The organism is Rhodoferax sp. (assembly GCF_018063565.1).
In the GTDB taxonomy this organism is placed as follows: domain Bacteria; phylum Pseudomonadota; class Gammaproteobacteria; order Burkholderiales; family Burkholderiaceae_C; genus Rhodoferax.
Map to the genome: position 1 here is coordinate 1 of NZ_JAGPBB010000006.1, position 57,671 is coordinate 57,671.

Annotated in this window: 54 protein-coding genes (1 of these 54 running past the window's edge); 39 read left to right on the forward strand and 15 right to left on the reverse strand. The window is 58.3% G+C overall.

Translation table 11 applies throughout. The features are described 5' to 3' along the window. Positions 1–661, reverse strand: a 661-nt coding sequence (locus KBF66_RS02590) for a hypothetical protein (RefSeq protein ID WP_296651764.1), incomplete at its 3' end; no start/stop codon positions are given. Between the two features lie 483 nt (positions 662–1,144). On the opposite strand from KBF66_RS02590, the gene KBF66_RS02595 reads away from it, so the two are divergent. The 6 genes from KBF66_RS02595 (at position 1,145) to KBF66_RS02620 (ending at position 9,703) form a co-directional block, all read left to right on the forward strand. Further along, the gene (locus KBF66_RS02595) at positions 1,145–1,468 is read left to right on the forward strand and encodes a hypothetical protein (RefSeq protein ID WP_296651767.1); all 324 of its coding nucleotides are present in this window, start codon (positions 1,145–1,147) and stop codon (positions 1,466–1,468) included. Positions 1,469–1,732: 264 nt separating this feature from the next. Further along, on the forward strand, positions 1,733–5,665 hold the full coding sequence (hrpA, locus tag KBF66_RS02600; RefSeq protein WP_296651770.1) for an ATP-dependent RNA helicase HrpA: 3,933 nt from the start codon (positions 1,733–1,735) through the stop codon (positions 5,663–5,665). 258 nt (positions 5,666–5,923) lie between these two features. Next, on the forward strand, positions 5,924–7,117 hold the full coding sequence (locus KBF66_RS02605; protein ID WP_296651773.1) for an FAD-dependent monooxygenase: 1,194 nt from the start codon (positions 5,924–5,926) through the stop codon (positions 7,115–7,117). A 148-nt stretch (positions 7,118–7,265) separates the two neighbouring features. Continuing rightward, positions 7,266–7,574 (forward strand): FeoA family protein, encoded by a 309-nt coding sequence (locus tag KBF66_RS02610; RefSeq protein WP_296651776.1) that lies wholly within the window; start codon positions 7,266–7,268, stop codon positions 7,572–7,574. Between the two features lies 1 nt (position 7,575). Continuing rightward, on the forward strand, positions 7,576–9,456 hold the full coding sequence (locus tag KBF66_RS02615; RefSeq protein WP_296651779.1) for a ferrous iron transporter B: 1,881 nt from the start codon (positions 7,576–7,578) through the stop codon (positions 9,454–9,456). 1 nt (position 9,457) lies between these two features. Next, positions 9,458–9,703 (forward strand): hypothetical protein, encoded by a 246-nt coding sequence (locus tag KBF66_RS02620; RefSeq protein WP_296651782.1) that lies wholly within the window; start codon positions 9,458–9,460, stop codon positions 9,701–9,703. A gap of 22 nt (positions 9,704–9,725) precedes the next feature. Here KBF66_RS02620 and KBF66_RS02625 read toward each other — a convergent pair whose 3' ends face one another. From KBF66_RS02625 to KBF66_RS02635, 3 genes are read right to left on the reverse strand one after another with little or no spacing between them, the layout of a single operon-like run. Next, positions 9,726–9,917 carry a hypothetical protein gene (locus tag KBF66_RS02625; RefSeq protein WP_296651785.1) on the reverse strand — a complete coding sequence of 64 codons (192 nt, stop codon included), beginning with the start codon at positions 9,915–9,917 and terminating at the stop codon, positions 9,726–9,728. A gap of 24 nt (positions 9,918–9,941) precedes the next feature. After that, positions 9,942–10,862, reverse strand: a complete 921-nt coding sequence (argF, locus tag KBF66_RS02630) for an ornithine carbamoyltransferase (RefSeq protein ID WP_296651950.1) — start codon at positions 10,860–10,862, stop codon at positions 9,942–9,944. A gap of 50 nt (positions 10,863–10,912) precedes the next feature. Then, positions 10,913–12,133, reverse strand: coding sequence for an aspartate aminotransferase family protein (locus KBF66_RS02635; protein ID WP_296651789.1), 1,221 nt, complete (start codon positions 12,131–12,133; stop codon positions 10,913–10,915). A gap of 203 nt (positions 12,134–12,336) precedes the next feature. On the opposite strand from KBF66_RS02635, the gene KBF66_RS02640 reads away from it, so the two are divergent. After that, on the forward strand, positions 12,337–12,642 hold the full coding sequence (locus tag KBF66_RS02640) for a DUF3579 domain-containing protein (RefSeq protein ID WP_296651792.1): 306 nt from the start codon (positions 12,337–12,339) through the stop codon (positions 12,640–12,642). 123 nt (positions 12,643–12,765) lie between these two features. Here KBF66_RS02640 and rpsT read toward each other — a convergent pair whose 3' ends face one another. Next, positions 12,766–13,065 carry a 30S ribosomal protein S20 gene (gene rpsT / locus KBF66_RS02645; RefSeq protein ID WP_296651795.1) on the reverse strand — a complete coding sequence of 100 codons (300 nt, stop codon included), beginning with the start codon at positions 13,063–13,065 and terminating at the stop codon, positions 12,766–12,768. 108 nt (positions 13,066–13,173) lie between these two features. Between rpsT and murJ the strand changes: the two genes are divergently transcribed. Continuing rightward, entirely contained in the window at positions 13,174–14,733 is a 1,560-nt protein-coding gene (gene murJ, locus KBF66_RS02650) for a murein biosynthesis integral membrane protein MurJ (RefSeq protein WP_296651797.1), read from the forward strand. Positions 14,734–14,747: 14 nt separating this feature from the next. Then, complete coding sequence (locus tag KBF66_RS02655; RefSeq protein WP_296651799.1) at positions 14,748–15,599, forward strand: transglutaminase-like domain-containing protein; 852 nt, start codon at positions 14,748–14,750, stop codon at positions 15,597–15,599. A 68-nt stretch (positions 15,600–15,667) separates the two neighbouring features. Here the strand turns inward: KBF66_RS02655 and KBF66_RS02660 are convergent, their stop codons facing one another. Further along, a complete protein-coding gene (locus KBF66_RS02660) occupies positions 15,668–16,585 on the reverse strand; it encodes a stomatin-like protein (RefSeq protein WP_296651801.1) in 918 nt (305 codons plus the stop codon). Between the two features lie 15 nt (positions 16,586–16,600). Beyond that, entirely contained in the window at positions 16,601–17,035 is a 435-nt protein-coding gene (locus KBF66_RS02665) for an NfeD family protein (RefSeq protein WP_296651803.1), read from the reverse strand. Positions 17,036–17,166: 131 nt separating this feature from the next. On the opposite strand from KBF66_RS02665, the gene KBF66_RS02670 reads away from it, so the two are divergent. Beyond that, a complete protein-coding gene (locus tag KBF66_RS02670; protein WP_296651805.1) occupies positions 17,167–19,455 on the forward strand; it encodes an arginine/lysine/ornithine decarboxylase in 2,289 nt (762 codons plus the stop codon). Positions 19,456–19,525: 70 nt separating this feature from the next. On the opposite strand, the gene fabI is transcribed toward KBF66_RS02670, so the two are convergent. The 4 genes from fabI to KBF66_RS02690 form a co-directional block, all read right to left on the reverse strand. Continuing rightward, positions 19,526–20,317 carry an enoyl-ACP reductase FabI gene (fabI, locus tag KBF66_RS02675; protein WP_296651809.1) on the reverse strand — a complete coding sequence of 264 codons (792 nt, stop codon included), beginning with the start codon at positions 20,315–20,317 and terminating at the stop codon, positions 19,526–19,528. A gap of 193 nt (positions 20,318–20,510) precedes the next feature. Then, entirely contained in the window at positions 20,511–22,001 is a 1,491-nt protein-coding gene (locus tag KBF66_RS02680) for an NAD(P)H-hydrate dehydratase (RefSeq protein WP_296651813.1), read from the reverse strand. 3 nt (positions 22,002–22,004) lie between these two features. Continuing rightward, entirely contained in the window at positions 22,005–22,892 is an 888-nt protein-coding gene (locus tag KBF66_RS02685; protein WP_296651816.1) for an MBL fold metallo-hydrolase, read from the reverse strand. 10 nt (positions 22,893–22,902) lie between these two features. Continuing rightward, the gene (locus KBF66_RS02690) at positions 22,903–23,754 is read right to left on the reverse strand and encodes an HDOD domain-containing protein (RefSeq protein ID WP_296651818.1); all 852 of its coding nucleotides are present in this window, start codon (positions 23,752–23,754) and stop codon (positions 22,903–22,905) included. A gap of 307 nt (positions 23,755–24,061) precedes the next feature. On the opposite strand from KBF66_RS02690, the gene rpsB reads away from it, so the two are divergent. The 21 genes from rpsB (at position 24,062) to KBF66_RS02795 (ending at position 45,633) form a co-directional block, all read left to right on the forward strand. After that, positions 24,062–24,814 (forward strand): 30S ribosomal protein S2, encoded by a 753-nt coding sequence (rpsB, locus tag KBF66_RS02695; protein ID WP_296651823.1) that lies wholly within the window; start codon positions 24,062–24,064, stop codon positions 24,812–24,814. Positions 24,815–24,901: 87 nt separating this feature from the next. Next, positions 24,902–25,822, forward strand: coding sequence for a translation elongation factor Ts (gene tsf, locus KBF66_RS02700; RefSeq protein WP_296651826.1), 921 nt, complete (start codon positions 24,902–24,904; stop codon positions 25,820–25,822). Positions 25,823–25,879: 57 nt separating this feature from the next. Next, complete coding sequence (gene pyrH, locus KBF66_RS02705; RefSeq protein WP_296651829.1) at positions 25,880–26,602, forward strand: UMP kinase; 723 nt, start codon at positions 25,880–25,882, stop codon at positions 26,600–26,602. Between the two features lie 56 nt (positions 26,603–26,658). Further along, entirely contained in the window at positions 26,659–27,219 is a 561-nt protein-coding gene (frr, locus tag KBF66_RS02710) for a ribosome recycling factor (protein ID WP_296651832.1), read from the forward strand. Between the two features lie 7 nt (positions 27,220–27,226). Further along, complete coding sequence (gene uppS / locus KBF66_RS02715; RefSeq protein ID WP_296651836.1) at positions 27,227–27,955, forward strand: polyprenyl diphosphate synthase; 729 nt, start codon at positions 27,227–27,229, stop codon at positions 27,953–27,955. A gap of 9 nt (positions 27,956–27,964) precedes the next feature. Beyond that, positions 27,965–28,822, forward strand: a complete 858-nt coding sequence (locus tag KBF66_RS02720) for a phosphatidate cytidylyltransferase (RefSeq protein WP_296651838.1) — start codon at positions 27,965–27,967, stop codon at positions 28,820–28,822. Continuing rightward, positions 28,819–30,030, forward strand: a complete 1,212-nt coding sequence (gene ispC / locus KBF66_RS02725) for a 1-deoxy-D-xylulose-5-phosphate reductoisomerase (RefSeq protein WP_296651841.1) — start codon at positions 28,819–28,821, stop codon at positions 30,028–30,030. The genes KBF66_RS02720 and ispC overlap by 4 nt, the downstream gene beginning before the upstream one ends. Before the next feature lie 19 nt (positions 30,031–30,049). Beyond that, complete coding sequence (gene rseP / locus KBF66_RS02730; protein WP_296651845.1) at positions 30,050–31,408, forward strand: RIP metalloprotease RseP; 1,359 nt, start codon at positions 30,050–30,052, stop codon at positions 31,406–31,408. A gap of 48 nt (positions 31,409–31,456) precedes the next feature. Further along, positions 31,457–33,757, forward strand: coding sequence for an outer membrane protein assembly factor BamA (bamA, locus tag KBF66_RS02735; protein ID WP_296651849.1), 2,301 nt, complete (start codon positions 31,457–31,459; stop codon positions 33,755–33,757). Then, the gene (locus KBF66_RS02740; protein WP_296651852.1) at positions 33,757–34,275 is read left to right on the forward strand and encodes an OmpH family outer membrane protein; all 519 of its coding nucleotides are present in this window, start codon (positions 33,757–33,759) and stop codon (positions 34,273–34,275) included. Before bamA ends, KBF66_RS02740 begins: the two co-directional genes overlap by 1 nt. Positions 34,276–34,295: 20 nt before the next feature. Then, complete coding sequence (lpxD, locus tag KBF66_RS02745; RefSeq protein WP_296651854.1) at positions 34,296–35,294, forward strand: UDP-3-O-(3-hydroxymyristoyl)glucosamine N-acyltransferase; 999 nt, start codon at positions 34,296–34,298, stop codon at positions 35,292–35,294. Next, positions 35,291–35,737, forward strand: coding sequence for a 3-hydroxyacyl-ACP dehydratase FabZ (gene fabZ / locus KBF66_RS02750; protein WP_296651857.1), 447 nt, complete (start codon positions 35,291–35,293; stop codon positions 35,735–35,737). Before lpxD ends, fabZ begins: the two co-directional genes overlap by 4 nt. Before the next feature lie 11 nt (positions 35,738–35,748). Beyond that, on the forward strand, positions 35,749–36,543 hold the full coding sequence (lpxA, locus tag KBF66_RS02755; protein WP_296651860.1) for an acyl-ACP--UDP-N-acetylglucosamine O-acyltransferase: 795 nt from the start codon (positions 35,749–35,751) through the stop codon (positions 36,541–36,543). Positions 36,544–36,566: 23 nt separating this feature from the next. Continuing rightward, on the forward strand, positions 36,567–37,715 hold the full coding sequence (gene lpxB / locus KBF66_RS02760) for a lipid-A-disaccharide synthase (protein WP_296651863.1): 1,149 nt from the start codon (positions 36,567–36,569) through the stop codon (positions 37,713–37,715). Between the two features lie 34 nt (positions 37,716–37,749). After that, the gene (rnhB, locus tag KBF66_RS02765; RefSeq protein WP_296651953.1) at positions 37,750–38,367 is read left to right on the forward strand and encodes a ribonuclease HII; all 618 of its coding nucleotides are present in this window, start codon (positions 37,750–37,752) and stop codon (positions 38,365–38,367) included. Then, on the forward strand, positions 38,364–39,167 hold the full coding sequence (locus tag KBF66_RS02770) for an RNA methyltransferase (protein ID WP_296651954.1): 804 nt from the start codon (positions 38,364–38,366) through the stop codon (positions 39,165–39,167). The genes rnhB and KBF66_RS02770 overlap by 4 nt, the downstream gene beginning before the upstream one ends. A 169-nt stretch (positions 39,168–39,336) precedes the next feature. Continuing rightward, the gene (gene carA, locus KBF66_RS02775) at positions 39,337–40,524 is read left to right on the forward strand and encodes a glutamine-hydrolyzing carbamoyl-phosphate synthase small subunit (protein ID WP_296651864.1); all 1,188 of its coding nucleotides are present in this window, start codon (positions 39,337–39,339) and stop codon (positions 40,522–40,524) included. Then, a complete protein-coding gene (gene leuE, locus KBF66_RS02780; protein WP_296651867.1) occupies positions 40,521–41,198 on the forward strand; it encodes a leucine efflux protein LeuE in 678 nt (225 codons plus the stop codon). Before carA ends, leuE begins: the two co-directional genes overlap by 4 nt. A gap of 68 nt (positions 41,199–41,266) precedes the next feature. Then, the gene (gene carB / locus KBF66_RS02785) at positions 41,267–44,566 is read left to right on the forward strand and encodes a carbamoyl-phosphate synthase large subunit (RefSeq protein WP_296651869.1); all 3,300 of its coding nucleotides are present in this window, start codon (positions 41,267–41,269) and stop codon (positions 44,564–44,566) included. 137 nt (positions 44,567–44,703) lie between these two features. Further along, complete coding sequence (gene greA, locus KBF66_RS02790) at positions 44,704–45,180, forward strand: transcription elongation factor GreA (protein ID WP_296651872.1); 477 nt, start codon at positions 44,704–44,706, stop codon at positions 45,178–45,180. A gap of 15 nt (positions 45,181–45,195) precedes the next feature. Continuing rightward, a complete protein-coding gene (locus KBF66_RS02795; RefSeq protein WP_296651876.1) occupies positions 45,196–45,633 on the forward strand; it encodes a DUF4149 domain-containing protein in 438 nt (145 codons plus the stop codon). Here KBF66_RS02795 and KBF66_RS02800 read toward each other — a convergent pair. Then, a complete protein-coding gene (locus tag KBF66_RS02800) occupies positions 45,624–46,097 on the reverse strand; it encodes a YhbY family RNA-binding protein (protein ID WP_296651880.1) in 474 nt (157 codons plus the stop codon). The two genes, KBF66_RS02795 and KBF66_RS02800, sit on opposite strands and share 10 nt — an antisense overlap. Before the next feature lie 38 nt (positions 46,098–46,135). On the opposite strand from KBF66_RS02800, the gene KBF66_RS02805 reads away from it, so the two are divergent. The 6 genes from KBF66_RS02805 (at position 46,136) to KBF66_RS02830 (ending at position 52,046) form a co-directional block, all read left to right on the forward strand. Beyond that, positions 46,136–46,804 (forward strand): RlmE family RNA methyltransferase, encoded by a 669-nt coding sequence (locus tag KBF66_RS02805; RefSeq protein ID WP_296651885.1) that lies wholly within the window; start codon positions 46,136–46,138, stop codon positions 46,802–46,804. A gap of 124 nt (positions 46,805–46,928) precedes the next feature. Then, positions 46,929–48,851: an ATP-dependent zinc metalloprotease FtsH gene (ftsH, locus tag KBF66_RS02810; RefSeq protein ID WP_296651888.1), complete on the forward strand. Its 1,923-nt coding sequence runs from the start codon at positions 46,929–46,931 to the stop codon at positions 48,849–48,851. Between the two features lie 44 nt (positions 48,852–48,895). Further along, the gene (folP, locus tag KBF66_RS02815) at positions 48,896–49,756 is read left to right on the forward strand and encodes a dihydropteroate synthase (protein ID WP_296651890.1); all 861 of its coding nucleotides are present in this window, start codon (positions 48,896–48,898) and stop codon (positions 49,754–49,756) included. 44 nt (positions 49,757–49,800) lie between these two features. Then, on the forward strand, positions 49,801–51,141 hold the full coding sequence (glmM, locus tag KBF66_RS02820) for a phosphoglucosamine mutase (RefSeq protein WP_296651895.1): 1,341 nt from the start codon (positions 49,801–49,803) through the stop codon (positions 51,139–51,141). A 5-nt stretch (positions 51,142–51,146) separates the two neighbouring features. Continuing rightward, positions 51,147–51,656: a GNAT family N-acetyltransferase gene (locus KBF66_RS02825; protein ID WP_296651897.1), complete on the forward strand. Its 510-nt coding sequence runs from the start codon at positions 51,147–51,149 to the stop codon at positions 51,654–51,656. Positions 51,657–51,713: 57 nt separating this feature from the next. Beyond that, positions 51,714–52,046 carry a hypothetical protein gene (locus KBF66_RS02830; RefSeq protein ID WP_296651899.1) on the forward strand — a complete coding sequence of 111 codons (333 nt, stop codon included), beginning with the start codon at positions 51,714–51,716 and terminating at the stop codon, positions 52,044–52,046. 18 nt (positions 52,047–52,064) lie between these two features. Here KBF66_RS02830 and KBF66_RS02835 read toward each other — a convergent pair whose 3' ends face one another. Next, positions 52,065–53,573: a Ppx/GppA phosphatase family protein gene (locus KBF66_RS02835; protein ID WP_296651902.1), complete on the reverse strand. Its 1,509-nt coding sequence runs from the start codon at positions 53,571–53,573 to the stop codon at positions 52,065–52,067. A gap of 18 nt (positions 53,574–53,591) precedes the next feature. Continuing rightward, a complete protein-coding gene (locus KBF66_RS02840; protein WP_296651905.1) occupies positions 53,592–55,529 on the reverse strand; it encodes a pyruvate kinase in 1,938 nt (645 codons plus the stop codon). A 147-nt stretch (positions 55,530–55,676) separates the two neighbouring features. On the opposite strand from KBF66_RS02840, the gene KBF66_RS02845 reads away from it, so the two are divergent. Together KBF66_RS02845 and phnX are read left to right on the forward strand one after the other, a co-directional pair. After that, on the forward strand, positions 55,677–56,510 hold the full coding sequence (locus tag KBF66_RS02845) for an NUDIX domain-containing protein (protein WP_296651908.1): 834 nt from the start codon (positions 55,677–55,679) through the stop codon (positions 56,508–56,510). Positions 56,511–56,648: 138 nt separating this feature from the next. After that, complete coding sequence (gene phnX, locus KBF66_RS02850) at positions 56,649–57,572, forward strand: phosphonoacetaldehyde hydrolase (protein WP_296651911.1); 924 nt, start codon at positions 56,649–56,651, stop codon at positions 57,570–57,572. A gap of 55 nt (positions 57,573–57,627) precedes the next feature. On the opposite strand, the gene KBF66_RS02855 is transcribed toward phnX, so the two are convergent. After that, a protein-coding gene (locus KBF66_RS02855) for a phosphonate utilization associated transcriptional regulator (protein WP_296651914.1) crosses the window boundary here: on the reverse strand, positions 57,628–57,671 show its 3' end. Its footprint extends 688 nt past the window's final position; the window shows 44 of its 732 coding nt (coding positions 689–732); its start codon lies beyond the right edge, outside the window; its stop codon occupies positions 57,628–57,630.

Sequence of the window (57,671 nt, forward strand, 5' to 3'; positions counted from 1 at the left end):
GCATGCCATAAACGGCGCGAACGTAAGCCATGCCAAGCACGTTGAATTGCCCACGGCGCACGCCACGTTGACGAGCCGCCGCGCAAACAGCGACGACAAAGTCTCGCACTGCAATGCCGAGAGGAACAGCGAATTGCATCGGGCCAAGTAGCCCGCCCAGGGTTGACTGCGCAGCGCCCGGCGCCGCCAGTGGCGTGACAACGCGCCCGACAAAACTGCCAAATGCTGGCCCCAAGCGCATACCGATAGCAATCCAGGCGGCACGGCTTGGCCCGAAAGACAAGGTGCACGTCGAATTCGAAGTCGCGGTCTGCGAGCCGACTCGCCCCTCAACATAAAAGCCAGGTGGCACCGCAATCGTCACATTGAAGAAGCAGAAGTCGACGTCCAACACCACGCCCAGCGTTGCCCAATCATTGACTCGCAATGTGTGGCGTGGGCTCGCGAAGTCAAAAAGAGCTGATGCAAAGCCACGGCTGTCGGGTTGCGCGAGCAGCCGTGCCACGTCACCTGGCTGGATCGTCGGGCTATCCGTAAATCCCGTGGAGAACTGATCGGCCGTGGCGACAACATTCAGCTGTTGCGCAAAGCTCACTTTGAAGCGGACATAACCAATTTCACGAACGGGCGTCTCATACTGCAGTTCAGCGGCGACGGGCATACTCATTTCTCCTTTGGGTTGGGCTACCTGCGCAGTGGAGCCTTGGGAAAGCGGATTAGCATTTCAACCGCCGCAAAATCAGTATCACACCTTTGATTGAATACTAACCCACGTAGAAACCCTTGTGATTTTCGCAACATCGATATTCTTGGGCGAGCCAGCATCGAAACGCGCCTGGCGGTTTGGCCAACCGCGGTGGACCAGCTACGCCTGCTGTCGTCCAATCAACAGCAGCGGCAAACAAACCCAAGCCCTACAAACCCGGTCGCGCGCGGCCCACCTCAAATGACCCTGCCGACTGGTGAATTCGGGTGAGGCCTCGCCAAGGAGGCCCTCTTCGCCCGGGGTATAGGTGGTTTGCTGGCTGTTCAGGGGTACGATACTGGACTTGATGGGGTTGAAGTGCTTATCCGTGATTTTGCGGTTTGCCACGACCGATTTCTACGCCCTCTTTTTTGTTTCTGATGGGTGGCGGCAAAAGGTGTGGACTTCATCTTTACAGCTGTCGGCGCTGCTGCTGTGCGTGCCGATCAAAAAGTGGTGCTTGGTGTGCGCCCTGAGTATCTGAAAATTGGCGCCGGCGGAAAGATCAGGGCTCTTGTTTATTCCACGCTGCCATCTGGCATGGAAACGGTGGTCAAGCTGTTGCTGAAAGAGCACATGCTGACGTCGGTGGTGTTTGGCGCCATTGATTTTGCCGTTGACACGGAAATTGAGTTTGACTTCATTGAAGATCGCTGCATTCTTTTCGATGGCGACTCCATGGTCAATCTTCAACAAGGAAAAATCCGGGTCGATCAAAGCTAACCGCAATGGCCGAGTTTTGGTCAGAATTTAGGCTTTGATTTTGAGCGGACCGGCAGACTGCCTGTGTTTCAGCCTTGACGGTTTGCGGCAAATGGCCCGGAACCTCGCCTGCCAGCCACACCTTAAGCACACCACTCGGTCTCTGAGATATGCTCCCGATTAGATAGCTATCTACCTATAAAGTAAAAGCGCTTGATGCCATTTTGGCTAAGAAATTAGCACCGTTCAGCCGCGCGCGGACGCAGCCTCGATAATGGCGACCCCATGTCTGCACCTCTGAAAATCGAATTTCCCGAATCGCTGCCGGTCTCTGCCAAACGGCAAGAGATCATGGCGGCAATGGACCAGCACCAGGTCATCATCGTCTGTGGTGAAACCGGTTCGGGCAAAACGACCCAGTTGCCCAAAATCGCCCTCGCGATGGGGCGCGGCCTGTGCCACTATCCCAGGATCCTGTCCGATGGCCGACCCGCTCCGCGTGGCAAATTGATTGGCCACACGCAGCCACGGCGAATTGCTGCCAGCAGTGTGGCCAAACGGATTGCCGAAGAACTCCACACCACGCCGGGTGACGTGGTCGGTTTCAAGGTGCGCTTTCAGGACCGGCTGGGCCGCGATGCATCCGTCAAGCTGATGACCGACGGCATTTTGCTGGCCGAGACACAAACCGATCCGCTGTTGCAAGCCTACGACACCATCATCATCGACGAGGCGCATGAACGCAGCCTGAACATCGACTTTTTGCTTGGCTACCTGCGCCAGATCCTGCCGCGCCGCCCGGACCTCAAAGTGGTGGTGACCTCAGCCACCATTGACGCCCAGCGTTTTGCCGACCACTTCGCTTCAAAAAAGGGGCCAGCGCCCATCATCATGGTCTCCGGGCGCATGTTCCCGGTGGAGCAGCGTTACCGCCCGTTTGAAGAAGCGCGCGACTACGACCTGAACCACGCGATTGCCGATGCGGTGGACGAGCTTTGGCGTGACATCCATAACAGTGGCGATATTCTGGTTTTCTTACCGGGTGAGCGTGAAATCCGCGAGGCCGCCGATCACCTGCGCGGCCATCTGAGTCATCAGCCGGTGTTGCGGGGTACCGAGGTGTTGCCGCTGTTTGCCCGGCTGAGTCAGGCCGAGCAGGACCGTATTTTTGACGGCCACAGCGGTCGGCGTATTGTGCTGGCCACCAATGTGGCTGAAACCTCACTCACCGTACCCGGTATCCGATACGTCATTGACGCAGGCACCGCGCGCATGAAGCGCTACAGTTTCAGAAGCAAGGTGGAGCAACTGCTGGTTGAACCCATCAGCCAGAGCTCGGCCAACCAGCGCGCCGGGCGTTGTGGCCGGGTGGCCAACGGCATTTGCATCCGGCTGTATGACGAGAAAGACTTTGTCGGTCGCCCCAAGTTCACGGATCCTGAAATCCTGCGCTCGTCACTGGCCGGGGTGATTTTGCGCATGAAGTCGCTGCGCCTGGGCGTGGTGGAGGACTTCCCGTTTCTTGAAAAACCTTCCGGCCGTGCCATTGCCGACGGTTACCAGTTGCTCAATGAACTGGGCGCAGTCGACGATGCCAATGAACTGACTGCGATGGGCGCCGAATTGGCCAGGCTGCCGCTGGACCCCCGCGTGGGACGCATGATTCTGGAGGCGAGGTCGCGCCAGGCGCTGGATGAGGTGCTGGTGATTGCCTCAGCGCTGAGCGTTCAGGACGTGCGCGACCGCCCGATGGAAGCGCAACAACAGGCCGATCAGGCGCATGCCAAATTTGATGATGAGAAGAGCGAGTTCAGTGGCTACCTGAAGCTCTGGAAATGGCTCTCTGAGGCCAAAGGTGGGGAAGGGCAGCACAAACTCAGCAACCGCCAATACGAGCAACTGCTGCGGCAGAATTTTGTCAGCATCCGTCGGGTGCGCGAGTGGCGCGACATTTACAGCCAGCTGCACACGGTGGTGGCCGAGCACAAGTGGCGCATCAACACCACGCCTGCCAGCTATGAACAGTTGCACCTTGCCATGCTGGCTGGGCTGCTGGGCAACATCGGTTGCAAACTCGAAACCGAAGGCTCTGGCGGCGAATACCTTGGTGCGCGAAGCATCAAGTTTTATCCGCATCCGGGCGCGCACCTGGTCAAAAAGCCGGGACGCTGGATTGTGGCCGCGGAGCTGGTGGAAACCACGCGCCTGTTTGGCCGTGGCATCGCCGCCATAGAGCCGCAGTGGCTGGAACAGGTCGGCGCGCACCTGTTGAAAAAACAGCTGCTGGACCCGCACTGGGAAAAGAAGGTGGCCGAGGTGAACGCGCTGGAGCGCGCCACGCTGTACGGCATCGTCATCTACAGCGGCCGGCGCGTCAACTACAGCCGGGTGGATCTGGCGGGCGCGCGGGAGATTTTCATCCGTGAGGCGCTGGTAGGCGGCCAGTGGGAGACCAAGCTGCCTTTTCTGGCGGCCAATCACAAGCTGATCCAGCAGGTTGAAGACCTGGAACACAAGGCGCGCCGTCAGGATGTGCTGGTGGACGACGAGCTGATTTACGCTTTTTACGACCAGCAACTGCCCGCAGACGTCTGTAGCGGTTTCAGTTTTGAGGCCTGGTACCGCGATGCGGCCCGCATCAACCCCAAACTCTTGTTGTTGACGCGTGAGGAGCTGATGCGCCATGAGGCGGCGGGCATCACCACCCAGTCCTTCCCCAAAACCGTGCGACTGGGCGGGGTGGATTGTGTCGCCACCTACCTGCACGAGCCGGGTGATCCCAAGGATGGCTTGACAGTGACGGTACCGATTTTTGTATTGAATCAGGTCAATGAAGAGCGTTGTGAGTGGCTGGTGCCCGGCATGCTGAAGGACAAGATCCAGGCGCTGATCAAGACCCTGCACCAGCGCCCGCGCTCGCGCCTGGTGCCTCTGCCCGAGTCGGCCAGCAAGATGGCAGCCCAGCTCAACGAGCCTGCGCTGTTTGGCCATGGCTCATTGATTGAAGCCGTGCTGAAACTGGTGCGCCTGGCCACCGCTGTGGACGTGGTGCGTGCCGACATCAAGGTGGACATGCTGCAGCCCCATTTCTTCATGAACTTCCGGGTGGTGGATGATCATGGCCGCCAGCTGGGGCATGGTCGCAATCTGGGTGCATTGAAGGCCGAGCTAGGCGCGCAGGCGCGCGGCGCATTTCAGGCGCTGGCAGGGCTAAAAATGGCAAAAACGACGGCACATCCTTCCAGGGAGCTTAAGCAAAACAAGCTGCCAGTCCGTGAAGTACCTGCATCAGCAGCGACAGAAAAGATCATGCGTGACGTGACACCCCAGGTTCGCCCGGCGGGTATCCCACACACCAGCTGGACCTTTGGCGAGCTGCCCGAGCTGCTGGAGATACAAAAAGGCGGACAAACGTTGATCGGTTACCCGGCGCTGCTGGACATGGGTGACGCGGTCACGATCGAGGTATTTGATGAACCAGATGTGGCCGCCGCCAAACATCGTGCCGGCCTGCGCCGCCTGTTTTCGTTGCAGATCAAAGATGCGCTCAAGTACCTTGAAAAAAATATTCCCGACCTGCAGAAAATGGCGGTGACCTATATGCAGGTTGGCAAAAACCCGGATGGCAGCGGCACCGGCGGGACGTTGGAAGAATTGCGCGAGCAGATCATCAGCGTGGCGCTGGAGCGTGCCTTTTTGCTCGACCCGCTGCCGACCGATGAATTCGCGTTCAAAAAGCGCGTGGACGAGGGGCGAGGGCGGCTGACGCTCATCTGCACCGAAGTCGCCCGCCTGGCCGCGACGATTCTGAGCGAATACCATGTGGCCGCGCGCAAGATCAAGGACACCAAAAATGCCTCTGACGCCACGGCGGATGCTGCCCAGCAGCTATCACGATTGATATCGAAGAAGTTTCTCAGCGTAACCCCGTGGGGCAGTTTGCAGCACCTGGTGCGCTACCAGAGGGCCATTGCCGCACGGCTCGACAAATACCGAACCGACCCGGCACGCGACAGCGCGCGTTTGAAAGAGCTGCAACCAGTGGAACAGCGCTACTGGCGTCTGGTGGCTGAGCGCAAAGGCGTGGTCGATGAGAGGTTGCAAGAGTTCCGATGGCTGCTGGAAGAACTGCGCGTGAGCTTCTTCGCCCAGGAACTGCGCACCCCGCAGCCGGTGAGCATCAAGCGGCTGGACAAGGCATGGTCACAGTTGATGTGAGATGGGGCGCTGTGTTGGATGTTGTCAGGGTAGGAAAACCTCAGTGAGCCGACCCGCAGGCCACCAATCCGGTTTGGCCGGGCGGGGTGCTTCTTCGGACCGCACCGGTCGGGCACCAGGGTTGGGGACGCCGAGGCTCTCAGTCCAAGTGCCAGCGCGCGCTTGGGGTCCACAGGTTCACGCCACGATTTTGTCAGGTTGCTGAATTCATGGATGCGGACAATGTGGTCTCGGATGTGAAATGTTGAAAGACGTCTTATGACTCAAGTGCTGATTGCCGGCGGCGGTATTGGTGGACTGTCGGCTGCGCTGGCATGTGCTCGTGCCGGCGTGAGGGTGTCGTTGTTCGAACGTGCCGAGGCTTTTTCCGAGGTGGGTGCCGGCATTCAGCTCGGTCCCAATGCCATGCGGGTGTTGTATGGCTGGGACCTTCAACAGGCGCTGGATCAGATTGTGGCTTTTCCGCAGCGTTTGCAGGTGCGCAGCGCGTTGTCGGGGCGTGTGCTGGGCACATTGTCGCTGGGGGATGTCGTGCGCCAGCGCTACGGCGCGCCGTACGTCACCGTCCACCGCGCTGATTTGCACGGTTTGTTGGTGAAAACGCTGCAGGATCGTGGTCAAGCGCAGTTGCATCTTGGGGCAACCGTGCAGGGTGTGCAACAGAATGAGGACGGGGTGGTGCTGCGACTGACTGGCGAACCAGACATCGCGGGCGACCTGCTGGTAGCGGCAGATGGTGGATTTAGCGCCATCCGCCAACAGGTTCTGGCCGACGGTCTGCCGCAACCTACCGGTCACCTGGCTTACCGGGCCATGGTTCAGCAAAGCGACTTGCCGCTGGCGCTGCGGAGTCAACAGGTCACGGCCTGGTTGGGGCCGCGCCTGCATGTGGTGCAGTATCCGGTGCGGGGTGGCGAATGGCTCAATGTGGTGGCCATTGTGCATGGCAAGGCGCAGGGGGATATGTCGTGCTGGGACCATAGCGCGAACGCACAGGACTTGCAGCGCGCCATGAACGCCACGTTTACCGATCTGTCCGACCTGATCAAGGCCATTGGCCATTGGCGACTGTGGCCCTTGAGCATTCGGCCACCCATGGCGGGTGCTCACCAGCTGGCAAAGGGCAGGGTGGCTCTGTTGGGGGATGCAGCCCATCCGATGGTGCCGTATCTGGCGCAGGGTGCTGCCATGGCGATCGAGGACGCCGCCTGCCTGGCGCAGCTGCTGTCGACTGGGCCCAAAGAGAATCTGACGTTGCCTCAGGTGTTGCAAGTTTACGCGACGCAACGCTGGCCGCGCAACGCACAGGTGCAGGCGCGGGCCATTCGCAACGGAGACATTTTTCATGCCACCGGTGTGCTGCGCTTTGGCCGCGATGCGGCGATGCGTTTGCTGGGTGCCCGCTTGCTGGATCAGCCCTGGCTGTATGCCGGGGGGCCAGTCGCAGTTTGACGGATTGAGCTGCCTCTGGCGTTGGCTTGTGCGATTTGGTCCGGATGGCCGGGTTGACGCGATTTCCGGCTAAAGTGCGAGCTTTACTGTCGCCCGATCGCCATTGGGTTGGTTTACAATAAGAATTATTCTCATCTAAACGGCATGTATGTCTTCTCCCATTCGGGCCCGTTCAAGCGCCGGCCAACCCATCGGACTACACCAGCTGGCGTGTCACATTCAGGCCGAGGTGGTTGGCATGAACAGCTGTGAAGACGATCAGGACCGGCAAGTTGCCTTGCGCTTGCTGGAAATCGGCTTCTTGCCGGGTGAATCGGTGCGGGTGATCGGACATGGAGTTCCTGGCCATGATCCGTTGGCGGTACGCATTGGCCATTCGACCTTCGCCTTGCGCCGGCACGAGGCTGCGCTGGTGCAGGTATGCCCGCTAGGCGACTGCGCAGGTGTCAAGGCGTGACATGAAGTCTTCCTCTGCGGACGCGCCACTTCGGGTGACCTTGCTGGGCAACCCAAACTGCGGCAAGACCGCATTATTCAATTTGCTGACCGGAAGCCATCAGAAAGTGGCTAACTATGCCGGAGTGACAGTCGAGCGCAAGGAGGGGCAACTTCACACTGCCTCAGGACGCCGAGTCACCGTGCTGGATTTGCCCGGTGCCTATAGTCTCAATGCGATGAGCGCCGACGAGCAGATCACCCGTGACGTGGTCACCGGGCAAGGGGCGCGTGAGCCCCAGCCAGACTTGATCGTGTGTGTGGTGGATGCGACTAACCTGCGGCTGAACTTGCGCCTTGTGCTGGAGGCACGCGCCTTGCGACTGCCCATGGTGCTGGCACTCAATATGTGTGATTCGGCCTGGCGTGAGGGCATTCTGGTGGATCGCAAGGCCTTGTCACGTGAATTGGCAATGCCGGTCATCGAGACGGTGGGTATCCGCCATGATGGCGCACATGATCTTTTGGCTTACCTGGATCAGGTGACACCGCAAGTTCTGGCTGCGCCTGCCAGTGCCTGGCACGGCTCGAGCGTGGCTGAGGTCATGGTGACACAGCAGGAGGTCAGGCGCATCATCGCGCTGACGGTGCAAGAGCCGCGCGACAGTTTGCATACGGACGATGCCATTGATGCAGTGGCGCTGCACCCCCTGTGGGGCATGATGCTGTTGTGCCTGACGCTGTTTCTGATGTTTCAGGCGGTGTTCAGTTGGGCCGTGTGGCCAATGGACGGCATCAAAGCATTGATTGAATGGCTTGGAGGGTTGCTGGGTACCCATCTGGCAGAGGGTCCACTTAAAAGCCTGCTGGTTGACGGTGTCTTGGCCGGGGCCGGTGGTGTGCTGGTGTTCCTGCCGCAAATTCTGATTCTGTTTTTTTTCATTCTGGTGCTGGAGGACTCTGGCTATCTGCCGCGCGCCGCGTTCTTGCTCGACCGGGTGATGGGTACCGTCGGTTTGTCTGGCCGGTCGTTCATCCCTTTGTTATCGAGCTTTGCCTGTGCAGTGCCCGGGATCATGGCGACACGAACCATCACCCATTGGCGGGACCGACTGATCACGATCTTGATTGCTCCGCTGATGACCTGCTCAGCTCGTCTGCCGGTTTATGCCTTGCTAATTGGCGCATTCATTCCGCAACGCAGTGTGTTGGGCGTCTTCAATCTGCAGGGATTGGTGATGTTCGCCTTGTACATGGGGGGGATTCTGTCGGCAATGGCGGTGGCCGGTGTGGCCATGAGCTGGCGCAACCTGGCACGCCCGACACCCCTGGTGATGGAATTGCCTTCTTACCGTTTGCCAAGCCTTCGCAGCTTGGCGCACGGGCTTTATGAACGGGCCGCCATCTTCATTCGGCGGGTCGGGGGCATCATTCTGGCGTTGATGGTGCTGTTGTGGTTCTTGTCCAGTTATCCAGCGCCGCCTGATGGGGCCACTAGTGCGGCCATCCAATATAGTTTTGCCGGACGTTTGGGGCACGCGCTGGAATGGCTGGTTTCGCCAATCGGTTTCAATTGGCAGATTGCCATTGCGTTGGTTCCGGGCATGGCGGCAAGAGAAGTCGCGGTGGGTGCACTAGGCACCGTGTATGCGCTGGCGGCCACCGGTGAAGATGTGGCAACGCAACTGGTTCCACTGATCAGTCACAGTTGGTCACTGGCAACCGCGTTGTCCTTGCTGGTTTGGTATGTGTTTGCGCCACAGTGCATTTCAACCCTGGTGGCGGTCAAACGCGAAACCAACGGCTGGCGCTACCCCTTGTTGATGGCGTCGTATCTATTTGGTCTCGCCTATCTGGCCAGTTTTGTGACTTACCGGGTAACTCTGGCGTTCAGTGGCGGATGAGATGAAGGAGAACTGGCAAACCTGGCTGGTGCTGTTGATCGTTGTTGTGGCGGTGCTTTACAGCGTGTGGTACGTATTACCCAGGCACTATCGACAGCGCTTGGGCTGGCTTCACCGCCGTCTGGCATTGCCACCGGCTTGTCATGCCTGTGATCAATGTGGCAAATGTGATGATGCCGCTCTGAAAAAAACGCCTGAGTCGACTTCGGGTGGCGAACACCCCATCCATTTCTGGCGAAAACCCTGAGTTTTCTTTTGGTCCGATGTGTTCAGCGGTTGCTGCGAATCGGTGAGTCCTTGCTAATACCCCACTGCGGACTGGAATCCTCGACCTTCGGGTCATAAGTGCTGTACTTGGCGGAGTAATACAGCCCCAAGCCCACCAGCACGATGATGACCAGCGCCCCTGCTGCGAGTTTGAGCGCGGTAAGCCACAGTTTGGGTGATTTTTTGTCGTCCATCCGAGGGCCTTTGAGTCAAAAAATTCAGGCGATTTTCCCCAACATCAGATACTCCATCAAGGCCTTTTGCACGTGCATGCGGTTTTCTGCTTCGTCCCAGACCACACTTTGGGGGCCGTCGATGACGTTGGCGTCCACCTCTTCGCCGCGGTGCGCCGGCAGGCAGTGCATGAACAAAGCTTCGGGCTGGGCGACCGCCATCATGTCGGTATTGACACGCCAGGCAGCAAATGCCTGTTTGCGGACCTCGTTCTCGGCCTCAAAACCCATGCTGGTCCAGACATCGGTGGTGACCAAATCAGCACCACGGCAGGCATCCAGCGGATTGCTAAAAGTTTCATAGCTTCCAACGCTTATTCCATTTGGGCCAGAGGCTATTTTCTCATCCACTTCGTAGCCACTCGGAGTACTGAAGTTCACTTTAAAACCCAACAGTGACGCCGCCTGCAGCCAGGTGTTGGCCATATTGTTGCCATCGCCTACCCAGGCCACTGTTTTGCCCTGGATCGGACCACGGTGCTCGATGTAGGTGAAGATGTCGGCCAAAATCTGGCACGGATGAAATTCGTTGGTCAGGCCATTGATCACCGGTACCCGTGAGTACTCGGCAAAGCGCTCGATCTTGGTTTGCTCAAAGGTGCGGATCATCACCAGATCGGCCATGCGACTGATGACGCGGGCGCTGTCTTCAATGGGCTCTGCTCTGCCCAACTGGCTGTCGCCGGTGGTCAGGTGCACCACACTGCCGCCCAACTGGTACATGCCAGCCTCAAAACTTACCCGCGTTCGGGTGGAGGCCTTTTCGAAAATCATGGCCAAGGTCCGATCTACCAGCGGCTGATGGCGGGTGAAGGTCTTGAACTTGGCCTTAATGAAGGCGGCACGCGCCAGCAAGTAGCTGTACTCGTCCGCGTTGAGGTCAGAAAACTGCAGGTAATGCCGCACCGGGGGTGCACCTTTTGGAATGGTGCTGGGGATACCAAATTCAACTGGATTCACGTTGTTTCCTTTAACAGGGCTGAGATCATCGGGCACAACACAGCGACGATCTCGTCGGCTTCGGCACGCGTCAGGATCAACGGTGGCACCAGTCGTACCACAGTGTCGGCCGTAACGCTGATGAGCAAACCCGCATCCGCCGCACGCTGGGTGAGGGCGCCACAAGGTTTGGCCAGGTCAATGCCAAGCATCAAACCCTGACCACGTATCTCCTTGACGCTGCCGTCTGCCAATTCGGTCGCCAGCGCGGCACTCAGACCTGCTTTCAGGTGCACACCCACGTCGGCGGCGTTGGCCAGTAAATCGTCTGTCTCCATGATGCGGATGGTTTCGACGCCCGCGCGCATGGCCAGCGGGTTGCCACCAAAGGTGGTGCCGTGGTTGCCAGGCTTGAAAATATGGGCGGCTTTTGGCCCGGCCACGACGGCCCCCACCGGCACACCTGAGCCCAGCCCCTTGGCCAGCGGCATCACGTCGGGGACGATGCCTGCCCACTGATGGGCAAACCATTTGCCGGTGCGGCCCATGCCACATTGCACCTCGTCAATCATCATCAGCCAGTTGCGTTCATTGCAGAGTGCGCGCAACTCACGAAGATAGTCCAGGTGCATCGGATGGATGCCGCCCTCACCCTGAATGGCTTCAAAAAATACGGCTACCACGTTCGGGTTGCCGTCGGTCGCGGTGATGAGCGACGCCATATCGTTGATCGGAACACGGATGAAGCCCTCGACCAGTGGCTCAAACCCGGCCTGAATTTTGGGGTTACCGGTGGCACTCAGTGTGGCGATGCTCCGGCCATGAAAGGCTTTCTCGTAGACCACAATTTCAGGTCGGTCAATGCCCTTGTCGTGGCCGAATTTGCGCGCTAGTTTCAGTGCGGCTTCGTTGGCCTCCAGCCCGGTTGAGCAGAAAAAAACCTTGCTCATGCCAGAGAGTTCGACCAGCTTTTTGGCGAGCACCTCCTGATGGGGCACATGGTAGTAGTTGCAACTGTGGATGATCTTGGTCAGCTGGTCCTGCAAGGCAGGTACCAATCTCGGGTGGTTGTGTCCCAGCGTATTGACGGCGATCCCTGCCAGCGCATCCAGGTATTGCTTGCCATTGACGTCCCAGACGCGACAACCCTGACCGTGTGACAACGCGATGGGCAGACGCCCGTAGGTGTCCATGACGTGGGGCGAAGCGGCTTCAATGAAGGGACTGTCTGGTGGCATGTCAACACTCTGGTTAAAAAAGCAAAGCGGCCCAACGCGAGCATGCAGGTTGAGCCGAAGTGCTTGTATTTTAGACTGCTGCGCTGCGGTCAAGTCCGCGCAGGCTTAGTCTGACATCTAAGTCTTGTATAAGACATAAGATTGCGCTACACTCATGACGCGTTGCAACATCGCGCCAGCGCCTATTGACGGACCTCTACAAGATGGTTTCACACTCTGCAAAAAAAGTCTACATTCTGGGCCTTACCCAACAGGGGCGTGCCTTTCGGCCCAGCGATTGGGCAGAGCGACTGGCCGGTGTGATGAGTCAGTTTCGTCCGGGTCGACATCGACCCGGTAGCCACATTGCCTATTCACCTTGGTGCATTCCGTCGAGTGTGCATGGCGTCAAATGTGTCATCGTTGACGAAAAACTCAAAGGTCACGAGGTGATGGCCTGGGATTTTTGCATGAACTTTGCCAAGGACAACGAACTACAGGTGTCGCACGGAATGCCCCCAAAGCCCTGAGTTCAGGGCATTCACCCAAGAAAAAAGCCGTTCAACTGAACGGCTTTTTTCTTTGCTGACAGCGCACCCGTTACAAACGGCGAAATCCAGATCCCTCAGGATTTCGTGCGGTTTGCCTGAAAATCAGGCAGCGACGGCCAAGGCTTTTACCTTGGTAGACAGGCGGCTCTTGTCGCGCGCAGCCTTGTTTTTGTGGAAGATGCCCTTGTCAGCGACGGTGTCAACCACCGCCTGCATCTTGCCAAAGAGTTCGGTGGCTTTGGCTTTGTCGCCAGCCAGAACGGCTTTCTCAACGCTCTTGACGGCGGTGCGGTATTGCGAGCGCAGCGATGTATTCGCGGCATTGATTTTGATGTCCTGGCGGACGCGTTTCCGTCCCGACGCCAGGCGCGGGTTCTTTTTCTTGGGTTTTCCAGATGCCATGATAAATAGTCCTTAAAGTCTGTGGATGTTGTCAGCAAAGCCCATGATTCTAGCAGTTACAGACTTGTCTAAGCGCGATGACGGTACGACGCAGCTACACTTTGCGACGTGAGTCTCTTCAAATCTGCCTCCACCATCTCTTTGCTGACCCTGTTGTCGCGTATCACCGGGCTGATACGTGACTTGCTGATGGCGTCGACGTTTGGTGTCAGTGTTATGACCGATGCATTCTGGGTGGCGTTCCGCATTCCCAATATGTTGCGCCGGATGTTTGCCGAGGGTGCCTTCAGCCAGGCCTTTGTGCCAGTGCTGGCCGCCTGCAAAGAGAAGGAAGGTGACGCCGCCACACACGTCTTGATTGACGCGGTGGCCACGCTGTTGACGGCTGTTTTGCTGTTGGTTGGGTTGGTGGGTGTCGTGGGCGCACCGATTCTGGTGTACCTGATGGCCAGCGGGTTGCCGCCGCAGGGATTTGAAGCCGCTGTCATCATGACCCGCTGGATGTTCCCCTACATTGTCTGTATGTCGCTGGTGGCATTGGGGGCGGGGGTGTTGAATACCTGGCGAAGCTATGCCGTGCCGGCGGCCACACCGGTGCTGCTTAACCTGGCCATGATCACGGCCGCTTGGCTGGGTGCCCCCTGGTTTGCTCGCCTAGGTATTGAGCCGATCTATGCCATGGCCGGTGGGGTAATGTTGGGTGGCATCCTCCAGTTGGGGGCCGTCGCCTGGGCGCTCAAGCGCCTGGGTCTGTTGCCACGGGTGCGTCTTGGCCTGGGGCCGGCCCGCGCCGCGTGGTCGCTCGAGCCGACAAAGAGGATAGCAAGTTTGATGTTGCCGGCGCTTCTGGGTGTCAGCGTTTCGCAAATTTCCTTGTTGATCAATACCCAGATTGCTTCACATTTGGCCATCGGATCGGTCAGCTGGCTCAACAGCGCCAGTCTGCTGATGGAATTTCCCACCGCGATGATCGGGGTGGCTTTGGGTGTTGTGCTGATGCCGCAGCTGGCGGCGGCCAAGGCGGCCAACGATAGCGTCCGGTTTTCCAACATGATCGATTGGGGGCTGCGGCTGGTGGTATTGCTGGCCGTGCCAGCCTCTGTGGCCTTGTTGACCTTTGCCTTGCCGCTGGTGTCGGTACTTTTTCACAATGGCGCCATCACGGCGCGAGATGTGACGCAGACCACTGCGGCGCTGGTGGGGTACGGGGTTGGACTGCTGGGCTTGGTCGCGATCAAGGTGTTGGCACCGGGTTACTTTGCCAGCCAGGACATCAAAACCCCCGCACTGATTGGAATTGCCGTGTTGCTGGCCACGCAGGGACTCAACCTTGTGTTTGTGCCACTTTTGTCACATGCCGGGTTGGCCTTGGCCATTGGCGTGGGTGCACTCATCAATGCTCTTTGGTTATTGTTTGGCTTGATGCGCCGGCGTACGTTTGTCCCAGCGCCTGGCTGGGGCGTCTTTTTGCTGCAGGTACTGGCGGCCTCCGCCTTGATGGCGCTGTTCCTGATGTGGGCCAATGGCCACTTTGCCTGGATCGAGTTGCGGGCCGAGCGTTTCAAGAGAGTTTGGCTTCTGGCGCTTATTTTGATTGGATCTGTTGCTATATATTTTGTTTCAATCTGGGCGGCCGGCCTGAAACTGCACCAACTTGTTCGGCGTTAGACATAATGCCGATCATGAATCTCTCGCTCAACGTCCCAACACCACTGGAGTACTTCTCGTCGCTTGTTCATAGCGATGCTGACTTTGCGCTGCTGGAGGCCGCTGTCAGTTTGGGTCAGGACGAGTACCCCGAGATGAGTGTGCAACTGGTTTTGGGTGAAGTGGACCAATTGCTGGCGCGTCTGAAACGTCGCCTGCCGGCGGATGCCGGTGCCCTGCACAGGCTGCGTGTCCTGAATCAGTTTGTCTATCGCGATCTGAACTTTGCGGGCAACTTCAACCATTTCAGTGATCCAGACAACAGTTATATTCATATCGTCTTGCGCAGACGCCTGGCAATCCCTATTTCCATGGCGGTGATCTGGCTGGAACTGGCCCAGGGTTTGGGTCTGAATGCGCGTGGAGTTTCTTTTCCAGGCTATTTTTTGGTCAAAGTGAATCTGAAGGAAGGTCAGGTCATCATCGATCCGCTGACAGGCCAGTCTTTGGGGCGGGAGGACCTTGCCGAGCGGCTCGAGCCCTACCGTCAGGCCGACGGCTGGTTGGAGGCGCGGGATGTGCCATTGGGTTTGTATCTCCAGGCTGCGTCGCCACGCGAGATCATTGCACGCATGTTGCGTAACCTGAAGGAGATTCATGCGGCACAGGAAGATTGGTCGCGTTTGATTGCAGTGCAGGACCGGCTGGTGGTGCTGTTGCCACAAATGTGGTCCGAGTACCGAGATCGTGGCTTGGCCCACGCAGAGGCAGGGCGCGCCGGGCACGCGCTGGAAGATCTCGAAACTTATCTTGCCAATACGGGTGAAACCGCCGACCGGACCGCATTGTCAGCCCGGGTGGCGCAATTGCGTCGGGCCCTGCATTGAGCCTGTCAATACCGTTGGGCGGGTTTGCAACGAGGCAATTGCTTTGGCTGCTTGAAGCGGCACCCTGATCAGCTGGCCGTTTTGCTGGCTTGAACCATCTTCATGGCCGAAGAGATGAGTGCCGATACTTCGGTCATATTGCTCGGTACGATCAGTGTGGTGCTGGCATCCGCGGCCACGCGGCCATAGGCGTCCATGGCGCGCTCGGCCACCTTCAATTGCACGGCCTGCTCCCCCCCCGGTTGGCGTATCGCGGCTGCCACCCGCTCAATCGCCTGGGCATTGGCTTCAGCCACCGCCAGAATCGAAGCCGCCTCACCTTGTGCGTTGTTGATCGCCGCCTGCTTTTCACCCTCCGAGCGGGCAATGAAGGCTTCACGCTCACCGGTGGCAATGTTGATTTGCTCTTGCCTGCGCCCTTCGGATGCGGCAATCAGCGCCCGTTTTTCGCGCTCGGCGGTGATTTGCTGTTGCATGGCATGCAAAATTTCTTTGGGTGGCGTCAAGTCCTTGATCTCGTAGCGCAGCACCTTCACGCCCCAATTCAGTGCGGCTTCATCTATGGCTTGCACCACCTGCGCGTTGATGATGTCACGCTCCTCAAAGGTCTTGTCGAGTTCCAGCTTGCCGATCACTGAGCGCAACGTGGTTTGTGCCAATTGGGAAATCGCCGTGATGTAGTTGCTGGACCCATAGCTGGCCCGCATCGCGTCGGTCACCTGAAAATAAAGAATGCCGTCGACCTGTAGCTGGGTATTGTCGCGGGTGATGCAAACCTGGCTCGGGATGTCGAGCGGAATCTCCTTGAGCAGGTGCTTGTAGGCCACCTTGTCGACAAAAGGCATCAAAAAGTTCAACCCAGGGGTGAGGGTGCCGTTGTATTTTCCCAAGCGCTCCACCACCCAGGCATGTTGCTGCGGCACCACCTTGACGGCGCGAGTGACAAAAATCACCGCAATCACAAAAAGAACCAGTGCAATTTCCATGTTTTTCTCCAGGGGTTACGAGGTGGTGTGTTGCTTGAGGATCAGGCGACTACCAATGACCTCAGCCACGATGAAGCTGCCGGTGGCCGCCACTTCACCGGCGGCCAGTTCGGCGTCCCACTGAGCACCGCGGTACTTGACGCTACAGGTACCATCCTTGCGCCAGGCAGTCACATGCACGGCAGCGCCAACGTCCATATTGACATCGTGGTTGGCCGAGGCAGGGGCGGGGCCGGGGCGACTGCGTTTGATGCGCCACCACACCAACACAGAGCTGCCTCCCACGACCGCGGCCACGACCCACTGCCAGCTTGCGGTCAGTCCCAAATGCGCCGAGATCGCCGCAGCCACCAGCCCGGTTGAGAGCATCAGCAGGTAAAAGGTGCCAGTGACAAGCTCCACGGCGATCAGCGCACCAGCAGCCAGCCACCAAAGGGTCGAATCTCCCATGTCAAAAATTCCTTAACACTCGATGCGTTGTATTTTCAGACCAATCCGAGTCGTATGGCGCAACTATGCTCCTTTAGTCCTTACACTTCGCGCCAATTTTCCAGATTTAACCAGCACTGTTGGAGCTGTTTATGAAATTTCGCTTTCCCATCATCATTATTGACGAAGATTTCCGCTCCGAAAATGCCTCCGGTCTGAGCATCCGTGCACTGGCACAGGCCATTGAGTCCGAGGGTTTTGAAGTATTGGGCGTCACCAGTTATGGTGATTTGAGCCAGTTTGCCCAGCAGCAGAGCCGTGCCAGTGCTTTCATTTTGTCGATTGACGATGAAGAGTTCACACCTGGCCCTGATCTGGATCCGGCGGTGCTGAACCTGCGCCACTTTATTGAAGAAGTGCGGCGCAAGAACCTGGACGTGCCGATTTATGTCTATGGTGAGACCAAAACCTCACGTCACCTGCCCAACGACATCCTGCGTGAGTTGCATGGTTTTATCCATATGTTTGAGGACACGCCCGAGTTTGTCTCGCGCCACATCATTCGTGAAGCCAAGAGTTACCTCGAAGGTGTGCAGCCCCCGTTCTTCAAGGCACTGTTGGACTATGCAGAGGATGGCTCGTACTCCTGGCACTGCCCGGGACACTCAGGGGGGGTGGCCTTCCTGAAAAGTCCGGTGGGGCAGATGTACCACCAGTTTTACGGCGAAAACATGCTGCGGGCCGACGTCTGCAATGCCGTGGAGGAGTTGGGCCAGTTGCTCGACCACGACGGCGCGATTGGCAAGAGTGAGCGCAACGCGGCGCGCATCTTCAACGCCGACCATTGCTTTTTTGTCACCAACGGCACCTCCACCAGCAACAAGATGGTCTGGCACCACACGGTGGCACCCAACGACGTGGTGGTGGTGGATCGCAACTGCCACAAGTCCATCCTGCACGCCATCATCATGACCGGCGCAATTCCGGTGTTCTTGAAGCCCACGCGCAACCACTTTGGCATCATTGGCCCGATTCCCAAGCACGAGTTTGAGCCTGCCGCCATCAAGGCCAAAATTGCCAATAACCCGCTGGTCAAGACGCATCTGCCAAACGTCGATGTGGCGCAAATCAAGCCCCGGGTGATGACGCTGACCCAGTCCACCTACGACGGCGTGCTCTACAACACGCAAACCATCAAGACCATGCTTGATGGTTATGTGGACAACCTGCATTTTGACGAGGCCTGGCTGCCTCACGCTGCCTTTCACCCGTTTTATGGCACCTACCACGCCATGGGCAAGCACCGGGTGCGCCCCAAAGAGGCGGTGGTGTACAGCACCCAGTCCATCCACAAACTACTCGCCGGTATCAGCCAGGCCAGCCATGTGCTGGTGCAGGACTCGCAAACCGTCAAGCTGGACAAGCACTTGTTCAACGAGGCGTACCTGATGCACACCAGCACCAGCCCGCAGTACAGCATCATTGCCAGCTGTGATGTGGCGGCAGCGATGATGGAGCCCCCTGGGGGCACCGCGCTGGTCGAAGAAAGCATCGCCGAAGCGCTGGACTTTCGCCGCGCCATGCGCAAGGTGGACGACGAATACGGCGCCGACTGGTGGTTCAAGGTTTGGGGCCCCGACAGCCTGGCCGAAGAGGGCATTGGCCGCGCCAACGACTGGATCCTGCGTGGCGAGTCGCGTAGCAACAAGGGTGGTGGTAACTGGCACGGCTTTGGCAAGATGGCCACCGGCTTCAACATGCTCGACCCCATCAAGTCGACCATCGTCACGCCGGGGCTGGATCTGAACGGCAAGTTTGCCAAGACCGGCATTCCGGCCTCGGTGGTCACCAAGTTTTTGGCTGAGCACGGCGTGGTGGTCGAAAAAACCGGCCTTTACAGCTTTTTCATCATGTTCACCATCGGCATCACCAAGGGCCGCTGGAACACCATGCTCACCGCCTTGCAACAGTTCAAGGACGACTACGACAAAAACCAGCCGATGTGGCGGGTGTTGCCCGAGTTTTGCCAGAAGTATCCGCGCTACGAAAACATGGGCCTGGCCGACCTGTGCCAGCATGTGCACCAACTCTACGCCAAGTATGACATTGCGCGCCTGACCACTGAAATGTATTTAAGTGACCTGTCGCCCGCCATGAAGCCCAGTGATGCTTATGCTCACATCGCCCTCAGGAAAACCGAACGCGTCGAAATAGACCATCTCGAAGGTCGCGTTACTGTGGGTTTGGTTACGCCTTACCCGCCAGGTATACCGTTGCTGATTCCTGGCGAGGTATTCAACCGGAAAATTGTGGATTACCTGAAGTTTTCACGAGAGTTCAACGCACAGTGCCCTGGCTTTGAAACCGATATCCATGGTCTGGTTGAAGAAGTTTCAGTGGATGGCAAGGTGCGTTACTTTGCCGATTGTGTCAAGCCGTGAAGAAACGCTCATTGCTATATAGTAGTGAGCAACCATCCATTTTAAAGCAAGGGGTTGAGGCATTTATGCCTCAATTTCCGGTCTCGACGACGGCCACGGCCGTTTGGCTGACGCCGCAATCAACATAGGAGATCTGCCCGGTCATGCCGGACGCCAGATCGCTGAGCAGAAAGGCGGCCACATTGCCGACCTCGTCAATGGTGACATTGCGCTTGAGGGGTGAGGCTGCTGCCGAAATACCGAGCAACTTACCGAAATCCTTGATGCCACTGGCCGCGAGTGTCTTGATGGCACCGGCGCTGAGTCCATTGACCCGAATGCCCCTCGCACCCACGGCGTCCGCCAAGTATCGTACTGATGACTCCAGTGACGCCTTGGCCAATCCCATGGTGTTGTAACTTGGTACCACCCGCACGCCGCCCAGGTAGGTGAGGGTCAGCAGCGACGCGGTGCTGCTCAGGTAGGGCAGGGCGGCCTTGGCCATGGCGGGAAAACTGTAGGCGCTGATGTCGTGCGCAATGCGGAAATTCTCTCGCGTCAGACCATCCAAAAAATTGCCGGCAATGGCTTCGCGGGGGGCAAAGCCGATACTGTGAACAAAACCGTCGAACTGTGGCCAATGAACCGACAACTCCTTGAATAGGTTGTCTATCTGAGCATCGTCGGCGACATCGCAATCAAAGATCAAGGTCGACCCGAAATCCGCTGCAAACTCGGTAATGCGGTCTTTAAACCGTTCACCGACATAGCTGAAAGCCAATTCAGCGCCCTGAGCGTGGCATGCCTTAGCGATCCCATAGGCAATGGATCGATTGGACAAGACGCCAGTGATCAGAAGTTTTTTCCCTGTCAGAAAACCCATATACAACCTCAATAATTTTCAACTGTCAAATGCTCAGCGGCCACAAGTCGCATTTCGCACGAAAAAATGGACACTTGATGGTGGGGACACGCAACCAGGTCGCCACCAAAGCAGGAACTGCAGAATTGTCTCACGCGTCGGCGTTGTGAAACTGCGTCGGTGTACGGCCCAATGATCGGTTGGCACGAATTCTTTACCTCTCGATCGCGCACAAAACCCGACCTGCACCGCCCGAATCGACCCCGTGCCCAAGGCGTGCCAAAGCATTGGCAGTCAAGGGACAATGTGCAGGCCATTGATCAGCGAGCGCTCCATGCCGGTAGACGCTGTGGCAGGCCGCATCAAAGGCATTCAGGCCACCAGCCAAGCTAGCCCCTACCATACCGGCCAGCACATCGCCGGTGCCCGCTGTTGCCAGTCGGCCATTGCCCGTGGGATTAATGGCCATCTGCCCGGCAGTATCGGCAATCACCGTGCCAGACCCTTTCAGGACAACAACACATCCGGTTTTCTCGGTCAGGGCTTTTGCTGCGGCCAATCGATCTGCTTGTATCTGCGCTGCCGAGCATCCCAAGAGTCTGGCCGCCTCGAGCGGGTGAGGTGTCAGCACGGTTGGTGCAGCAGTGGCGGCTCGGCGTTGCAATGAATCCAGCAACTGAGCGTCACCGACCAATGCGTTGATGCCGTCGGCATCAATCACCAATCTCGCCGCTGTCGTGATCAGCGATGCCAGTTGAGACTTGATCGAATCGCCGGCACCACAACCACATACCACGGTCATCCCGGAGAAATCCAGTGCTGGTGAAGACCGAAACATCAGCTCCGGCAGAGTCATGTCTACCGGGAAGACTGGCTCGTCGAGCAAGCAGACAAAGACGCGTCCTGCGCCGCCATGCAGGGCTGCGCTCGCCGCAAGAATCGCTGCGCCAGACATGCCTTTGGCACCACCAACCACGGCAACATCACCAAAACAACCTTTGTGGGACTGGTGTCGCCTCTGCGGTGGTGCGGGCACCGCGAGCAGTTTCGCGCAAGGGGGACTGTTGGATCCAGAAACGTCCAGATCGTCGAACCAGACTTCACCGCTGGCATCTCGACCCGCACCCATGAACAACCCAGGTTTCAGTGTCAACAAGCTCAGCGTATAGCTGGCCTGTACAGGCCGGTAAGGTGCAGCGCCGGTGTCCGAGTGCAGTCCGCTCGGCACATCAATGGCCAGTACCGGACATTGCGCGCCATTGAGATGTTCGATCAACTCGACCATCCGCGAAGGAGGCTGACGTGCCATGCCACCAATGCCCAGCAGCGCATCAACGCACAAATCACAGTCACTGGTTGGTCCGGCAACAAACTGCACACCCGCAGCCACAGCACGCTGGTGGGCCAGCGCACTGTCAGGCGGCAAATGCGTTGGATCACCCAGCCATGTGACTGTCGCGAATTTGCCCAAGCGCGCCAACTGGACAGCGGTCTCCAGTCCGTCTCCGCCATTGTTGCCTGGCCCACAGGCAATCCAGATGTGATGGGCATGCGGCGCGACGGCCATCGCCAGCCGGGCACACGCTGCACCGGCACGCTGCATCAGAGTATTGACCGGCAACAGACGGATCGCCAGATCTTCAATATGGCGAGTTTGCGCCGTTGTGTAGAGTGGCCATGCAGTGCCAGGCGTGACGCGAATCACGTTTCAAAACTCAAAACTGTCACCTTCTTTGGCGAGACGAATTTCCGGGTCGCCGCTTCGGCGCGGATTCTCCAGCAGCGCCTGACTGAAGACGGCCTCCAGGGCACCGTCGCTTCGGGTGGGTTCGTGGTGTGTGCAAAACAGCATTTTGGCGCCCGCGCGTCTGGCATATTGAATGCTCGAGTCAAAAGTGCCGTGCCCCCAGCCTTTCTTTGCCGGGTATTCGGTTCTTGTGTAGGAGCAATCGGCGATCAGCACATCCACACCGGCCATGGCACCTGAGATCTCTGCTGACTTTTCGTCCAGAAACGTCTGATACTCGGCAAACTCCGGATCCGTCTGTTCGTAGATATTCAGCGGCGGCTCGTGATCGCCGGTAAAAAAAAGCGATTTTCCGTTGGCCTCGATTCGGTAGCCTAAGTTTATGACCGGATGATTCATCAGGTAAGCAGTGATCCGGGCTGACCCGATCTGTACGCTCTCGCCGGGCTTTAGGGTGCAGTATTCAATGCTGGCCTTCATTTCCGCCTCGCGGACCGGGAAATAGCTGTACTGAAGCTGGACCGACATCACATGCTCCACGCCTTTGCCGGTGACTGGGTCAAAGGCGCCGTACAGCCTGAGCGTATTTCCTGGAATGAAGTTGGGTACAAAAAATGGCAAACCCTGAATGTGATCCCAATGTGAGTGGGTGATCAGCACATGCGCCGTCACCGGCAACTCTGCCAGCAAAGACTGCGACAAAGGAAAAATACCTGTGCCGGCATCCAAAATGATCAGTTCATTGCTGTCGGTACGAACTTCGATGCAGGTCGTGTTTCCGCCATACTTCGTTGTGGCTGGACCCGGCGAAGCAATTGATCCCCGTACTCCCCAAAACTTGACTTTCATTTGTTGCCTGTTAGATTCGAGCGAACAGCTTGGCGCTCTCAAAGACCGTATTCAGATCGCCCAATGAGGCAATCACCTCTTCAAGCGATCCATCCATTTTTTTGCTTATTTCCGGCGGTAGCACATGGATACACGGGTTGCCACCAAATCCGAATCGCAGCTGTTTGCTGATCTGGTTTGCCGTGTAGACGCAGGCCAGCAAATCCGAATTCTGGCGCTCGGTGTCGTATTGATGCGCGATGGTGTCAATCAGCGTTGGCGCAAACCGCCATTTTTCAACCAGCATGGCGCCGACCACGGCGTGATCTGCACCAATGATCTCGCGCAACGCCATGTGTAGCGACGAGCCATCCCGTTGGCTTTGGTCGAGTGCCCGTTTGAATTCAATTGGCAGGAATTGCGCAAGCACAACCTTGCCAAAATCGTGCAACAGACCGCCGATGAAGCAGTCCATTGGATCGGCGTCGTCCAGTCGACTGGCCAACTGTTTGGCAATTCCTGCCGTCGACAGTGAATGCAACAAGTACTGATCAACGTCGAATCCAGCAGCGTTGTGCTTGGGCAGCATGCCAATGGCTGCAATACTCAATGCAAGATTCTTGATGGTGTTAAAACCCAGATACACCACGGCATGACTGATGGATGTAATCTGCTTGGGCAAACTGTAATAGGCGGAGTTCACCACCTTGAGAATCTTGACCGTTACAACCGGATCCTTGTCAATCACTTGAACCAGATCCCGCGGCGTACAACTCACATCACGTGTGAGTTCCAGAATTTTTTCCACACTTTTCGGAAACGCAGGCATCCCATCGACCGCGCTGGCGAGTTTGAGTGAGAGTTCGGGAGACAACGCGGACATGTTGGTTCTTGGTCTCTGCAGCTTGAAGTTCTCAGTATTCCCTATTTCTCGAACGAAAAAAAGTTGCCAATTGCTGGACGGTCCCGAGCGCATGGTAAACCACTCTGTTGGCATTGCCCAAGCCTATTGGGTTTGGGGCGGGACCTGTTATACTTGATTGGCTTTGTTGGACTCAATCGCAGGAATGACGCCTAACAAAGTCAATCGCAAACCAGTTTCCTCAAGGTGTTGGGTTTGACAGTGGCCGGATGGCAATTGCTCAAACACAAAACGAACTGGATTTTAGACATAACCTTTGGAGTTAGATATGGCAATTACCATGCGCGAAATGCTGGAAGCCGGTGTCCATTTTGGGCATCAGACACGCTTCTGGAATCCCAAGATGGCCCCTTTCATTTTTGGGCATCGCAACAAAATTCACATCATCAACCTGGAAAAATCGCTGCCGATGTTCCAGGATGCCGCCAAGTTTGTGCGCCAGATTTCGGCCAAGCGCGGCACGGTCCTGATGGTCGGTACCAAACGCCAGGCGCGCGAGACAGTTGCCGCCGAGGCACAGCGTGCCGGCGTTCCTTATGTGGATCAGCGCTGGCTCGGTGGCATGTTGACCAACTTCAAGACGGTCAAGACATCCATCAAACGTCTGAAGGACATGAAGACTCAGCAAGAAGCTGGTCTGGACAGCATGAGCAAAAAAGAGCAGTTGATGTTTGCACGTGAGTTGGAAAAACTCGAAAAAGACATCGGCGGCATTCAGGACATGAGTGTCTTGCCGGACGCGATTTTTCTGATTGATGTGGGCTATCACAAGATTGCCGTGGCCGAAGCCAAGAAGCTTGGTATTCCGTTGATTGCCGTGGTGGATTCGAATCACTCGCCGGAAGGAATTGATTACGTGATTCCTGGCAATGATGACTCTTCCAAGGCTGTGACGCTGTATGCCCGAGGCATCGCCGACGCCATTCTTGAAGGTCGCGCCAACGCCATCGACGATGTTGTCAAGGCTGTTGCCGCTGACAGTGCTGACGAATTTGTCGAAGTGGATGAGGCCACTGCCTAAGCAGTTTTCAACCCCACCAAAGGGGGCTTCGTTGCCCCTTTTTTTTAGTTTTATTTTTACCAACTGTACTGAATTCGGAGATTTGAAATGGCTGCAATTACCGCAAGCATGGTGGCTGAACTGCGTGGCAAGACTGATGCGCCCATGATGGAGTGCAAACGGGCCCTGACCGAGGCCGACGGCGATATGGCCAAGGCTGAAGAAATTCTGCGGGTCAAATTGGGTAGCAAGGCGGGCAAGGCAGCCAGCCGTGTGACGGCAGAAGGTGTTGTGACCTACAGCTTTGATGCTGGTGTTGGTGCGCTGCTGGAAGTGAATTGTGAAACTGATTTTGTCACCAAGAACGACAGCTTTCTTGCTCTGGCCAATGCCGCAGCGTCTCTGGTGGCCAAGTACAACCCGGCCGATGTGGCGGCATTGGGCGCGTGTGAGTACAGCCAGGAGGGTTTTGGCCCGACACTGGAAGACGTGCGCAAGGGCCTGATTGGCAAAATTGGTGAGAACATGAGCTTTCGCCGCTTCAAGCGGTTTTCCGGAGGTCAGTTGGCTTCTTACTTGCATGGGACACGCATCGGCGTCGTAGTGGAGTATGCGGGCGACGAGATCGCTGCCAAGGACGTCGCGATGCATGTTGCCGCCATGAAGCCGGTGGCCTTGTCAAGCGACGACGTGCCGGCTGAACTGGTGGCGCGCGAGCGCTCGGTCGCCGCCGCCAAAGCCGCGGAAGATGCCGCCGTCGCAACAGCGGCTGGCAAACCGGTGCAATCCGCAGAGATTGTGGCCAAACGTGTGGAAGGCGGCGTGCAAAAGTACCTCAAAGAAGTCTCTTTGCTGAACCAGTCATTCGTCAAAAATGACAAACAAACGGTCGAGCAGATGCTCAAGGCGGCCAATACGACCGTGAAGGCGTTCACTCTGTACGTGGTGGGTGAAGGCATTGAGAAGAAAGTGGACGACTTTGCCGCTGAAGTTGCCGCTCAGGTTGCCGCCGCGCAAAAGGCCAGCTGAAAGGCTGCCTGGCGCCGCGTCGAAATCACTCAATTGGCATCATCTCAGGAGAATTACATGACCGAAGCCACACCAGCGTACCAGCGAATTCTGCTCAAGCTGTCGGGTGAGGCCCTGATGGGGGATGACAGTTTTGGCATCAACCGTGACACCATTGTTCGTATGGTCAACGAGATCGTTGATGTGACGCAGTTGGGTGTCGAGGTGGCCGTGGTGATAGGCGGTGGCAATATCTTCCGAGGCGTCGCGGGTGGATCTGTCGGTATGGATCGAGCAACTGCGGACTACATGGGAATGCTTGCCACCGTGATGAACGCGCTGGCATTGGGAGATACCATGAACAAGGCAGGTCTGACCGCCCGTGTCATGTCGGCCATCGCCATCGAGCAGGTGGTTGAGCCATATGTGCGCCCCAAGGCTTTGCAGTATCTGGAAGAAGGAAAGGTCGTGATTTTTGCTGCCGGTACTGGAAACCCGTTTTTCACCACGGACACCGCGGCCGCGCTGCGCGGTGCGGAGATCGGGGCTCAGGTGGTCTTGAAAGCCACGAAGGTGGATGGCGTTTATAGCGCGGACCCAAAGAAAGACCTGTCTGCAACCCGTTACAGCAAAATTTCGTTTGATGAGGCCATGGCCAAGAACCTGGGCATCATGGATGCGACGGCCTTTGCCTTGTGTCGCGACCAGAAACTTCCGGTCAAGGTTTTTTCGATTTTTAAGCACGGCGCGCTGAAGCGGGTGGTGATGGGTGAGGACGAGGGCACCTTGGTCTACGCCTGAGCGTGTCAAAATCGATCCTGTCACGAGCGCATTGAACCCGGATTGAGGAGAGAAAAATGCCAATCACAGATGTCAGAAAAACCGCCGAGACCAAAATGGACCAGTCCATCGCCGCGTTTCAGCACAACTTGACCAAGATTCGTACTGGTCGTGCCAACCCCGCTTTGCTGGATTCGGTGCACGTTGATTACTATGGTTCGATGCTACCCATCAGTCAGGTCGCCAATGTGTCGTTGCTGGATTCTCGAACCGTGAGTGTTCAGCCCTGGGAGAAGGGCATGGGCGCAAAGATTGAGAAGGCGATTCGGGACAGTGATTTGGGTCTGAACCCGTCATCCATGGGTGACTTGATCCGCGTTCCGATGCCACCCATGTCGGAAGAGCGTCGCAAGGAACTTACCAAAGTGGTGCGTTCGGAAGGTGAGAACGCCAAAATTGCCGTGCGTAACCTGCGCCGCGACGCTAACGAAGCCATCAAAAAGCTGGTCAAGGACAAGCTTGCCTCTGAAGATGAGCAAAAGCGGTGCGAGACCGATATTCAAAAGGTCACCGACAAACACATTATTGCGATCGATCAGTTGGTGGTTGCCAAAGAACACGACATCATGGCGGTTTGATCTGGCCATGTTGCAGCAATCGGTACCCCGGCACATTGCCATTGTGATGGATGGCAATGGCCGGTGGGCCAGCAAGCGTTTTTTGCCACGTATTGCAGGGCATCGACAAGGCGTTGAATCCCTGAAGCGCTGCGCCAAAGCCTGTGATAGCCGGGGTGTGAAGGTTTTGACCGTGTTTGCCTTTTCGTCCGAAAACTGGCAGCGTCCGTCCGATGAGGTGTCGGGCTTGATGGATCTGTTTGCACTGGCATTGGGACGGGAAGTGTCACAACTGAATGCCGATGGTGTGCAATTGCATTTTGTCGGAGAGCGCGATGGCCTATCGACGCGGGTGTTGCGCGGCATTGAAGACGCTGTGGCGGCAACTGCCGGGAACAAGCGCTTGGTCCTGAACATCTGCTTCAATTATGGTGGTCGCTGGGACATTGTCCAGGCTGCTGCCCAGTTGGCACGAGACGGTGCCTTGCCAACCGAAGAGCGCTTGAGCCAGGCGATGGCACTGGCCCATGTGCCTGATCCGGACTTGGTGATTCGCACGGGTGGCGAGTTGCGGGTCAGCAATTTCCTGCTGTGGCAATCTGCCTATGCCGAGTTCTTTTTTTCTGATGTGCTTTGGCCTGATTTTGATGAAGGCGCGCTGGACCTCGCCATCGGCGACTACGCGAGTCGGCAGCGACGTTTTGGCAAAACCTCAGAGCAGATCATGGTTGCGTCCGCCTCGAGCGACTTGGCTTAAAGGCGCCAAATGCTCAAACAACGCGTGATCACCGCATTGGCGCTGCTGCTGGTGTTGATACCGGCGGTACTGTATCCTGACGCCAGGGTCTTTTCTGCGCTGATGCTGCTCGTCATCGCTGCAGCCGGGTGGGAATGGGCCAGGATGAATGACGCGCCGGCTATCGGGACCCTGGCAGGACCGGTGTTGTGTCTAGGGGTTTGTGGCGGTGTCTGGTGGTCTGGCTTTTTGCAGCAAACCATGGTGGCCTTGTGGCTTACCGCCGGTGCCCTATGGGTGCTGACAGGTGCCTGGGTACTCAGAACCGGTGTCGCCGCATGGTCGGGACATTCGAGATCGCTGCGACTCGGTCTGGGTTGGTTGGCCCTTTGCCTGACCTGGCTGGCGGTAGTTCAGGCGCGATTGGTGGGAGTCAATTTTTTGATGTCGGTCTTGGCGCTGGTTTGGGTGGCTGACATTGGGGCCTATTTTTCTGGTCGGGCGTTTGGCGGAAAGTTCACCCGCAGCAAGTTGGCAGCGTCAATCAGCCCGGGGAAAAGCTGGGAAGGTGTTTGGGGCGGCATGTTGGGCGTTGTCGTGCTGGCGTTTGGCTGGCAATATGCCGATGCCGTGAACATGGCGCAGGTACCCAGTCTTTATACGGTGGTGGGACAGCATGGTTGGGGGTTGCTGTTGCTCGTGGCTGTGTTCTTGTCGCTGATGAGTGTCGTGGGGGACTTGGTTGAGTCTTTGGTCAAACGCAGCGCCGGTGTCAAAGACAGCAGCGGTCTGTTACCCGGACACGGTGGTGTACTGGATCGCATCGATGCCTTGCTGCCTACATTACCGCTGGCCATGATGCTTTACGTTTATGCAAACCTGCCATGACCGATAACATCGAATCACACCGGAAGCGCGTTGCCATTTTGGGTTCCACCGGATCGATCGGTGTCAGTACCCTGGCGGTTATCGCTGCGCATCCCGAGCGTTTTGAGGTGTTTGCGCTAAGCGCTGCCACGCAAGTCGACAAGATGCTGGCGCAATGCGCCCAGTTTAAGCCCGTGTTTGCAGTGATGGCCGATGTGCAGGCAGCGGGCCAATTGACGGAAAAAATCAAGCAAAATGGGCTTTCCACCCAAGTTTTATCTGGATTAAGTGCTATTGACTTGATATCAAGTCATGCCTTGGTGGACATCGTGATGGCGGCCATTGTTGGTGCCGCTGGCCTGGCCTCCTGTTTGGCGGCGGCCCGCAGTGGCAAGCGATTGCTGCTGGCCAACAAAGAAGCGTTGGTGGTTGGCGGTGATTTTTTTCTTAAGGCGGTCAGTGCCGGAGGTGCCAAACTACTGCCTATTGACAGTGAGCATTCTGCGGTGTTTCAGTCTTTGCCGGCCGACCCTCTGCTGTGGCCGGCACAAATCGACAAGATCATCTTGACGGCTTCAGGGGGCCCGTTCCGGCGAACCGATCCGGCATTGTTTGCCAGCCTCACGCCAGAGCAGGCCTGTGCACACCCCAACTGGAGCATGGGCCGGAAGATTTCTGTCGACTCGGCCACCATGATGAACAAGGCGCTGGAGGTGATCGAGGCGCGTTATTTGTTTGGTGTCCAACCGGAGCAGATCGAGGTGGTGATCCATCCCCAGAGTGTGATCCATTCCATGGTGCAGTACCGGGACCATTCGGTGGTGGCGCAACTGGGCACTCCTGACATGAAAGTCCCCATTGCCTACGGCCTGTCGTGGCCTGATCGCATTGTTTCGGGTGCCGATGCACTGGATTTTTCGGTCATGAAGGACCTGAGCTTTGAGTCTTTGGACGCACACGGTCATCCCCAGCGTTTTCCCGGCCTGAAACTGGCCTGGGAGGTTTTGCGGGCGCCGGCCGGGTCGCCGGCAGTGCTGAATGCGGCCAATGAAGTCGCGGTGGCGGCCTTTTTGGCCGGGGTCATCCGTTTCGACCAGATTCATACCGTCAATCATGAGACGTTGTCCGGTGTTGCTGTCTCCATGCCGGATTCACTCGAGGACCTGTTGGCCTTGGATGCGCTGGCCAGGCGCACTGCGCAACGCGTGCTGGCACGCATTGCCACCTGAAGGGTTTGGGTTCTGATCCATGTTGACGCTTGCGGCTTTCCTGATCGCGATATCCCTGTTGATCGCTGTTCATGAGTATGGCCATTACCGGGTAGCCGTAGCGTGCGGCGTCAGAGTTTTGCGATTCTCCATTGGTTTTGGCAGACCCTTGTTTCGTTGGCAAGCCCGCGGTTCAGCCACCGAGTTTGTTGTTGCCATGGTTCCTCTTGGGGGATACGTCAAGATGCTCGATGAGCGTGAGGGGGTGGTTGAGCTAACTGAACGACACATGGCCTTCAACACGCAAACCCTGCCACGGCGGGCGGCGATTGTCGCTGCGGGGCCGGTGGCCAATCTTTTGCTTGCGGTGGTGTTTTATGCTTTGGTGAACTGGGCTGGTGTGGACTTGCCGGCGGCCGTCCTGGCGCAGCCTGGCAGTGGCACGCTGGCTGCCGAGGCCGGACTTGTCGGGGGCGACAGGGTGCTGGCGGCTGCCCTGGGCGATGGTGAAGCGCAGGACCTTCAATCCTACGAGGATGTGCGCTGGTGGGTGACACGGGGGGTGTTGCAACATGAGGACTTGCAGTTGACACTGAAGGGTCAGTCGGGCGGCCAACGTGTAGTGCTGCTCAAGCTCTCTGACATTGACACCCGGGAGGTCGATGCCCAACTGTTTGCACGGCTGGGTTTGAGCGGACCATTCACCCGTCCCATGATTGGCGAGACGATGGCGGGTGGTGCTGCCGCGCAGGCGGGCTTGACCCAAGGTGATGTGGTACTTAGTATCAATGGTCTGAAGATCATCGATGGGCAGCAGTTGCGCCAGTTCATTCGTCAATCGGCTGTCTCTGGTGCAGTCCAAGCGCAAAACTGGCAGATTCAACGACAAGGCCGTCAGCTCGACGTCACCCTGACGCCCAGCATTGTGATGGAAGGGACACAGAGTATTGGCCGTATTGGCGCTTACATCGGTACCCCACCCGAGATGCTGATGGTGCGTTACGGCTTGATCGAGGGCTTGTGGCGCGGGTTGGAGCAGACTTGGGACGTGTCGCTGCTGACGCTGCGCATGATGGGCAAAATGCTCATCGGCGAGGCGTCGCTCAAAAACATCAGCGGGCCGTTAACTATCGCAGACTATGCCGGCAAATCAGCGGGACTGGGTTTGACGCAGTATGTGATTTTCCTCGCCTTGATCAGTGTCAGCCTGGGGGTGTTGAACCTGCTGCCCTTGCCGGTGCTTGATGGGGGTCACCTGATGTATTATCTTTGGGAGGGCGTCACCGGCAAGCCGGTGACCGAGCGCTGGATGGAGCGCCTTCAGCGAGGCGGTATTGCCTTGTTGACGGCCATGATGTCGTTGGCTATTTTTAACGACGTCACCCGCTTGTTAGGTTAACCGGTGTCTTTGCAACTGACGCCACATCGTTCATTTGATCATCACAACATGCAATTTAATCGCTTTCGCCTGAGCACGCTTTCTGCTTTGGTTTCTGTTGTTCTTTGTGCCCAGCCTGCGTTGGCCGTCGAACCTTTCAAGGTGCGCGACATCCGGATCGAAGGTTTGCAACGCGTCGAGCCAGGAACCATTTTTGTTTCCTTGCCGGTACAGGTGGGCGACACCTACAGCGACGACAAGGGTTCGGCCGCCATTCGCAGCCTGTTTAGCCTGGGTTTGTTCAAAGACGTTCGCATCGAGGTCAACGGCGATGTGCTGGTGGTGGTGGTGGAAGAGCGGCCTACCGTGGCAGAAGTCGAGTTTGTGGGTACCAAAGAGTTTGACAAAGATGTTCTGATCAAATCGATGCGTGATGTGGGATTGGGCGATGGCAAACCGTTTGACAAGGCACAACTGGACCGTGCCGAGCAAGAACTCAAGCGTCAGTACATCAATCGCAGTCTGTACGCTGCCCAGGTGATCACCACCGTGACGCCGATCGAGCGCAACCGCGTCAATCTGACTTTCACCGTGGTCGAGGGCGAGCCCGCCAACATCAGTGACATCCGCATTGTTGGAAACAAAGTATTTGATGAGTCCACATTGCGCGACTTGTTTGACCTTGACACGGGCAACTGGATGTCCTGGTACACCAAGTCCAATCGGTATTCGCGTGCCAAACTCAATGCGGACATTGAAACACTGCGCTCTTACTATCTATCACGTGGCTACCTGGAATTCAAGGTGGATTCCACCCAGGTCGCCATTGCACCGAACAAAACAGACATTGGCATCACCGTCAATGTGACCGAAGGTGAGCGTTTTGTCGTCAGTAGCGTCAAACTTGAAGGTGACTACCTTGGCAAGAACGACGAATTCAAGACTTTGGTCACCATTCGCCCGGGTGAAGCCTACAACGCTGATGAGGTTGCCAAGACCACCAAAGCGTTTACCGACTATTTTGGCGATTTTGGTTATGCGTTTGCACGTGTCGAGGCCAGGCCAGAGGTAGATCGCGTCACCAATCAGGTGGTGCTGTATCTCAGTGCCAACCCGTCGCGTCGCGCCTATGTGCGGCGTATCAATGTCGCGGGCAATACCCGAACCCGTGACGTGGTGGTGCGTCGCGAGTTCCGGCAACTCGAGTCATCGTGGTACGACGGCGACAAGATTCGCCGCTCGCGGGACCGGGTTGATCGTCTCGGGTATTTTGGCGAAGTATCGGTGGAGACCCAGGAGGTTCCCGGGGCACCTGATCAGGTCGACCTGACCTTGAATGTGGTGGAAAAACCAACCGGCAGTCTGACACTTGGGGCGGGATATTCCAGCGGAGACGGGCTGGGTTTGTCGTTTGGACTGAAGCAGGACAACGCTTTTGGTTCCGGCAACTCGCTGGGTATTCAGGTCAACACCAGCAAGATCAATCGGGTATTGGTGCTCAATACCACCGACCCTTACTTTACCGAGGATGGGGTTTCCCGAACCATCGACGTCTATCACAAGACCACCAGCCCCTACGAAGATCCTGATTACTACAAATTGATCACCACCGGTGGCGCGTTGCGTTTTGGCGTTCCGTTTACCGAGATCGATACCGTATTCTTCGGTGCCGGCGTTGAGCAGATCACCATCAAGCCGGGGACTCTTTTGCCCACTTCGTATCAGGACTACATTGACGAATACGGCGAAAAAAGTATCGGCGTGCCTTTCACCGTTGGGTGGTCACGCGACAGTCGTGACAGCGCTTTGGCACCCACCAGCGGCACGATGCAACGCGTCAATGCCGAATGGTCTTTTGCGGGCGACGCACGTTACCTGCGCACCACTTATCAGTACCAGCAATACCTGCCTTTGAGCAAGAAGTTCACCGCCGCTTTCAACGGCGAGATTGGTTGGGGCAAATCTTTTGGCGGGCGCTCTTACCCGGTGTTCAAGAATTTTTACGGTGGCGGTTTGGGTTCGGTGCGCGGGTTTGAGCAGGGCAGTCTGGGTCCGCGTGACGTCAGTGGCAGCGCCGTGGGTGGCTCGCGCAAGTTCAATATCAACGCCGAGGTATTGGCGCCGTTCCCCGGCGCCGGTAACGACCGCAGCTTGCGCATGTACGGATTTTTCGACATGGGCATGGTGGGCGGCGACGATGACGGACTGGCCATCAACCAGGATGCGGACAAGGTGCGTGCGTCGGTGGGGGTTGGCCTGAGCTGGATTTCGCCGGTCGGTCCACTGCGTCTGGCGTTTGCCAAACCGATTCGCAAGTACGACAACGATAGAATCCAGAGCATGCAATTTCAGATTGGGACCAGTTTCTAATGAACTATTTTCTTCGCCAGTGCGCGGTTGCGCTTCTCGGTGGCTGTTTGGCAGTGTCGGCGCAAGCACAGGATCAGGCGGTCAAGCTAGGGTTTGTCAGCACCGATCGCGTCCTCAAGGAGGCCAGCACCGCCAAGGCAGCACAAACCAAGCTGGAGCAGGAGTTCTCCAAGCGTGAAAAAGAACTGACCGAACTCGGGGCCAACGTCAAGGCGATGGCCGAAAAGTTCGAGAAAGATGCACCCACCTTGCCTGAGGCGCAACGTTTGAGCAAGCAAAAACAGCTTGTCGATCAGGACCGCGAGTTTCAGCGCAAGCGCCGTGAGTTTCAGGAAGACCTCAATTCCCGCAAAAATGAAGAGTTGCAGTTGGTGATTCAGCGCGCCAACAAGGTCATCAAGGAAATTGCCGTGGCTGAAAAGTACGACTTTATTTTCCAGGACGCGGTGTATGTCAACCCCAAACATGACATGACCGACAAGGTGATCAAGGCCTTGAACTCCACCAACGGCAAATGAGCCGAGCCGGCTGATCGCGCGTGCCGCTGCGTTTAGGCGCCATTGTTGAAGCTCTGGGTGGTGACCTGTATGGTGATGCCGAGCAACTGATTGTTGGATTGGCGCCGCTGCAATCCGCCAGTGCGCAGCACATCAGCTTTTTGAGCCATCCCAAGTATCAGAGCCAGCTGGCCAGCAGTGCGGCAGCTTGCGTGATTGTCCATCCCGAGTTTGAGGCATCGGCCCGGGTCAGGGGCGCGTGTATTGTCACCGACCAACCCTACCTGTATTTCGCCCGTCTGACCCAGCTGTGGAAGCGCTCGATAGCGATGCCCATGGGGCCGGCCCGGCACCCGAGCGCGGTGGTCGATCCGTCTGCCCGGATTGAGCCCAGTGCCAGAATTGGCCCCTTGTGTGTGATTGAACGCGGTGCGCGCATTGGTGCCGACACTGTGCTCAAGTCGCGCGTCACGATCGGCGAGGACTGCATCATCGGGGCGCGCTGCCTGCTGCACAGCGGCGTGGTGATCGGTGCCGATGGCTTCGGCTTTGCCCCCAACCAGGGTCAATGGGAAAAGATCGAGCAGCTTGGCGCGGTGGTCATTGGCAACGATGTTGAGATCGGTGCCAATACCTGCATCGACCGTGGCGCATTGGACAACACAGTGATTGAAGACGGCGTCAAGCTCGACAACCTGATTCAGATCGGCCACAACGTGCGCGTCGGGGCACACAGCGCCATGGCGGGCTGCGCCGGCGTGGCAGGAAGCGCCGATATTGGTGCGCATTGCACGGTGGGTGGCGGGGCAATTGTGCTGGGGCATCTGAGTCTGGCCGACGGAGTCAGCATCTCGGCGGCCAGTGTGGTGACCCGCTCCATCCGCAAACCCGGCCATTACACCGGCATGTTCCCGATTGACGACAACGCCAACTGGGAAAAAAACGCCGCCGTGGTCAAGCAACTGGCCAGTCTGCGTGAGCGCATCCGCATGCTGGAGTCCCAATTCAAAGCGCAGAACCACACCCATCCTCCCGAATGAGTACCATGGATATCCACAAAATACTTAAAAAACTGCCGCACCGTTACCCGTTTTTGCTGGTGGACCGGGTCTTGAGTATTGACAAGGGCAAATCGATTCGGGCGCTGAAAAACGTCACCATCAACGAGCCTTTTTTTGAGGGCCATTTTCCGCATCGCCCGGTCATGCCCGGCGTCCTGATGCTCGAGGCGCTGGCGCAGGCGGCTGCCTTGCTGTCGTTTGACGCGCTGGATGCCCAGCCCACGGACGACATGGTGTATTACTTTGCTGGCATCGAAGCCGCACGCTTCAAGCGCCCGGTGGAGCCGGGTGACCAGTTGATCCTGGAGGCCGAGTTGCTGCGCATGAAGGCGGGCATCTTCAAGTTCAAGGTGCGTGCGCTGGTCGATGGCGACCTGGCGGTCGAGGCAGAGCTCACCTGCGCCATGCGCAAAGTGAGTTGATGGGCCACGCCATGAGTGCCATCCACCCCACCGCCATCGTCGATCCGGGCGCCGAACTTGACAGCAATGTCAGCGTTGGTCCCTACAGCCTGATCGGCCCGCACGTCAAGATTGGCGCTGGCACCACGGTCGGCCCGCATGTGGTGATCGAGGGCCACACGACCATCGGTTGCGACAACCGAATTTTTCAGTTCACCTCATTGGGTGCCATTCCGCAAGACAAAAAATACGCCGGTGAGCCGTGTGAACTGGTGATTGGAGACCGCAACACCATCCGCGAGTTCTGCAGTTTCAACATCGGCTCGCCAGGCGATGCCGGGGTTACGCGACTCGGTGACGACAACTGGATCATGGCCTATGTCCATCTGGCGCACGACTGCCAGGTCGGTAATCACACGATCTTTGCCAACAATGCCACGCTGGCCGGCCATGTGCATGTGGGTGACTGGGCCATTCTGGGTGGCTTTACCGGCGTGCATCAGTTCGTGCGTATTGGCGCACACTGCATGACGGCCATCAGTTCGGTTCTGCTTGCTGACCTTCCGCCCTTTGTGATGTGCCAGGGCCAACCCGCCTCGGCGCGGTCGATGAACTACGAGGGCTTGCGCCGGCGCGGCTTCTCGCCAGAGCGTCTGGCCGGCGTCAAGGCCATGCACAAAGCCTTGTACCGCGAAGACCTGACCCTACAGGCGGCCCGCGAGCGCATCGCAGAGCTTGATAAAAGTGAGCCCCAGCGCACGCCTGACGTGCAGATGATGCTCTCATTTTTGGATCAGGTCTCGGCGCAGCGCGGGATCGTGCGCTAGCGCCTGTTTCTCCGGCCTGCCTTGTGTCTGCCGCGCTGAACACCGCCCTGGTTGCCGGTGAAACCTCGGGCGACCTGCTGGCGGGCTTGCTGCTCGACGGCATGCGCCAGCGCTGGCCTGATCTGCATAGCTTTGGCATCGGCGGACCGCAGATGGCCCGGCGCGGCTTCGAGGCCTGGTGGCCGCACGACAAACTGGCCGTGCACGGCTTCGGCTGGGAGGTGCTGCGCCGCTACCGGGAGATCCTGGGCATTCGCAATCAGCTCAAACAGCGCCTGCTGGCTAACCCGCCTGGCATTTTTATTGGTGTCGATGCACCCGATTTCAACCTTGACCTTGAAGCCGCGCTGCGCCAGCAGGGCATCAAGACCGTGCACTTTGTCTGCCCCTCGGTCTGGGCCTGGCGCGCGGAGCGGCTGGAGAAAATCAAGCGCAGCGTCGATCATGTGCTGTGCATCTTCCCTTTTGAGCCGGCGCTGCTGGCGCAGCATGGCATTGCCGCCACCTATGTCGGCCATCCACTGGCCAACGTGATCCCCATGGTGTCCGACCGTGTTTTGGCGCGCACGCAGCTCGGGCTAAGCGCCGACGCGCCGGTGCTGGCGATTTTGCCGGGCAGCCGCGAGTCCGAGGTGCGCCATCTCGCGAACACGTTTTTTCAGGCTGCAGCGCTGATCCGACAAGCACTTCCAGCTATTCAATGCATAGTTCCTGCGGTGCCCTTGTTGCGTGATCGCATCGTGGCCGCGGCAGCAGCCTGTGGACTGCAAGACCGGGTGCGGGTGGTGGTGGGTCAGTCACACGCGGTGCTGGCGGCGTGTGATGTCACGCTGATTGCCAGTGGCACCGCCACGCTGGAAGCCGCCTTGTTCAAACGGCCTATGGTGATCGCCTACCGCATGGGCAGCCTGTCGTGGCAGATCATGCGCCGTAAACGGCTGCAGCCCTGGGTGGGGCTGCCCAATATTCTGAGTGGCGAATTTGTCGTGCCGGAACTGCTGCAGGACGCGGCTACACCGCGGGCGCTGGCACATGAGGTGCTGGCCTGGCTGATCGCGCCTGCTGCGAAAATAACGCAACTTGAACAACGTTTTACCGCGCTGCACCATCAATTGCAACGCAACACTCCGCAACTTGCCGCTCATGCCATCGCCCAAGTCATCCAGCCTTAAACGCAAGAAACCCCGCGCCCTGCGTCAACCCAATATGCGACAGCTGGCGCTGACCTGGGGCACGAACGGTCTGATCGCCGGTGTGGACGAGGCTGGACGCGGTCCGCTGGCTGGGCCGGTGGTGGCAGCAGCGGTGATTCTGGACGATTTGAAACCCATTGCCGGGCTGGCTGACTCAAAAATGCTGACGGAGAAAAAGCGCGAGCGCCTGTTTGACGAGATCCGCGCCCGTGCCCTGTGTTTTTCCGTGGCGCAAGCCAGTGTGGATGAAATTGACAAGCTCAATATCCTGCAAGCCACGCTGATGGCCATGCGCCGCGCTGTGGAGGGTCTTCGCCTGGCACCCAAACTGGTGCTGGTCGATGGCAATCGACTGCCGAGCTTGCCGATGCGCGGCGAGGCGGTGGTCAAGGGTGATGCCCTGGTGGCGGCGATCTCGGCCGCATCCATCCTGGCCAAAGTCACACGCGACCGCCTGTGCCTGGAGCTTGACCAGCAATACCCTGCCTATGGTTTTGCCCGGCACAAGGGCTATGGGACGGCACAGCATCTGGCGGCACTGAAGGAGCAGGGTGCTTGCCCGCAACACCGCAGGAGCTTTCGGCCAGTGAGCGAAGCGCTGGCGTCGGCCACAGCCATGGCGACAGCATGAACGCGCCGACCCACATCAGCTCGCGCGACAACGCCTGGCTCAAAGAACTGCGCCGTCTGGCCACCGGCAACACCGATTACCGCAAGCAGGGCCGTTTCTGGGCCGAGGGCGACCACTTGCTGCGCGCGGCACTGGCGCGTGGGGTGACGCCTCAATTTGGCGTATTTTCAGAGTCATTCTGGCCACTAGCGCAAAGCCAGTATCAGAAAGCTGCTACAAAAAATGTGGTGATTTCTGACAGCGAGTACGCCGGGCTGAGTGCGCTGGAGTCACCCTCCCGTATGGGTTTTGTGTTTGATCTGCCCGCCACACCGCCGCTGCAGCCGCACGCTGCCAGTGTCATTCTGGACCGGGTGCAGGACGCCGGCAATGTTGGCGCCATCCTGCGCAGTGCCTCGGCCTTTGGTTTCAGGCAGATCATTGCGCTCAAGGGGACGGCAGCCTTGTGGAGCCCCAAGGTGCTGCGCGCCGGTATGGGGGCGCATTGGGGTCTGCAGTTGATCGAAGGCACAGATCTGGCGCTGCTGGGGTCAATGCAACTGCCACTGCTGGTCACCAGCTCGCATCAAGGACGTTTTTTGCACGATTTGCTTCAAGCAAGAGAGCTTCCAGCGCAATGTTCATGGGCGCTTGGACATGAAGGGCAGGGTGTAAGTGACGCCTTGCAGACGCTGGCCAGTCAGTGGGTGCGCATCGCCCAGCCGGGTGGCGAAGAATCATTGAATGTGGCCAGTGCGGCGGCGATTTGCCTGCACGCCAGCGCCAGTGCAGGACTGTTGGGGCTTGCGGGTAAACCCTGATGCTAGTGGCGGTGTAGCGCGATGCGGCACCACCCCTCGGCTATACTCACCGCCTGTTTTGCAGTCCGCGTACGCTCTTTCGCAGCCCAAGCCCCATCCCCTTATCGTTCCCCCAAGAGGCAACTCTTGAGCAGGCATGGGCGTACCCGTAACCTATTCGGAGATCCCAGTGCTTTTGTCCCTTCAGGGAAACACCCCACCCGCCATCCTGGCGCTCGCAGACGGCACGGTCTATATCGGCAATTCCATCGGGGCAGCAGGCTCCACGGTCGGTGAAGTGGTGTTCAACACCTCCATGACCGGTTACCAGGAAATCCTCACCGACCCCAGTTATTGCCAGCAGATCGTCACGCTGACTTACCCGCACATTGGCAATACCGGCACCAATGCACAGGACGTGGAGGCTGACAAGGTTCACGCCGCCGGCTTGATCATCAAGGATCTGCCGCTGCTGGCCTCCAATTTCCGCTCAACCCAGAGCCTGAGTGACTACCTGGTGACCGAAGGCACGGTGGCCATTGCCAATATCGACACACGCCAATTGACGCGCCAGTTGCGCAGCGGTGGCGCACAAAACGGCTGCATTCTGGCGCTGGCAGCCGGTGCGGCAGTGACGTCCCAAGCCATTGCCAAAGCCCAGGCGCTGGCCAAGACTGCCCCAGCAATGGCAGGTACGGATCTGGCCAAGGTGGTGTCCAGCCCCGAGCGATACACCTGGACCGAGACCGAGTGGGCCTTGTTCAACCCGGCATTGAATGGTCAGCCCGGCTATGGTGAGCAAGCCAATGCACGGTTTCATGTCGTGGCGTACGACTTTGGCGTGAAGAAAAATATCTTGCGCATGTTGGCGCAGCGTGGCTGCCGCGTCACCGTAGTTCCGGCGCAAACTTCCGCGCCAGCGGCAAAGCAACTCCAGCCCGATGGCATCTTTTTGAGCAACGGCCCGGGTGACCCAGAGCCGTGTGACTACGCCATTGCCGCTGCCGCGGAGTTGATCGACGCCGGCATCCCCACCTTTGGCATCTGCCTGGGGCATCAGATCATGGCGTTGGCCAGTGGTGCCAAAACCTTCAAGATGAAGTTTGGCCACCATGGCGCCAACCATCCGGTCAAAGACCTGGACAGCGGCCGTGTGTCCATCACCAGCCAGAACCATGGTTTTGCGGTGGACGAAAAAACCTTGCCCGCCAATCTGCGCCCCACCCATGTCAGCCTGTTTGATGGCACCTTGCAGGGTCTGGAGCGCACCGACCAACCGGCATTCTGTTTTCAAGGCCACCCCGAGGCGTCACCCGGCCCGCACGATATTGGCTACCTGTTTGACCGCTTCATTGCTTCGATGGAGGCGCGTGCGTGAGCTTTTATGGCGTGACTGACCTGTGGACCTACGTGGTGGGTGCCTTTGGCATCATCCTGCTGCCCGGTCCCAATTCGTTGTACGTGCTGAGTGTGGCCACTGCACGCGGCGTGCGTGCCGGGTTTCAGGGGGCTTATGGCGTTTTTGTCGGCGACACGGTGTTGCTGCTATGTACTGCCCTGGGCGCGGCCAGCCTGTTGCGCACGCATCCGGCGCTGTTCATGGTGGTGAAGTATGTTGGTGCGGCCTATCTGTTCTGGATCGGGCTGAATTTGCTGTCGGGCGCGCTCAAGGGGCTGCGCCGCCCGGCTGATGCACCGGTAGTGGTCAGCGCTGAGGCCGCTTCCCCGGTGGCCACAGCAGCCCATCTACAGCGGCCGTTTCGTCGCGCGCTGGTCATCAGCCTGCTCAACCCCAAGGCGATTTTGTTTTTGCTGTCGTTTTTTGTGCAGTTTATTGATCCGGCCTACGCCCAGCCCGAGGTGCCGTTTCTGATTTTGAGCGTCATTTTGATGGGCTTCAGCGCGGCCTACCTCACGGTGCTGATTTTTGCAGGCGCCCGATTGGCACAAACCTTCAGCCAGCGCAAACGACTGTCGGGTGGCCTGTCGAGCCTGGTGGGTGGCCTGTTTGTGTGGTTTGGCAGCAAACTGGCCACGGCCAGCCTCAGTTGATTAGTTATAAATAAAGGAGCTGCTTGCGCTTATAAAGATTGGGCTAGAGGCAGTTTTAATACAAAATTATGGCAAAACGTACCGACATTCAAAGCATTCTGATCATTGGCGCGGGCCCCATCATCATCGGCCAAGCCTGCGAGTTTGACTATTCTGGCGTGCAAGCCTGCAAGGCGCTGCGCGAAGAGGGTTACAAGGTCATCCTGATCAACAGCAACCCGGCCACCATCATGACCGACCCGGCCACGGCCGATGTGACTTACATCGAGCCAATCACCTGGAAAACGGTCGAGAAGATCATTGCCAAAGAGCGCCCGGATGCGATTTTGCCCACCATGGGCGGCCAGACCGCGCTGAACTGTGCGCTGGATTTGTGGCACAACGGTGTGCTGGACAAATACACCGGTGCGGCCACGGGCAAACCGGTGGAACTGATTGGCGCCACGCCCGAGGCCATCGACAAAGCCGAAGACCGCCTCAAGTTCAAGGACGCGATGACCAAGATTGGGCTGGGCTCGGCCAGATCCGGCATTGCCCACAGCATGGATGAAGCCTGGGGTGTGCAGAAAAAGGTGGGGTTCCCCACGGTGATCCGGCCCAGCTTCACGCTCGGCGGCACCGGTGGCGGCATTGCCTACAACCCCGAGGAGTTTGAGACCATCTGCAAACGGGGTCTGGAAGCCTCGCCCACCAACGAGCTGCTCATTGAAGAATCGCTGCTCGGCTGGAAAGAGTACGAGATGGAGGTGGTGCGCGACAAGGCGGATAACTGCATCATCGTATGCTCGATTGAAAACCTGGACCCCATGGGCGTGCACACCGGCGACTCGATCACCGTCGCGCCCGCGCAGACGCTGACCGACAAGGAGTACCAGATTTTGCGTAACGCCAGCCTGGCGGTGCTGCGCGAGATTGGTGTCGACACGGGTGGCTCCAACGTGCAGTTTTCCATCAACCCGGCGGATGGCCGCATGGTGGTGATCGAGATGAACCCGCGCGTTAGCCGTTCCAGCGCGCTGGCGTCCAAAGCCACGGGGTTCCCGATTGCCAAGGTGGCGGCCAAGCTGGCGGTGGGCTACACGCTGGACGAACTCAAGAACGAAATCACCGGCGGTGCCACGCCTGCATCGTTTGAGCCCAGCATCGACTACGTGGTCACCAAGATTCCGCGTTTTGCGTTTGAGAAGTTTCCCGCTGCCGACAGCCGCCTGACCACCCAGATGAAGAGTGTGGGCGAGGTGATGGCGATGGGCCGCACCTTCCAGGAGTCTTTCCAGAAAGCCCTGCGCGGCCTCGAAGTGGGTGTGGATGGCATGAACGAGAAGACCCAGGACCGCGAACTGCTTGAGAAAGAGCTGGGCGAGCCCGGCCCGGACCGCATCTGGTACGTCGGCGATGCCTTTGCGGCTGGCTGGAGTTTGGATGAAGTGCATGACATCACCAAGATCGATAAATGGTTTCTGGTGCAAATTGAGCAGATCGTCAAGATCGAACTCGAGATTGAGCGCCTGCCACAGCCACCGATTGGCACCGCACTCGACAGCATCGACGCCGCCACGCTGCGTGCCTTGAAGCAAAAGGGTTTTTCTGACCGGCGGCTGGCCAAGCAGTTCAAAGCCACCGACACCGCCGTGCGTGCGCGGCGCCACGCGCTGGGTGTGCGTCCGGTGTACAAGCGGGTTGACACCTGCGCCGCGGAATTTGCCACCAACACCGCCTATATGTACTCCACCTACGAGGCGCAAGGCTCCGAGTGTGAAGCGCAGCCAACCAATCGACAAAAGATCATGGTGCTGGGCGGTGGCCCCAACCGGATCGGCCAGGGCATCGAGTTTGATTACTGCTGTGTGCACGCGGCGCTCGCCATGCGCGAAGACGGCTATGAGACCATCATGGTCAACTGCAATCCCGAAACGGTCTCGACCGACTACGACACCTCAGACCGCCTGTATTTCGAGCCGTTGACGCTAGAAGACGTGCTGGAAATCGTCGAGAAAGAAAAACCCACCGGCGTCATCGTGCAATATGGCGGCCAAACGCCCCTGAAGCTGGCGCTCGGCCTGGAAGCCAATGGCGTGCCCATCATCGGTACCAGCCCAGACATGATCGACGCGGCCGAAGACCGTGAGCGTTTCCAGAAACTGTTGCATGAGTTGCAACTGCTGCAGCCGCCCAACGCCACCGCCCGCACCGAACCTGAGGCGCTGGAAAAGGCTGCCGCGCTGGGTTACCCGCTGGTGGTGCGCCCGAGCTACGTGCTGGGCGGCCGTGCCATGGAAATCGTGCACGAGCAGCGCGACCTTGAGCGCTACATGCGCGAGGCGGTCAAGGTTAGCCATGATTCCCCGGTGCTGCTGGATCGTTTCTTGAACGATGCGATTGAATGTGACGTGGACTGCGTGCGCGACACTGAAGGCCAGACCTTTATTGGCGGTGTGATGGAACACATCGAACAAGCCGGTGTGCACAGCGGCGACTCGGCGTGTTCGTTGCCGCCCTACAGCCTGGCTGCCGAGACCATTCTTGAGATCAAGCGCCAGACCCGCGCCATGGCTCAGGCACTCAATGTGGTGGGCTTGATGAATGTGCAGTTCGCCATTCAGCACATTGATGACAAAGACGTGATTTATGTGCTGGAGGTCAATCCGCGGGCGTCGAGAACGGTGCCGTTTGTGTCCAAAGCCACCGGCATTCAACTGGCCAAGGTGGCCGCACGCTGCATGGTCGGGCAGACGCTGGCTTCACAAGGCATCACCCGCGAGGTGACTCCGCCTTATTTCAGTGTGAAGGAAGCTGTGTTTCCGTTTGTCAAGTTCCCCGGTGTCGACACCATTCTCGGCCCGGAGATGAAATCGACCGGCGAGGTGATGGGCGTGGGCAAATCCTTTGGCGAGGCCTTTGTCAAGTCGCAAATGGGCGCGCAGACCAAGCTGCCACGGGCGCACCTGCCAGACGGCACATCCAGCGGCAAGGTGTTTATCTCGGTCAAAGGCAGCGACAAGCCGCGTGCCATTGAGGTGGCCAGATCGCTGGTGGCCATGGGTTTTGTGGTGATTGCCACCAAGGGCACGGCCGCAACGATCAACGCCGCCGGTGTGCCCTGTGGCTCGGTCTACAAGGTGGCCGAAGGCCGACCGCACATTGTGGACATGATGAAAAACGACGAGATCATCCTGGTCATCAATACCGTGGAAGAGCGGCGCAACGCCATTGCTGACTCACGGCAGATCCGCACCACCGCGCTGCTTTCGCGAGTCACCACCTTTACCACCATCGCCGGAGCTGAAGCCGCCGTGGAGGGCATGCGCTACATGGATGATCTAGACGTGATTTCGGTGCAGGAGATGCACGCGCAGTTGATGCTCTGAACGCATGGGGCGTCATGAGATTCTGAGCAGCGAATCTGGTTGAAGTCGAGGCTTTCGCGGCATAATCCGCGTTCACCGCCGCACGGTAACGTTCGGCGGTTTCATTTTGTAGCATTTGATTTTTCACGGAGTTGACAGTGGCGACCCTTCCCATCACCAAGCGCGGCGCAGAGGCGCTCAAAGCCGAATTGCATCGGCTCAAGACGATCGAGCGTCCCACCGTCATCAACGCCATTTCGGAAGCCCGCGCGCAAGGCGACCTGAGTGAAAACGCCGAGTACGACGCTGCCAAAGACAAACAGGCCTTTGTCGAAGGCCGCATTCAGGAGCTTGAAGGCAAGCTGTCGGCGGCCCAGATCATTGACCCTGCAGCGCTTGATGCGGGCGGGCGCGTGGTGTTTGGTGCCACCGTTGAGCTGGAGGATGAGAACAGCGGTGACAAGGTCACCTATCAGATCGTCGGCGAAGACGAGGCCGATATCAAACTGGGTCGGCTCAACATCAACAGCCCGATTGCCCGGGCACTCATCAGCAAGGAAGAGGGCGATGTGGCTGAATTTCAGGCACCCGGCGGTTTGCGTCGCTACGAGGTCGTCAGCGTCAGCTACATCTAAGCCGGTAGTCCCAAGTTGAGGCAGGTGCTGGCTCGCGGCTCGGTCTGGATTGCTGCGCTGTGGTGGGGCAGTCTGAGCACGGTTGGTTTCTATGTGGTGCCCATGCTGTTTGCGCACCTGCCGTCACCCGCATTGGCCGGGAACATGGCGGCCAAGCTGTTTGCAGCGCAAACCTGGGTGGCGGTGGTGTGCGGCCTCTTGCTGCTGCTGAATGACAGGGAAAATCAACCTCTAGCCCAATCAGGACGTACACATAGCGCTACTGTTTTTATTATCCTCGGGATGCTGCTTGCGTTGCTGTCAGAGTTTGCGGTGGCACCGCGCATCATCGCCCGCGACAACCTGCGCCTGTGGCACAGCGTGGGCACCGGTTTATATGTGCTGCAGTGGGTTTGCGCCGGTGTGGTATTTGCGCGTTTGCAGCGGCAAAACGGCGCAGTGGCTCAATCCTGATTGCGTTTCTTGATGCTGACGGGCTTCTTTTTCGCGCGCTTGATCTGGCCACCAGTGGTCAGCCGCTGGTTGCCCAGCACGCGCAGGGTTTTCACCTCGGGGCGCTGGCCACCGCGCTTGCTGAATTTGAGCACTTTGACGTCGCGCGGACCCGGCATGCGGTCTTCGTCCAGCACTTTCTCGCGCTCGGGCATGGGACGCCACAGCACCAGCAATTTGCCGATATGCTGGATCGGTGCCGCGTTAAGCTCATCGGCCAGGGTGGCCAGCATCGCGTCGCGGGCTGCGCGCTCGTCTGAAAACACGCGTACCTTGATCAGGCCATGCGCCTTGAGGGCAGCATCGGTTTCTTTCTTGACCGCGTCGGTCAGGCCGTCGCCGCCGATCATGACAACCGGGTCCAGGTGATGGGCATCGGCGCGGTGCACTTTGCGCTGCGCAGGGGTAAGTTGAATTTGGGGCATGGCCGTATTATCGGTGACGCCAAACTCTTTGGAATTCCATGAAATCAGCAGTGAAAAGCAGCAAGGTGAATCGGGCATGGCTGAACGACCATGTCAACGACACCTACGTCAAACTGGCGCAAAAGGACGGCTATCGTGCTCGGGCCGCCTACAAGCTCAAGGAGATTGACGAAACTCTGCGCCTGATCGAACCTGGCCATCTGGTGGTGGACCTGGGTTCTGCCCCTGGAGCCTGGAGTCAGTACGCACGGCGCAAACTCTCACCCAGAACGGCAACCGGCGGTGGTGCCGCAGCTGGCGCATTGAATGGTCGGATCATCGCGCTGGACATCTTGCCCATGGAGCCAATCGAAGACGTACTGTTCATTCAAGGCGACATCCACGACGATGCAGTGCTGGCGCAACTGGCCAACCAGATGCAGGGGCAACGGGCCGATGTGGTGCTGTCGGACATGGCGCCCAATCTCTCGGGTATCGCGTCGAGCGACGCTGCGCGCATTGAGTTATTGGTGGAACTGGCGTTGGCGTTTGCTCAGGACCATTTGAAGCCGCAGGGTGCGCTGGTGGCCAAGGTCTTTCATGGCGCGAGTTACGAACCGTTGTTCAAACGCTTCAATGACGTGTTTGCCAGCGTCAAGCGCATCAAGCCCAAAGCCTCGCGCGACAAGTCGGCTGAGACTTTTTTTGTGGGCAAGACGCTCAGATAATGTGCATTTCCATGCAAAGGCTGTGGCTGATACGTCAAAACCACGGTGCGTGTTTGAGTGAACCGCCTAAAATCCCGGCCTAGATTCGGTGTGAATCTGTCATGAGTCCCTATTGGAGTTTCGCTTGAACAATCCGTGGTTTTCCAAAATTGCTGTCTGGCTGGTTATTGCGATGGTATTGTTCACTGTTTTCAAGCAGTTTGACACCCGTCCCAGCGTGGGCGCCGGTTATCTGGGCTACTCTGATTTTCTGGATGAAGTACGCAACAACCGGATCAAAAGCGCCGTCATTCAGGAAGGCCAAAGCGGCACCGAAATCATCGCTGTGACCACCGATGATCGTAAAGTGCGCACCACTGCGACCTACCTGGATCGGGGGTTGGTGGGTGACCTGATCGCCAATGATGTGAAGTTTGATGTGCGCCCGCGCGAAGAAGGCTCGTTGCTGATGACGCTGCTGGTGAGCTGGGGCCCGATGCTGCTGCTGATCGGGGTGTGGATTTATTTCATGCGCCAGATGCAGGGCGGTGGCAAGGGCGGGGCCTTCAGTTTTGGCAAGAGCAAGGCGCGTCTGCTCGACGAGAACACCAACACCGTGACCTTCGCCGACGTGGCAGGGTGCGACGAGGCCAAGGAAGAGGTCAAGGAGGTGGTTGACTTCTTGAAAGATCCGGCCAAATTCCAGAAACTCGGCGGTCGCATTCCGCGCGGTTTGCTGTTGGTTGGCCCCCCCGGTACCGGCAAGACCTTGCTGGCCAAGAGCATTGCCGGCGAAGCCAAAGTGCCATTCTTTTCCATCTCTGGATCGGACTTTGTCGAAATGTTTGTGGGCGTCGGTGCCAGCCGTGTGCGCGATATGTTCGAGAACGCCAAGAAAAATGCGCCCTGCATCATTTTTATCGACGAAATCGACGCGGTCGGTCGCCAGCGGGGCGCAGGCCTTGGGGGGGGCAATGACGAACGTGAACAGACCCTCAACCAGATGCTGGTCGAGATGGACGGCTTCGAGACCAATCTGGGGGTGATTGTGGTGGCGGCCACCAACCGTCCTGACATTCTGGATGCAGCCCTGCTGCGCCCCGGTCGTTTTGACCGCCAGGTGTACGTGACACTCCCCGACATTCGTGGTCGTGAGCAGATTCTGAATGTGCACATGCGCAAAATTCCCCTGAACCAGGATGTCAATGCCGGGGTGATTGCCCGTGGCACGCCCGGCATGAGTGGTGCTGATCTGGCCAACCTGTGCAACGAAGCCGCGTTGATGGCGGCACGGCGCAATGCCCGCACGGTGGAAATGCAGGACTTCGAGAAGGCCAAGGACAAAATCCTGATGGGACCCGAGCGCAAGAGCATGGTCATGCCCGAAGAGGAGCGCCGCAACACCGCTTACCACGAATCCGGTCACGCCCTGATTGGCAAACTGCTGCCCAAGTGTGACCCGGTGCACAAGGTCACGATCATCCCGCGCGGGCGTGCGCTGGGTGTGACCATGAGTCTGCCCGCGCAAGACCGCTACAGCTACGACAAGGACTACATGCTGAACCAGATCAGCATGCTGTTTGGCGGGCGCATCGCCGAAGAAGTGTTCATGAACCAGATGACCACCGGTGCCAGCAATGATTTTGAACGTGCCACGCACATCGCCCGTGACATGGTGATGCGCTATGGCATGACCGCCGCCCTGGGGCCGATGGTTTATGCTGAAAACGAAGGTGAAGTATTTTTGGGTCGATCTGTGACCAAAACCACCAACATGAGTGAAGACACCATGCAAAAGGTCGATGCCGAAGTGCGCCGCATCATCGACGAGCAGTACGCCCTGGCGCGTCGCCTGATCGAAGAGCATAGCGACAACATGCACGCCATGGCGAAGGCATTGCTGGAATGGGAAACCATCGACAGCGACCAGCTCGACGACATCATGGCCGGCAAAGAACCAAGACCGCCGAAAGACTGGAGTCCTCGTCTGCCGCCCACTGGCTCTGAGGGTGGCACTGGCGGCGGCACCCCAGCGGTGAAGACTGACACGGCGCCACACGCCGCCTGACCGTTTTAACCACATTGAAGCGGGGCTGCGGCCCCGTTTTTCGTATGTACTGGCAAACCACCCGATTTCGCGTTGACCTGAGCACCCCGAAAGTGATGGGGATTGTGAATGTCACGCCCGACTCATTTTCCGACGGTGGTGCGCACTACTCTGCTGCTGCGTCGCTGCGGCATTGTGAGCAGCTGGTTCTGGAGGGTGCCGATTTACTGGACATCGGCGGTGAGTCGACCCGTCCTGGTGCCACACCGCTTGCGCTGGAGGACGAACTGGCACGGGTGCTGCCGGTGGTGCGTGAGGCAGTGCGTCTGGGAGTACCGGTGTCGGTTGATACCTACAAACCGCAGGTCATGCAGGCGGTGCTCGATCTGGGTGCTGACATCATCAACGATGTTTGGGCTTTGCGTTGGTCTCCTGATTCTGCGGCGCCGAGCGCAGCACAGGCCATTGCGGGTCATCCCAACTGTGGCGTCTGTCTGATGCATATGCATCTGGAGCCACAAACCATGCAGGTCTCACCGATGCACGGGGATGTGGTGCCACAAGTACTCTGTTTTCTAGAGCGTTCAGCAAATACAGTTATTGGGCTAGGGATCGATAAGACCCGAATTTTGTTGGACCCCGGCATTGGTTTTGGAAAGACCGTGGCGCAGAACTTCGCCTTGTTGTCGCGGCAACGTGAACTGCTGGCTGCCGGCTACCCGCTGTTGCTCGGGTGGTCGCGCAAGTCATCCTTGGCGGGTATGACCGTGAGCGGCGCTGCGGCTACGGGTCTTGATGTCCATCAACGCTTGGTGCCAAGTCTTGCGGCAGCCTTGCTGGCAGTGCAGCGCGGAGCCTCGGTAGTGCGGGTACACGATGTGAAAGAAACCGTTCAGATGCTTCGGGTGCTGGAGGCGGCCCGATAATTGCGCTGCACGAGGCACAGATTGAACAAGGGATGGAACACAACATGAGCAGACAGTATTTTGGAACCGATGGCATCCGCGGCACCGTGGGTAAAAGGCCGATCACGCCCGATTTTGTATTGCATCTGGCCCACGCCGTGGGGCAAGTACTCAAACGAACCGAGTCACGCCCCACGGTGCTGATCGGCAAGGACACGCGTATTTCGGGCTATATGCTCGAGAGCGCACTGGAGAGTGGTTTCAATTCGGCTGGTGTCGATGTGGTGTTGTTGGGTCCCTTGCCAACCCCCGGTGTTGCGTATCTGACGCGGGCGCAACGTGCCTCGCTGGGGGTGGTCATCAGTGCGAGCCATAACCCGTTTGATGACAACGGGATCAAGTTTTTCAGTGCGCAAGGAACCAAGTTGCCTGATGAGTGGGAGGTCGAGGTCGAAGCGGCGCTGGCCCAGGATCCGGTGTGGGCGGATTCAGCCAACTTGGGCAAGGCCAGACGACTGGACGATGCAGCAGGCCGCTACATTGAGTTCTGCAAAAGTACGTTTGCCAACAACCTGACCTTGCGGGGTCTGCGCATTGTGGTGGATGCAGCGCACGGTGCCGCTTACCACATTGCCCCCAAGGTGTTCCACGAGCTGGGTGCCGAGGTGATCGCGATCGGGTGCGCGCCGGACGGCCTGAACATCAATCAGGGCTTTGGTGCCACCCACCCACAAGCCCTGGTTGAGGCCATCAAGACACATCGTGCCGATCTGGGTGTCGCGCTGGACGGTGACGCAGACCGGCTGCAGCTGGTTGATGCTCAGGGTCGTTTGTTCAATGGCGATGAACTGCTTTACCTGATGGTCGATGACCGATTGCGTCGGGGTGAGGCCGTGCCAGGAGCGGTCGGAACACTGATGACCAACATGGCCGTGGAGGTGGCGCTCAGAGCGCGCGGTGTGGCATTTGTGCGCGCCAAGGTGGGCGACCGCTATGTACTCGAAGAACTGGAAAAACGTGGCTGGCTGCTTGGCGGCGAAGGCTCGGGGCATCTGCTGGCACTGGATAAACACACCACCGGTGACGGCCTGATCTCGACCTTGCAGGTGCTGCAAACCATGGTGCGCAGCGGCAAACAGCTCGCTGAACTGCTGTCTGATGTGCAGTTGTTTCCGCAAACCCTGCTCAATGTGCGGCTGCAACCGGGCCAGGATTGGCGGGCCAACACCGAGATGGCCGCAGCGCAGCGAGCAGTCGAGGCTGAACTGGGTGACAACGGGCGGGTGCTGATTCGCGCCAGTGGCACTGAACCATTGCTACGGGTGATGGTTGAGGCGCGCAGTGCGGAGCTGGCACGCCACTGTGCCCAGCGCATCGCGCAGACGCTGATGCAGCCGAAGGCCTGATCAGCATGTCAATGGCCCCTGCTGACCTGCTGATTGCCCAGGCAGACTATTCGGATCCGGCGCATATGGATGCCGTGCTGGATTTGCTCGACGCCTATGCACGCGACCCAGCCGGTGGTGGCGAGGGCTTGTCTGCGTACGCCAAGACAAACCTGGCGGATGCCCTGCGCCAACGACCCACCTTGTTCAGCGTGCTGGCCTTTGACCGGCGTGCGCAGATGCTGCCGGTGGGACTGGTGAACTGTGTGGAAGGTTTCTCCACCTTTGCCTGCAAACCGCTGGTCAATGTGCACGACGTGGTGGTCGCCGGGTCACACCGCGGTCTTGGTATTGGCGCGCAGATGCTGGCGACAGTTGAACACATTGCGCGCCAACGGGGTGCTTGCAAGTTGACGCTGGAGGTGTTGTCGGGCAATCGGTCGGCGGTTGCACTCTATCAGCGCATCGGTTTCGCCAATTACCAGCTTGATCCGGCCATGGGCCACGCCAATTTCATGCAGAAATGGCTCGATTGAGCGCAGGCAAAGGCCTGGGTTGCCCAGCACCTTGGGTGTGCTTCCTACAATGGGTTGATGAACTGGCTCACCAAGCTCCCCGGTTATCGGCGTACACCCTACGGTTTTGAGTTGCGCCTGTTGCGCATGATGCCCAACACTTTGCTGGCAGGGACACTTTTGCCGGCGCTGGCAGCTTGGGCGGCTCGACGCTGGTGGACGGATGGCAGTCTTGCCGAAATTGAGCGCCAGGTGCAGACTTTTGACTTTGTGATGATCGGTCTGGTGGTTTTTGTCTGGACGGCCGTGCTAACCGTCGGCATTGGCTGCTTGATCGTCTGGCTCATGAAGGGACCTGCCTACGTGGCGGATGCGTACCCTCTGCCACACAGCGAAGAGCCCAAACGCTGAGCTGGGCGTTGGCTCACTTCAGACTTCCAACAGCCGCAACGACCAGGGAGTCTTTTGCCAGGCAATCACTTCCTCGTGGAGCAAATGCGCAGACTGCGGGTATCGGCTGGCCCAGTCACCGCGCACGTTGATGATAAAAATGGCAGCATTTCGCCGGTCGCGGCTGATGGAAAGACCCGACAGATCCGGGTCGCGCCGGGCGTGGCACAGAACAACCGCCAGTCGCAATGCCAGCAGCAGTTGCATCAAAAGCGGGTCTTCAAGATCCACTTCGAGCTTGCGCAATTTTCCCCGCTGGCCCAAAACCAGCAGACTCAAGCGGTGCAACTCGGTCAATGCAAACCCCATTGCATCGGTGTTGTCCAGAATATAGGCGCCGTGCTTGTGATAGTCACTGTGGGAAATATGACTGCCGATCTCGTGCAGTTGTCCGGCCCACAATAGCTTGTCACGCAGCCGTGTCATGGCCTGTTGGTCTGCAGCCGGTTGACCTGCGCACAGTTGGTCGAGCAAATGGGTGGCGACTTGCCCCACGCGTGTGCCATGGACCGGATCGGCGCCAAACTTTGCAGCCAGGCGTTCAACCGAATGTGCTCGCAAATCGGTGTGCGTCTGGCGTTGTCCAAGAATATCCATCAACAGGCCGTGCCGCAAACCCCCGGTGGTTTGCTCCAGCTTCTGGATGCCCAGTAAATCGAACAGCGCGCGCAAAATGCTCAAACCGCCACCAATGATGGCTTTGCGATCGTCTTTCATGCCGAGCAGGCGCACCCGATCAGCGTTTTGTGCGGCAATCAGCCGCTCAAGCAGCCAGTCCAGGCCGTCCGGGGTAATCGATCCGGCGGGCCAGCCTGCCGCTGCCAGCACCTCACCCACCGCATTGACGGTACCGGCAGACCCATAAGCAACTTCCCACTGACTCGGGGCATAGAGGGTGAGTGCCTCGTCAAGCACCGCTTTGGCGGCAACTTCGGCGGTCTGGAAGTTTCTCTTGCTGAACTGCCCGTTTGGAAAATAGCGCATCGACCAGGCGATACTGCCCACCCGGTACGATTCCATCTCGATTGGTTCCAGGCCGCTACCAAGAATCAGCTCGGTGGAACGCCCGCCAATATCGATGACCAAGCGACGCTCTTCTTTTCGTCCCAGTGCCTGCGCCACACCCTGGTAGATCAGACGCGCTTCCTCACGCCCGGAAATCACGTCAATAGGAAAACCCAGCAAGTGGCCGCCCGGCCGTAAAAAATCATCGCGATTGCGTGCTTCGCGCAGGGTCTGGGTTGCCACCGCCCGAACCTCATCAGCAGAAAACCCCGCCAGGCGCTCGCCAAAGCGCGCCAGGCAATCCCAGCCGCGCTGCATCGCCTCAGGGGTCAAGTTGCGCATCTCGTCGAGCCCGCCGCCCTGTCGAACGGTCTCCTTGAGGTATTCGGTACGGTAAAACTGGCCACCCTCGATGCGGCCAATTTCCAGGCGGAAGCTGTTGGACCCCAGGTCCACCGCGGCCAGGCGCGTGATGTTATGCATGGTGAGATCAATTTCGAATCAAGGGGGCAGCATAGCATTGGAGCCAAAACCGCCCCAGGCCCGCAAGGCGCGCAGCAGTGGGCGCTTTTTGGTTTGATGTCCGCCCATGCGTTGCAGGATGTCATCCAGGGTACGAATCGCGTCGGTGATGAATGGCCCCTTGTTGAGCATCACACATTCGGCACGCACCCCCAGACCGGCATCGGAAATCTCCGCACGCGAGGGCAGGCCGGTCTTGGCCAGGGACTCCAGCACCTGCGTGGCCCAGATCACCGGCATGTGTGCAGCCTCGGCACACCAGAGGATTTCCTCCTGGACCTCGGCCAGGCGCTCATAACCACACTCCACCGCCAGATCGCCACGGGCAATCATGACGCCAGCCGCGTTGGCTGCCATTGCCGACAGCATCAGGTCAGGCAGGCTTTCAAAACCCTGCAGTGTTTCAATCTTGAGCACAATGCCCATGTCTTCGCGACCCAGGCGACGCAGGTGCTCCCGCAACTCGGTCACATCCGCAGGCTTTTGCACAAACGAGAGGCCAACCATGTCCGCCAGCGTGGCCACGGTGGTCAAGTCGTCGATGTCTTTGGTGCTGAGGGCGGGCAAATCAAGTTGACTGTCGGGCAGGTTGATGCCCTTGTCACTGCCGAGTTTCTCGCCGCCGGGACGTGCTTGAGTGATCTCAACTTCAACCCAGTTCGGCGCGGTCTTTCGGATCACGCCCCCGATACGACCATCGTCGAACCAGATCCTTTCACCCACCTTGACCTGATCAATCACCTGGGGCAGTGTGCATGGAACTTGTGAGTACCCGTTGGGGTCTTCGTCACTGTTTTCATCTTCGTCGTTGGTGACATGGACCATGTCGTCCCTGGTCAGCCGCAAGCTATCGCCTGACTGCAGGTGCAAAACGCCAGGCTGGCGGTCAATATGGCACACCAAGGTGGTGTGCTTCTTCTTGACGTCTGAAACCAGGGTGAAGACAGTCTCGGGGGTAATGTAAGCAGTTTGCAGGCATTCCACGATGACTGCCTGGTGATCGCAGCGTACGACCAGCAGATGGCGCCGGGCACCGCGGGCATCGCAAAAATCCAGCGTGCTCCCGACTTTGAGACGTGATAACCACACCTCCCAGACACCGACGCTGGCATCCACGCCGGGCAGCAGGTCGTGTTGATCGATGGGGCGAAGCTGCATTCGGGCGGGGCGGTAAACCCGACCAAACTGGTCTTTGCCGGGTTTGAGTTTTAGCACCGGTGTTTGTGGTGCGATGTCGCCGGTTCTGATTTTCGGCCCCCCCAGGTCCATGAGAATTTTGATGGGGCGTTTCACCATTTGCGCGGCACGACGCACATGGTTCGTCATCAACTGCCAATCTGCAGCACTGTCATGGGCGCAGTTGATGCGGGCAATGTCCATGCCGGCCTGCGCCAGATCCAGGACCATGGCGGCATCGTGTGCCGCCTCAGAGGGCAGGGTAACCATGATGCGCACCGGTCGGTTGCCTGGCACCTGGCCGAGCAGGTTGACCGTGTTGGCCGTGAGTCTTGCACGGCTGCTGACGCTGCCGGCCGGCTCTTCGTCTGAATGGTCCTGCCAGCTCTGGCTCGTCAATCGGTGCAGCAGCCCGAGCACCTTGTCGAGACTGGCCAGCACATGTGACTCGGAGCGCCCCAGCGACGACAGACCCAGCCAGGCCAGTTGGTTTTGCAGCTCACGCAAGTCAACGCTGCGCAGCGCCAGGTAGTGAATCAGGTTGCGTGCACTTTCCCGGTGCTGGCCCAGCACTTGTGACAGCGGCTGTTGCAGTTCGTCCTCGCGTTCCAGCATGGCGCTCCGCAAGGCCCAAAGCTGATCAATGAGCTTCAGGCAGACTCCCTGGATCCACGGACTGCTGCTGGTCGGTGGCGCAGCCGTGGTCAACAGGGTTTTAGGGACTGGTTTTTGTTTGCGCATCTTGACGTTATAGATGATTTTTGTGACAAATGTGTGAAAACCGGTGGAGCCAGGTCCGTGCGCCGTTCGACAATTGGCTCCCATCGTCGGTGATGCGAGCCTTCGGCCGGTGCGGCGTGCGTCCGACATGGCGACAATGCAGGGCCAATGAAGCAAAGTCTTTCCGAATGGCTGGTGGATCAGCAAGCAAGCGTCAATCGGTCCCCGATAACGCCCCGGGTGCCATTGTTTTTTGACGGGCACGAGCTTGGATCGGTGGAGGCCGAAGGATTTGCCAATTTTGCTGATGAAGTCGGTCTTTCTGACCTGGTTGGACGGTTGGAGGGGCACGGCACACAGGAACCTGGCTGGTTTCTGGTCAATCCCTCTGCGGTCAGTTTGAATCGACTGGCTCATGCCATGCGGCTTCACCATTACGCGCAGGTGGCACATCTTTGGCGCGGTGAACAACTGGCCGTGCGCAGCCACAAGGGCGAACCGCTGGTGACGGTGGAGCGTGGTGCGGTCAGGGCGTTGGGCATCACCACCCAGGGTGTGCATCTGCACGGCTGCACGGCTGACCGGCAGGTCTGGATTCAGCAGCGCGCGCAAGACAAGAAAACGCATCCGGGTCGCTGGGACACGCTGATGGGCGGCATGGTGTCTGCTGCCGACACCTTGGAGCACGCGTTGGCCCGTGAGACCGCAGAAGAGGCGGGTTTGGCACTGGCGCAGCTCAATGGCCTGCGCAGGGTAAGCCACTTCACCATGCGTTGCCCCAATGCGACGGACAGTGGTCTGGAATACGTGGTGGAGCGCATAGACTGGTTTGAGGGTGTCGTGCCTGAGGGGGTGGTTCCGGTGAACACCGATGGCGAAGTGCAGCAGTTCCGGTTGGTGTCGCCAGCGGTACTGACGCGGATGCTGTTGGAGGGCGTCTTTACTCCGGAGGCGGGGTTGATCCTGGGGCAGTGGCTGCTGTCATTGGCAAAGATGGCTTGAAAGACCCCATACGATGAACGACAAGTTTGCATATTGTTAACAATGTACTAAAAATTGTTGACAATCTGAATGATCTTTGGCATGATACAAACCTGTTGAAGCGCCAACCCGACAACCCACTTTTTCCGGAGAAACCTCATGGCTGATTCCCTTACCGCCCAACTCTCACCCGTGGGCCGTGTGCCCGACGACATCCGTCATGCGGCCGCACAGCAGAAAAAGTTTGACAGCGAAAACATCGAACGCAGCGTGGCCTACGTGATGCTCGACTGCTCGGGCACCACCATGGACCGCTATGTGGACGCGCCAGCCATCGTGTTTGTCGAGGTGTTCAAAAAGTATGGTCTGGAAATCACCATGCCCGAGGCTCGCGAGCCAATGGGGCTGCGCAAAGACCTGCATATCAAGGCCATCACTGAGATCCCTGCGGTACGCCAGCGTTTTACCGCCAAGTTTGGCCGCGCGCCCGATCAATCCGATGTTGATGCGATGTTTGCCGACTTTGTGCCGACCCAGCTTGACCTCCTGCGCAAGGGCAGTTACCACGACCTGTTGCCTGGTGTGGCGGAGGTGGTCAAGGGTCTGCAGCAGCAGAGCATCAAGCTCGGTGTCACCACCGGCTTTACCCGCGACATGCTCGACCTGCTGCTGGCAGGCGCGGCACCCCAAGGGTTTGTGCCCGACACCTCCTGTGCGGGTGACGAGGTAGAAATGCCGCGCCCCACCGCCTATATGGTGATCAAGAATCTGGAGCGCATGGGTGTCTACAACCTGACGAACGCCATGCGCCGCACCGTCAAGGTGGACGACACCGTGTCAGGTGCGGGTGAAGGTGCGCCGATGTGCTGGCGTGTCGGAGTCTCCAAATGGAGCAACTATGTGGCCGACAGCTGGGATGCCGTCAAGGCCATGAGCCCGACCGAACTGGCTGCCAAAGAACAGGCTTCCAAGGAAAAGATCATTCGTGAGAGTGGTGCGCACTATGTGATTGATGATTTGCGCGACCTGCCTGCGGTCATTGCCGACATCAACGCCCGCCTGGCTGCGGGTGAAAACCCCTGAGTGACCCAAGGCAAAAGGTCGCTGGGCACCTTTGACCCTGCGCCCGGCCAGGTGCTTAATTTGCGCCTGCGCTGGCCGTTTTGGCTCCTGTCGCGGCCC

Excerpts from the sequence above, each read along its gene's own strand:
- KBF66_RS02640 (WP_296651792.1), top strand. The coding sequence starts at position 12,337 with ATGGTTTCACACTCTGCAAAAAAAGTCTACATTCTGGGCCTTACCCAA.
- folP (WP_296651890.1), top strand. The coding sequence starts at position 48,896 with ATGTACTGGCAAACCACCCGATTTCGCGTTGACCTGAGCACCCCGAAA.
- bamA (WP_296651849.1), top strand. The coding sequence starts at position 31,457 with ATGCAATTTAATCGCTTTCGCCTGAGCACGCTTTCTGCTTTGGTTTCT.
- uppS (WP_296651836.1), top strand. The coding sequence starts at position 27,227 with ATGTTGCAGCAATCGGTACCCCGGCACATTGCCATTGTGATGGATGGC.
- frr (WP_296651832.1), top strand. The coding sequence starts at position 26,659 with ATGCCAATCACAGATGTCAGAAAAACCGCCGAGACCAAAATGGACCAG.
- KBF66_RS02740 (WP_296651852.1), top strand. The coding sequence starts at position 33,757 with ATGAACTATTTTCTTCGCCAGTGCGCGGTTGCGCTTCTCGGTGGCTGT.
- KBF66_RS02610 (WP_296651776.1), top strand. The coding sequence starts at position 7,266 with ATGTCTTCTCCCATTCGGGCCCGTTCAAGCGCCGGCCAACCCATCGGA.
- rpsB (WP_296651823.1), top strand. The coding sequence starts at position 24,062 with ATGGCAATTACCATGCGCGAAATGCTGGAAGCCGGTGTCCATTTTGGG.
- rseP (WP_296651845.1), top strand. The coding sequence starts at position 30,050 with ATGTTGACGCTTGCGGCTTTCCTGATCGCGATATCCCTGTTGATCGCT.
- KBF66_RS02835 (WP_296651902.1), bottom strand. The coding sequence starts at position 53,573 with ATGCATAACATCACGCGCCTGGCCGCGGTGGACCTGGGGTCCAACAGC.
- KBF66_RS02655 (WP_296651799.1), top strand. The coding sequence starts at position 14,748 with ATGAATCTCTCGCTCAACGTCCCAACACCACTGGAGTACTTCTCGTCG.
- KBF66_RS02840 (WP_296651905.1), bottom strand. The coding sequence starts at position 55,529 with ATGCGCAAACAAAAACCAGTCCCTAAAACCCTGTTGACCACGGCTGCG.
- KBF66_RS02845 (WP_296651908.1), top strand. The coding sequence starts at position 55,677 with ATGAAGCAAAGTCTTTCCGAATGGCTGGTGGATCAGCAAGCAAGCGTC.
- glmM (WP_296651895.1), top strand. The coding sequence starts at position 49,801 with ATGAGCAGACAGTATTTTGGAACCGATGGCATCCGCGGCACCGTGGGT.
- KBF66_RS02825 (WP_296651897.1), top strand. The coding sequence starts at position 51,147 with ATGTCAATGGCCCCTGCTGACCTGCTGATTGCCCAGGCAGACTATTCG.
- KBF66_RS02665 (WP_296651803.1), bottom strand. The coding sequence starts at position 17,035 with ATGGGAGATTCGACCCTTTGGTGGCTGGCTGCTGGTGCGCTGATCGCC.
- pyrH (WP_296651829.1), top strand. The coding sequence starts at position 25,880 with ATGACCGAAGCCACACCAGCGTACCAGCGAATTCTGCTCAAGCTGTCG.
- fabZ (WP_296651857.1), top strand. The coding sequence starts at position 35,291 with ATGAGTACCATGGATATCCACAAAATACTTAAAAAACTGCCGCACCGT.
- KBF66_RS02605 (WP_296651773.1), top strand. The coding sequence starts at position 5,924 with ATGACTCAAGTGCTGATTGCCGGCGGCGGTATTGGTGGACTGTCGGCT.
- KBF66_RS02625 (WP_296651785.1), bottom strand. The coding sequence starts at position 9,917 with ATGGACGACAAAAAATCACCCAAACTGTGGCTTACCGCGCTCAAACTC.
- KBF66_RS02635 (WP_296651789.1), bottom strand. The coding sequence starts at position 12,133 with ATGCCACCAGACAGTCCCTTCATTGAAGCCGCTTCGCCCCACGTCATG.
- rpsT (WP_296651795.1), bottom strand. The coding sequence starts at position 13,065 with ATGGCATCTGGAAAACCCAAGAAAAAGAACCCGCGCCTGGCGTCGGGA.
- rnhB (WP_296651953.1), top strand. The coding sequence starts at position 37,750 with ATGCGACAGCTGGCGCTGACCTGGGGCACGAACGGTCTGATCGCCGGT.
- KBF66_RS02800 (WP_296651880.1), bottom strand. The coding sequence starts at position 46,097 with ATGCCCCAAATTCAACTTACCCCTGCGCAGCGCAAAGTGCACCGCGCC.
- KBF66_RS02615 (WP_296651779.1), top strand. The coding sequence starts at position 7,576 with ATGAAGTCTTCCTCTGCGGACGCGCCACTTCGGGTGACCTTGCTGGGC.
- KBF66_RS02620 (WP_296651782.1), top strand. The coding sequence starts at position 9,458 with ATGAAGGAGAACTGGCAAACCTGGCTGGTGCTGTTGATCGTTGTTGTG.
- tsf (WP_296651826.1), top strand. The coding sequence starts at position 24,902 with ATGGCTGCAATTACCGCAAGCATGGTGGCTGAACTGCGTGGCAAGACT.
- fabI (WP_296651809.1), bottom strand. The coding sequence starts at position 20,317 with ATGGGTTTTCTGACAGGGAAAAAACTTCTGATCACTGGCGTCTTGTCC.
- hrpA (WP_296651770.1), top strand. The coding sequence starts at position 1,733 with ATGTCTGCACCTCTGAAAATCGAATTTCCCGAATCGCTGCCGGTCTCT.
- KBF66_RS02685 (WP_296651816.1), bottom strand. The coding sequence starts at position 22,892 with ATGAAAGTCAAGTTTTGGGGAGTACGGGGATCAATTGCTTCGCCGGGT.
- KBF66_RS02690 (WP_296651818.1), bottom strand. The coding sequence starts at position 23,754 with ATGTCCGCGTTGTCTCCCGAACTCTCACTCAAACTCGCCAGCGCGGTC.
- KBF66_RS02805 (WP_296651885.1), top strand. The coding sequence starts at position 46,136 with ATGAAATCAGCAGTGAAAAGCAGCAAGGTGAATCGGGCATGGCTGAAC.
- lpxA (WP_296651860.1), top strand. The coding sequence starts at position 35,749 with ATGAGTGCCATCCACCCCACCGCCATCGTCGATCCGGGCGCCGAACTT.
- KBF66_RS02830 (WP_296651899.1), top strand. The coding sequence starts at position 51,714 with ATGAACTGGCTCACCAAGCTCCCCGGTTATCGGCGTACACCCTACGGT.
- KBF66_RS02720 (WP_296651838.1), top strand. The coding sequence starts at position 27,965 with ATGCTCAAACAACGCGTGATCACCGCATTGGCGCTGCTGCTGGTGTTG.
- KBF66_RS02670 (WP_296651805.1), top strand. The coding sequence starts at position 17,167 with ATGAAATTTCGCTTTCCCATCATCATTATTGACGAAGATTTCCGCTCC.
- KBF66_RS02660 (WP_296651801.1), bottom strand. The coding sequence starts at position 16,585 with ATGGAAATTGCACTGGTTCTTTTTGTGATTGCGGTGATTTTTGTCACT.
- phnX (WP_296651911.1), top strand. The coding sequence starts at position 56,649 with ATGGCTGATTCCCTTACCGCCCAACTCTCACCCGTGGGCCGTGTGCCC.
- ispC (WP_296651841.1), top strand. The coding sequence starts at position 28,819 with ATGACCGATAACATCGAATCACACCGGAAGCGCGTTGCCATTTTGGGT.
- carB (WP_296651869.1), top strand. The coding sequence starts at position 41,267 with ATGGCAAAACGTACCGACATTCAAAGCATTCTGATCATTGGCGCGGGC.
- KBF66_RS02770 (WP_296651954.1), top strand. The coding sequence starts at position 38,364 with ATGAACGCGCCGACCCACATCAGCTCGCGCGACAACGCCTGGCTCAAA.